The sequence below is a fragment of the Streptomyces sp. NPDC058335 genome, from assembly GCF_042723915.1.
Classification (GTDB): domain Bacteria; phylum Actinomycetota; class Actinomycetes; order Streptomycetales; family Streptomycetaceae; genus Streptomyces.
The window spans coordinates 408,015-459,234 of sequence record NZ_JBHXHX010000006.1; the positions used below are offsets into that span (position 1 = coordinate 408,015).

The following is a 51,220-nucleotide window of genomic DNA, read 5'->3' on the forward strand; positions in this document are numbered from 1 at the left end:
AGGTGCTGCTCCACCCGACCGCATCCCCGGCTGTGGTGCATTCGAGCAACCATGTCGCGATCGCCGTCGTCGACTTCCACGGGCGGCTCGGGATCGAGCGCGGCCGACAGTCATTGGACGCGAGACGATGGGCGGAAGCCGCCGTGGATGCGAGGGACAGGGTGCTCGAGACGGGCGCAGAAGGCGTCAATGCCGCCAGGCGCCTCGGCAACGAGACCCTCGGCCGCGCCAGATCGGTGACGGGCAAGCTCTCCAGCGGGATCGCCGAGCGAGTGCTCCGTCGGCGCGGGGACGACGAGGAACCCGACAAGGAAGGCTGAGACGCCGGCACACATGCCTGTCGCCGGCGACCCCGTCACCGCGCCGCATCCGGAGGCCCTCACCGCCTACGCGGCGGAGTCGAGCGTTCTGCGGCAGTCGTCCCAGGCGGCCCCGCTCAGCAGCGGCCGAAAGCGGGTGAACAGGGCGAGCAGACCGGGCCCCCACCGCTCGCGGAAGGCGGGGTCCAGGTCGGCGAGGTCGAGTTCGTTGGCCGCGGTGAGGTCGGCGAAGTCACGGAGCAGGCAAGGCGCGGGGATTCGGCGGGTGCCGGTGAAGCGGTCCTGGAAGCGCGGATCGGATCCGGCCAGCATCGGATAGGACGCTTCCCGGTCGCAGCTCGCGTAGAAGTACACGATCGCCTCCGCCTCCTCGCCGATCGCCGCGACGAGTTCACCGCGGCGGTCCAGCGGGAGCAGGGCCGAGGGGAAGCCGTCGGTGCCGTAGAAAGCGTGGCAGAGGCCGGCGAGCCGGAGGGCGGGGCGCGCACCCCAGCCGGCGAGCCGGGACCGTACGCGGAGCAGATGGGCGAGGAGGGTGCCGCCGGGGTGGGCCAGCGTCCCCGCGCCCAGCTCACGCAGCAGCGCCTCGGCCCGGTCGAGCGCGTCTTCTTCCTCCATGGCGAAGTGTCCCTTCCCTCACAAGCGTTTCCCCCGTGCCGTGAGCGGAACCTCGGCCCAGACCGTCTTGCCCACGTCACGCTCGTCGACGCCCCACGTTCTCGCGAGTACGGCGACCAGCACCAGGCCCCGGCCACCCTCCGCGTCCGGGTCCGTCACGATCCGCAGCTTCCGGTCGCCGCGCGTGTCACTCACCTCGACACGCAGCGTGCCCTCCGGGAGCAGCAGCAGCCGTAGCTCGAAGTCCCGTCCCGGCACCCGGCCGTGCGTGACGGCGTTCGCGGCCGGCTCCGCGACGACGTGCTGCGCGGTGTCGTTGGCGTCCCCGTCGTGCGGGTGTCCCCAGGCGTCGAGCTGCTGCGCCGTCATCCGTCGGGCCAGCCGGGCACCCCTCGGCGTGGAGCTGAGGCGGAGGGTCAGTTCCCCGAGGGGGGTGGAGATCTGGGTGGAGCGGGCTACCCGAGGCTGATCACGGACCCGGAGGAGGTCCGGAAGATCGCCGAACGCTATGGGATCATGCGAGCGATGGCTCTCTCGCCCAGAGAAACCCGCACGTTGATCGAGAAGAAGCTGGAGGAGCTATGAGCAGCGGGAACCTCACCTGGTTCAAGTCCAGCTACAGCGACGGCGAAGGCGGGGATTGCGTCGAAGCCGCCTACACCTGGCGCAAGTCGCCCCACAGCAGCGGCGGAGGCGGCGAATGCCTGGAAGTAGCCGCCTGCCCCCACACCATCCACGTCCGTGACTCCAAGAACCCCACCGGTCCCACCCTGGGCCTCTCCCCCGCCGCCTGGGCGCACTTCCTCCCCTACGGCAGCGGATCCTCCCCCAGCACCGGCGGAGCGCCCACCGCGGTCTCGTAGGCGTCTCGGGGGAACTCGTAGGGGCCCATCGCGAGTTCCCCCCATTCCTCCTCCCGGTACGGCTGGCGGAAGGTGGACCAGGTGACCGTCGTGGGGGTGATGGTGATCTTGGCCATGAGGGGCCAGCAGCCCCAGATGCCGCAGGGGCAGCCGAGCAGGGGGACGGTGTTCCCGGCGGTGCGGAAGTGGTCCTCGAACTCGGGGACGCCGAGTCCGTCGTGCTGGGCGCGGACCTGCTCGGCGGTCTCCTTCTCGTCCTCGGCCTCGTCGTCGAACTCTCCCGCCAGTTCGGCCCGCCACAGCGGGTAGGTCGCCTCGCCGACGAGCGTGCGCAGGTCCGTCCCGTCGACCCTGATTCCCCACACCAGGTAGTCCGGGCAGGTCGGGCTGTCGGCCCAGGGGTAGTGGAAGAACTCGATGGCGTTCACGGGCGGCATCCTCCCTGGCCGTGGACCTGTTCCGCGAACCGTTTACTACGGAACCGTCTACTGCCGGTACAGCCCCTCCGCCTCGTCGGCGAAGTCGCGCAGGATCGCTTCCCGACGGAGTTTCATGGAGGGGGTGAGGTGGCCCTCCGCCTCGGTGAAGTCGCGGGGCAGGATGGTGAACCGGCGGATCGACTCGGGGCGGGAGACGAGCTTGTTGGCCTCGTCGATCGCGCGCTGGAGGACGTCGTGCAAATCGTCGTCGTCGAGGAGGAGTTCGACCGGGACGGGGTGCTTGCCGTTCATCTGGCGCCAGTGGGTGAGGCCGTCGCGGTCGAGGGTGAGCAGGGCGGAGACGTAGGGGCGGCCGTCGCCGAGGACCATGGCCTGGGAGATCAGGGGGTGCGAGCGCAGCCAGTTCTCCAGCGGGGCTGGGGCGACGCTCTTGCCGCCGGAGGTGATGATCAGCTCCTTCTTGCGGCCGGTGATCGTGAGGTAGCCCTCGTCGTCGAGTTCGCCTATGTCGCCGGTGGCGAGCCAGCCGTCGGGGGCGGCGGGGACGACTCCGCCGGCGGCCGGGTCCCAGTAGCCGCGCAGGACGTGGTCACCGGCGATGAGTATCTCGCCGTCGGTCGCTATGCGGATCTTCGTGCCGGGCAGCGGCCAGCCGACCGTGCCCAGGCGGGGCTTCATGGGCGGGGTGACGGTCGAGGCGCCGGTGGTCTCGGTGAGGCCGTAGCCCTCGTAGATCTCGATGCCCGCGCCGGCGTAGAACGCGGCGAGGCGGCGGCCCAGCGGGGAGCCGCCGCAGATGGCGTGCCGGACCCGGCCGCCCATGGCGTTGCGGATGCGGCGGTAGACCAGCGGGTCGTAGAGGGCGCGGGCCGCGCGGAGGGTGGCGCCGGGGCCGCTTCCGGTGCCGGCGTTGTGGGCCTCGACGGCCTCGCCGTAGCGGATGGCCGTGTTCACCGCCCGGTCGAAGGTGGACACCCGGCCGCCCGTCTCCGCCTTCGCACGGGCCGTGTTGAAGATCTTCTCCAGCATGTACGGGATGGCGAGCAGGCAGGTGGGTCTGAACGCCGCCAGATCCGGGAGGAGTTGGTCGGCCTTGAGGCTGGGGGCGTGGCCGAGGCGGACGCGGGCGCGGATGCAGGCGATGGCGACCATCCGGCCGAAGACATGGGACATGGGGAGGAAGAGGAGCACGGAGAGGTCGTCGGTGGACGACTTGAAGACCGGGTAGAGCAGCTCGATCGCGTTGTCGATCTCGGCGAAGAAGTTCCCGTGCGTGAGCGCGCAGCCTTTGGGGCGGCCGGTGGTGCCCGACGTGTAGATGAGGGTGGCGAGGGTGTCCGGGACCAACATGCCCCGACGGACCTCGACTTCGGACTCCGGGACGTGCTGCTCGCCCAGTTCGGCGAGGCGGTCCACATGGCCTTTCTCGATCACCCAGATGTGATGCAGGTCGGGCAGCCGGTCGCGTTCGGGGCCGATGGCCGCCGCCTGCCCGAGCGTCTCGGTGACGAGGGCGACCGCGCCCGAGTCCTGGAGGATCCACCGGGTCTGGAAGACGGAGGAGGTCGGGTAGACGGGGACGGTGACCAGTCCGGCCGCCCAGGCGGCGAAGTCGAGCAGCGTCCACTCGTAGGTCGTACGGGCCATGATGGCGATCCGGTCGCCCGGCGCGAGCCCTTCCCCGATCAACCCCTTGGCCACCGCGAGGACTTCGGCGGCGAACTGCTGTGCCGTCACGTCCGCCCACCGGCCCTCCGCGTCCCTGCGGCTGAGGACCACGGCGTCGGGGGCCGCCCCCGCGTTGTCGAACGGCAGCTCCGCGAGCGAGCCGTACGTCATGGGACGCGCGAACACCGGCATTGACGCCTCCCGTACGGCGCCGTCCAGCCTGCGGGTCTCGGGTTCCACGAGGGCGGGGGGAGCGTCGTAGCCGGCGAAGGCCGGCGTGGAGGATGAATACGGGGTGGACACGGGCGGCTCCCTGGGCGTGCAGCGATCGAACTGCTTGCTGCATGAAGTACGTGCCTCGCGCGTCGAGGCGTTCAACCGGGACGGAACCGCAGAAAGGGGTTACCCCCGGTCAGGATGGGGATCGTACGGGGCTGACGTGTGGGGCTTGTGCGGGTTCGGAGGTGCTCATGGGCCGGGGATGTGCAGCCTCCAGGGGTATGTGAGTGACCCTCAGGTTCGCTGGTGGCGAGGTGTTTCGCGGGGTTGCCGAGTGGGCTTGCCGGTGGATTTACCGGCGGTAACCTTACTCCAGAGTAATGACTTCGCAGAGGGCAGGCGAGAGGGCGGGAAAGATGGACATGGCCGACCGAAACACGCGTCTCGGCAGCGAGGGGCGGACACGGTGACGAACCCGCCCCTGACCGCACCCCCCGCCCTCGGCCCGCTGCTCGCCCTCGGTGCGCTCCGGTCGCCCTTCAAACGGCCCCGGCCCGGCGCCTCCTTCTCCGGCGACCGGCTCGTCCTGCCCGGCCTGCGTGTCGACCTCGCCCGGCTCGCCGCCTACGAGCGGGTCTGCGGCTTCCCCACCGGCGAGGACGCCCTGCCGATCACCTACCCGCACGTCCTCGGCTTCCCGCTGGCCATGCGCATCATGAGCGGCCGCGCGTTCCCCCTCCCACTGCTCGGCCTGGTCCACACCTCGATCGCACTGTCCCGGCACCGACCCCTCCCGGCCACCGGGACGACGTACGAACTCGCCGTGCACGTCGACCGGTTGGCCCCGCACCGGCGCGGCACGGAGGCCGTCGTCGTGACCGAGCTGCGGGAGGCCGGGGAGGTGGTGTGGGAGTCGGAGAGCACGTACCTGGCTCGGCACCGTACGGGTGGGCAGGGGCCCGATCCGCTTCCGGAGAGCGTGGAACCGCCGCTTCCGGTGGCCGGGCCTTCCCGTACCGTGGCCGGGCCCTCCCTTCCCGTGGTGGGTGAGTGGCGGCTCGGTGCGGATGTGGGGCGGCGGTACGGGGCCGTCTCCGGGGACCGCAACCCGATCCACCTCTCCCCGCTCACCGCCCGCCTCTTCGGCTTCCCCCGCGCCATCGCCCACGGCATGTGGACCGCGGCCCGCTGCCTCGCCGCCCACGGGACACCGGCCGCGGCACACGTCCACGTCGACTTCCGGGCGCCCGTCCTGCTGCCGGGGACGGTGGCCTTCGCGGCGGAGGGAGGGCGGTTCGAGCTGCGGGGGGCGGGGGGCGACGGGGAGGAGCGGGTGCATGTGAGGGGACGGGTGGAGGCGGTGACGCCGGCCTGACCGAACGCCCGGTTCAGGACTCCGGCGGGGACCAGGGGTGACCGGTCATGAGATTGCCGAGGCCGGCCCAGGCGAAGTTCATCAGCGTCGCCGCCGCCTGGCGGGGGGTGACCGACTCGGCGGTGTTCGCCCAGGCGGCCAGGGACTCGGCGGCGCCCACCAGGGCCTCGGCCAGGCCCGCCACCTCCCGTTCGGGGAGGTCCGGGTCACGGTGTGCCTCACGGGCGGCGATCACGATCAGCTGGGTCACGAACGCCACGATCTCCGCGCGCATCGCCGCGGCCTCGGCGGCGAAGGTCTCGCCGTGGGTGCGGGCCTGGATGTGCAGGACGGACCAGGCGTGCGGATGGCGGCCGGTGTGCGCGAAGAACGCCAGCAGGCCGTCCCAGAGTTGGCGGTCGGCCGGCAGTCCGGTGTCCACGCCCGCGCGCACCGCCCCGACGAGCGCCTCCGCCTCACGCCGGATGCAGGCGGTGAACAGGTCTTCCTTGGAGTTCAGGTAGAGATAGACCAACGGCTTGGACACGCCCGCCAGTTCGGCGATCTCGTCCATCGACGCGGCCATGTACCCGCGCCGCCCGAAAGTCTCCACGGCGGCGTCCAGCATCTGCTGCTCACGGACCGCACGCGGCATCCGCTTGGTCTTCACGGCACCCATGGGGAAAGACTAGTTGCGGCCGACGGGGTCGAACTCCCCTGCGAAGTCCTGGCTCACGGTGGCCTCGCTTACCTGACCCCGCTTACCTGACCCCGCTTACCTCGGCACTCGCTTACGAGGGCTGTCCCTGGGCGTGGGCGGAGTCGACCGCCTCGTCCTCCTGCGAGCGGCTGGACTCCAGGCCCGCCTTCATCCGGTCCACGCGCCGCACGACCGTCTCCGAGGCGCGGTCGCGCTCCTTGCGCAGCAGGACGAAGCTGATCGGAGCGGAGAGCACCAGCGACAGCAGGACGATCCACATGCCGTTGGAGTCGCCCAGGCCACGCGGGAAGACACCGAAGTGGACGAGTCCCCAGACGGCCGCGAGGCAGCCTACGAAGACACCGAGGCGCATCAGCGTGTAGCGGAGCATCTCAATCCGTTCTTCCGTCTCGTACGGTCCGAAGGTCCCGAAGGGTCCCAAAGGGGCACCGTCCAGTGAAGCACGCCCGGATCCGGATCTTGCAGCGGGGGCGGGGCGAGGCCTCAGGCCAGGGGCAGCAGCATCGTGATGTCGTCACGGTCGTCGCCCGGGGCCACCCTGATGGCGTCCGGCACCCGGCCGACCTCCTTGTATCCGCAGGACGCGTAGAAGCGTTCCAGGCCCAGGCCGCCTCGGCAGGTGAGCCGTATCGCGTCTATGCCGTCGAAGGTGCGGGCCGCGTCCGCGGCGGCGGTGAGCAGGTCGCGGCCGTAGCCCTTGCCCTGGTGGCGGGGGTGCACCATCACCGTGTACAGCCACAGCCAGTGGGTCATCAGGCGGTGCGTGTTGAAGGTGAGGAACGCGGTCGCGGCCACCTCGCCGGTCTCGTCCTGGCCTATGAGCAGGTGCGTGCGGCCCTCGGCCATCTGCACCAGGTGGCGGACCAGTTCCGGGCGGACGACCTCGCGGGTCACCGGCGGCACGAAGCCCACGGCTCCGCCCGCGTTGGAGACGTCCGTCCAGAGGTCCAGGATGCCGTCGCGCAGGTCGGGGGTGACGGCGGGGTCGAGTGAGAAGGTAAGGGACACGTGGGGATTGTAATCCTTACCCTAATGTCCTTTACGACAGGACCCGTGCCGCTACTTTCAGGTCTCCCACCAGGCCCTGGTAGGCGGTCTCGCGGTCGTCGGAGCGGAGTACCGAGGACGGGTGGACCGTGGGGACCAGACGTTCGGGGTGGCCGTGGATCTCCCTCTCCAGGACCGTCCCCCGTACCTCGGTGACCTTGAAGGAGGAGCCGAGCAGTGCCTTGCCCGCGGTGGCGCCCAGGATCACGATCAGCTCCGGCTCGACGACGGTCAGCTCGGCTGCCAGCCAGGGGGCGCAGGCGGTCATCTCACGGAGGGTGGGGGCCTTGTGGATCCGGCGCTTGCGGGGTTCTGACTGGGTGAACTTGAAGTGCTTGACCGCGTTCGTGACGTAGGCGTCGGCGGGGTCGAGACCGGCCTCCTCGAGCGCGCGGTCGAGGAGCTTGCCGGCCGGGCCCACGAAGGGTTTGCCCTGGCGGTCTTCCTGGTCGCCGGGTTGTTCTCCGACGAGCATGACCCTGGCGGTGGCCTTGCCGACGCCGAACACCGTCTGGGTGGCGTTCCTGTGCAGGGGGCAGCCCTGGCAGGCGGCGGCGGCTTCACGCAGCGCGAGGAGGGTGACGTTCCCTTCGGGGACGAAGGGGGCGGCGGTGTACTGGTCCTCGGGGGCGGGGGTCGTACGGGAGGTCACGGGCGCCGGGTACCCACGCGCGTGGGGGCTGAACGGTCTCGGATCCGGGCCGGTGGGGGCGGGTCGAGCCCACGCGGCGGAGCCGCAGATCGATACAGCCCCGCGCCCCTTGGGCGGGACCTCACAACCCGTGTTTCCGCGCAGCCCCGCCGGGCGGCGCATGACGTCGAGCGCCGGCGGCCGAGGGCCGGTCGCGCGCGGCGGAGCCGCAGATCGATACAGCCCCGCGCCCCTTGGGCGGGACCTCACAACCCGTGTTTCCGCGCAGCCCCGCCGGGCGGCGCACGACGTCGAGCGCAGGCGGCCGAGGGCCGGTCGCGCGCGGCGGAGCCGCAGATCGATAGAGCCCCGGGCCCCGGGTGGGACGGGCTAGCCCGTGTATCCAGGCAGGCCCCCGCCGGGCGGGGAATGGCCTCGGGGGCGGGCCCGGCCCTGCGGCGGAGCCGCAGATCGGTACAGTCCCCGCCCCTGGGTGGGTGGTGCCCAACCCTGTCTCGGGTCCGGTCCCCGTCCCTCAGGTGGGACGGGGGCCGTCCGGGTCAGAGCCTCATCGGCTGCGGGGACTCCCGGCGGGCCGGGTCCGGGGCGTCGTATTCGCGGATGATCTCGTAGCGGGTGTTGCGTTCCACCGGGCGGAAGCCCGCGTCTCGGATGAGGTCGAGGAGGTCTTCCCGGGTCAGCTTGTTGGGGGTGCCGTAGTTGTCGGCGTCGTGGGTGATCTTGTACTCGACGACCGAGCCGTCCATGTCGTCCGCGCCGTGCTGGAGGGCGAGCTGGGCGGTCTGGACGCCGTGCATGACCCAGAAGACCTTGACGTGCGGGACGTTGTCGAAGAGGAGGCGGGAGACCGCGAAGGTCTTGAGGGCCTCCGCGCCGGTCGCCATCTGGGTACGGGCCTGAAGGCGGTTACGGACCTTGCCGTCCTTCATGTCCACGAAGTCGTGCTGGTAGCGGAGCGGGATGAAGACCTGGAAGCCGCCGGTCTCGTCCTGGAGTTCGCGCAGCCGCAGGACGTGGTCCACGCGGTGGCGGGGCTCCTCGATGTGGCCGTACAGCATGGTGCTCGGGGTCTTCAGACCCTTCTCGTGCGCCAGCCGGTGGATCCGCGACCAGTCCTCCCAGTGCGTGCGGTGGTCCACGATGTGCTGGCGGACCTCCCAGTCGAAGATCTCCGCGCCGCCGCCGGTGAGCGACTCCAGGCCCGCGTCGATCAGCTCGTCGAGGATCTCCGACGCCGACAGACCCGAGATCGTCTCGAAGTGGTGGATCTCCGTTGCCGTAAAGGCTTTCAGAGACACGTGCGGCAGGGCGGCCTTCAGCTCGCGCAGGGAGCGCGGGTAGTAGCGCCACGGCAGGTTCGGGTGCAGGCCGTTCACGATGTGCAGCTCGGTGAGGTTCTCCGACTCCATCGCCTTGGCGAGCTTGACGGCCTCCTCGATGCGCATCGTGTACGCGTCCTTCTCCCCCGGCTTGCGCTGGAAGGAGCAGTACGCGCAGGAGGCCGTGCACACGTTCGTCATGTTGAGGTGGCGGTTGACGTTGAAGTGGACGACGTCGCCGTTCTTCCGCGTCCGCACCTCGTGCGCGAGTCCGCCCAGCCAGGCCAGGTCGTCCGACTCGTACAGCGCGATGCCGTCCTCACGGGTCAGCCGCTCACCGGCCCTGACCTTCTGCTCCAGCTCGCGCTTGAGCCCGACGTCCATGCCGCTACCTCTTCCGTTCGCCCTGGGACAGACTTCGTCAACCGTACGCCTCACCGATCAGACCTCTTCGGGAAGCTCCCCGACCCGGTTCTCCCACTTCGTGGAGAGCACGATGGTCGTACGGGTGCGGGACACGCCCTTCGTGCCGGACAGCCGGCGGATGATCTTCTCCAGTCCGTCGACGTCGTTCGCCCGGACCTTGAGCATGAACGAGTCGTCGCCGGCGATGAACCAGCAGTCCTCGATCTCGCTGAGGTCCTTCATCCGCGCGGCCACGTCCTCGTGATCGGCGGCGTCGGAGAGGGAGATGCCGATGAGGGCGGTGACGCCCAGGCCGAGCTGTGCGGCGTTCACCGTGGCCCGGTAGCCCGTGATGACGCCGGCCGCCTCCAGCCGGTTGATGCGGTCGGTGACGCTGGGTCCCGACAGGCCGACGAGGCGCCCCAGCTCCGCGTACGAGGCCCGGCCGTTCTCCCTCAGGGCCTGGATGAGCTGCCTGTCCACCGCGTCCATGCGATCGAGCCTTCCGACGAAGAGGTCTGAGAGTTACTGAAACTGGTGCTGGTTGTTACCGCCGTCGGCCGTCGGCCGTCCGCCGTCGCTCAGGCGGGGCGTGTGCCGCCGCCGAGTTCGCCCGTCCAGCGGCGGTAGAGGCCGTGCGTCACGCCCGCCGCGTCGAGGACCCGGCCGGCGACGAAGTCGACCAGGTCCTGGATGTGGGTGGCGCCCGCGTAGAAGGCCGGGGAGGCGGGTACGACGCTCGCGCCCGCGTCGTCCAGGGCGACGAGGTGCCGCAGGGTCTGCCCGCCCAGCGGGGTCTCCCGGACGGCGACGACGAGCGTGCGGCGCTCCTTGAGCGTCACGCTCGCCACCCGCTGGAGGAGATCCTTGGACAGCCCGAGCGCGACTCCTGCGACACAGGCCGTCGAAGCGGGCACGATCAGCATCCCCTTCGCGGGGTACGACCCCGACGACGGCCCCGCCGCCAGGTCACCGGCGGCCCAGTACCGCACGGCGTCCGTGTCCACGTCGACGTCGAAGGTGTCCGGCTTCCCGTCGGCACCCCGCGCGAGCCAGTCCCGCAAGTCGTCCCGCCAGTGCGCGTCCCGGAACGAGATCCCCGTCTCGTCGAGCAGCGTGAGCCGCGAGGCCCGGCTGACGACCAGGTCCACGCTCTCGCCCCCGGCGAGCAGCGCGCGCAGCACGGCGGCGGCATAGGGCGTACCGGACGCCCCGGACACCCCCACGATCCAAGGCACGCGCTGCGTTTCTCCTGCGTTCACACCTTGAGCGTACCGGCGAACGGGGAGGTGCTCCGGACCGGACTACACCGTGAGGCCGCGCACCAGCAGGTCGATGAGCGCGCACACGAAGAGGCTGATGCCGATGAAGCCGTTCGTGGAGAAGAACGCCCTGTTCAGGCGGGACAGGTCGTGCGGCCGGACGATGGTGTGCTCGTAGCCGAACGCGCCCGCGACGATCAGCAGGCCCAGCCAGAAGAAGGCACCCGCGTCCGTGGCGAGGGCGTACCAGACGAACAGGGCCGTGGTGACGGCGTGGCAGGCGCGGGCGCCCCAGATCGCGGCCGGGATGCCGAAGCGGGCCGGGACCGACATGACGCCGATCTCGCGGTCGGTGTCGACGTCCTGGCAGGCGTAGATCAGGTCGAAGCCGCCGATCCAGACACCGACGGCCACTCCCAGGACGACCGCGTCCCAGGACCACTCACCGGTGATCGCCAGCCAGCCGCCGATCGGGCCCATCGCCTGGGCGACTCCGAGGATGGCCTGCGGAAAGTTCGTGAAGCGTTTTCCGTAGGGGTAGACCACCATCGGGATCACGGCGACCGGGGCCAGGGCGAGGCAGAGCGGGTTGAGCAGGGCCGCCGAGCCGAGGAAGACCACCAGGGCGATGAGCGCGCCGGTCCAGGCGTGCTTCACCGACATGGCACCGGTGACGAGTTCACGGTGGGCGGTGCGCGGGTTCCGCGCGTCGATCTCGCGGTCGATGATCCGGTTGACCGCCATCGCGAAGGTGCGCAGTCCCACCATGCAGACGGTGACCAGCAGCAGCCGGCCCCAGTGGATGTTCTCGTCCAGCTCGAACATCGCGGTCAGCGCGGCGATGTAGGCGAAGGGCAGGGCGAAGACCGAGTGCTCGATCATCACCAGGCGCAGGAAGGCCTTCGTGCGTCCCGGCTGCTGCGGGAGAGCTGCGGATGCCGAACTCACAGTCCGTACTCCTTCCACCGGCGGTCGACCGTCGCCGCCGTCTCCGGGTCCGACAGGACCATCTCCGGCCAGCCGCCGTCGCGGGTGTAGCCCTCCTCGGGCCACTTCCTCGTCGCGTCGATGCCCGCCTTGCCACCCCAGAACTGCTGGTAGGAGGCGTGGTCGAGGTGGTCGACGGGGCCCTCGACGATCGACAGGTCACGGGCGTAGTCGGTGTTGCCCAGCGCCCGCCAGGCGACCTCGTGCAGGTCGTGGACGTCGCAGTCGGCGTCGACGACCACGATCAGCTTGGTCAGGGACATCATGTGGGCGCCCCACACCGCGTGCATGACCTTCTGCGCGTGCTTGGGGTACTTCTTGTCGATCGAGACGATCGCGCAGTTGTGGAAGCCGCCGGCCTCGGGCAGGTGGTAGTCCACGATGTCCGGGACGATGATCTTGAGGAGCGGGAGGAAGAACCGCTCCGTCGCGCGCCCCAGCGGGCCGTCCTCGGTCGGCGGGCGGCCCACCACGATCGACTGGAGCAGCGGACGCTTCCGCATCGTCACGCAGTCGATCGTCAGCGCCGGAAACGGTTCCTGCGGCGTGTAGAAACCGGTGTGGTCGCCGAACGGGCCCTCCGGGAGCATCTCGCCCGGCTCCAGCCAGCCCTCCAGCACGACCTCCGCCTGCGCCGGGACCTGGAGCGGGACCGTCTTGCAGTCGACCATCTCGATGCGCTTGCCCGCGAGGAAACCGGCGAAGAGGTACTCGTCGATGTCGCCGGGCAGCGGGGCGGTGGAGGCGTACGTGACGGCCGGCGGGCAGCCGAAGGCGATCGCGACCGGCAGCCGCTCGCCCCGGCGCGCCGCGACCTGGTAGTGGTTGCGGCTGTCCTTGTGGATCTGCCAGTGCATGCCGATCGTGCGCTTGTCGTGGCGCTGGAGGCGGTAGAGACCGAGGTTGCGGACCCCGTTCTCCGGGTCCCTGGTGTGGGTCAGGCCGAGGTTGAAGAACGACCCGCCGTCCTGTGGCCAGGTGAACAGCGCGGGCAGCCGGTCCAGGTCCACCTCGTCACCGCGCAGGACGACCTCCTGCACGGGACCGTCCTTCACCTTCTTCGGCGGGACGTGCGCCATCGCGCCCAGCTTGCCGAACGCCTCGCGGACCCCCACGAAACCGTGCGGCAGCTCCGGCTTCAGCAGCCCGCCGATCCGCTCCGAGATCTCCGCGTACGACTTCAGCCCGAGCGCCTTCAGCAGGCGGCGGTCGGTGCCGAACACGTTCATCGCGAGGGGCATCGCCGAGCCCTTCACGTTCTCGAAGAGGAGCGCGGGGCCGCCGGACTTCTGGACCCGGTCGACGATCTCCCCGACCTCCAGATACGGGTCGACCTCGGCCTTGATGCGCTTGAGGTCGCCCTCGCGCTCCAGTGACCTGAGCAGGGAGCGAAGATCGTCGTAAGCCATGCGGCCAAGTATCCCCGAGGGGCTACCCTGACCCCGTACCTGGGGCCCGTCCTCGTGGCCCCGCCGCCTTCTGCGCTGGAGAGACCCCATGCTGCGGGTACTGATGTTCCTGGTACCGCTGGCGCTGAGCGTCTACGCGTTCATCGACTGCATCAGCACGAAGGACGACGAGATCCGCCACATGCCCAAGCCGCTGTGGGCGATCCTCGTCCTGCTGTTCCCGCTCGTCGGTTCGATCTCCTGGCTCGTCGCGGGCAAGAAGCGCAGCCCCGCCGCCGAAGGCTGGTCGGGCGTCCGCGAGGGCCGCGCGCAGCAGCGGCAGTGGATCGCCCCGGACGACAACCCCGACTTCCTGAAGTCGCTCGACGACGACGAGAAGAACGACGGGAAGGGCAACGACGGGAAGGGCAAGGGGGACGAGAGCTGACGAGGGTCGGGGGCGCCCGCGCCCTCAGGCACCGTCCTGCCCGTCCGGGGCCCCCGGCTCCCCCGGCCTCCGCAGTTCTCCCAGCTCCGACGCCACGGCCTCCAGCCGGACCAGGTCCGTCTCGTCCATGACGGCCTCCAGCGACCGGCCGGAGTCGTGCGCCTCGCGCTCGATGCCGATCGCCGCCCAGCCGGTGAGGCCCACCACGAGGAGCCGCAGGCCGTCGGTGCCGTACCCGGCGAGCACGTCGTCGGCCGTGTTCAGTGCCTCCTGCGGGATCCGGTCCTCAGGACGGAGCCCACGACCCGGCGCAGCAGGTCCACGGTGATCTGGGCGTTGTCAGGGGTGATGGGCCCCAGCCGCCGGTCCTCTTCCGTGTCCACCGGTCCCCCTCCCGAAACGCCTGAGCAAACGCCCTCGGGACCGTACGCGATCGTCCCGCCACCCGGAGCGCGCCCGCGGAAACACCGCCCGTACGAGCGCCTGACGAGCGCCCGCTACCGTGGTGCCGATCACGATGAAGACACCCCGGAACGATGACACCGACGGGCGCGGCGGCCGCCTGCGCACCGTCGACCTGGCCCGCCTCGCCGGGCTGTCGACCCAGCAGATCCGCAACTACGAAGAGGCGGGCGTACTGCCCCCGGCCGGACGCACCGAGTCCGGCTACCGCACCTTCGGGGACGTGCACCGGCGGGCCCTGCTGACGTACCGGGCCCTGCTCGCCGGGTACGGCCCGGTGCAGGCGACGCGGATCATGCGGACCGTGCACGCCGGTGACATACCGGGCGCGCTCGCCCTCGTCGACGCCGCGCACGCCGCGCTGCACGAGGAACGGGCGGCGCTGCGGGCCACCGGTGAGGCCCTGGAGACCCTCGCCGAGGACACCCCGGACGCCCGCGAGCGGTCCGGCCTGCGCATCGGAGAGGTCGCCGCGCTGCTCGGCGTACGCCCGTCGGCGCTACGGGTGTGGGAGGCGGCCGCCCTCCTCGCCCCACCGCGCGAACATCCCACCGGCTACCGGGTCTACGGCCCCGCCGAGCTGCGGGACGCGCGGGTGATCCACAGCCTGCGCCGCAGCCACTACCTCCTGGACCAGATCCGCCCCGTGCTGGAGGACCTGCGCCGGGAGGGCGGCACCAAGTCCCTGCGCAAGGCACTGACGGCTCGGGCCGAGTCCCTGACGACCCGCAGCCAGGCCATGCTGGCGGCTGCGGGGGCGTTGTCGGCGTACCTCACCGAGGGGCTCGGCTCAGCGAAGGCGTGAGGACGCCAGGATCGACAGCAGGTGTGCCGGGACCATCACCCACGTGATGACGGCGATCGCGCCCAGCGCCCAGCGCGTCGGCTCCACCCCGCCGCTCATCGCGTCGGCCACCGCCACGACCAGCAGGACCAGCGAGGCCTCGATGCCGTTGGTGACCCGGTGGATCTTGAAGGCGGCCGCGAGCCGGCGTACCGAGGCGACCCCCTGGGACCGCGGCCGGGTCGCCTCGTCGTCGGCGACGGCCAGCCCCCGACGCGCGCGGGCGACGTCCACCAGGTCGGTGGAGGCCTTCAGCAGGACGACGCCGAGCGCGGTCGCGAGGCCGAGCGAGACCCAGCCGTTGAACCCCGCCCAGCCGCCGACGATCCCGGATTCGGCGGCCCGGAAGCCGAAGCCGATCATCAGCGCCGCGTCGGCCAGGTAGGCGCCGAGCCGGTCGACGTAGATGCCGGTCGCGCTGTTCTGACCCTTCCAGCGGGCGACTTCGCCGTCGACGCAGTCGAAGAGGAGGAACAGCTGCATGAGGAGGGCGGCCAGGACTGCGCCGGTCAGCCCCGGGATCAGCAGCGCGGCGCCGGACAGCACCCCGCACACCACCATCGTCCAGGTGAGCTGGTCGGGGGTGACCGGGGTGCGCACCAGCTGGCGGGTGAAGCGCAGCGAGAGGCGGCGCATGTAGAGGCGGCCGGCCCAGTGCTCGCCGTTGCGGCTCGCCAGCTTGGCCTGCGGCTGGCAGACCTCCCGCAGCTCCTCCAGAACGGGAGCAGCAACCATGATCTTTCCTTCCGCCGGGGGCTCAACTGCCGCGCCTGCGGCGGTGATCGGCACAGGTTACTTGACCCGCCGCTGGACATTTTCCGGGGGATTTTGACACGGTTGGGGACACCGGCCCAGAATCGAACATGTGGTCGATGACCTTCTGGGAGCCCTCGTGTCCCTCGCCTTCCACACGGCGCACAGCACGTTCTCCGAGCCCGGCGACCTCGCCCACCACTACACCGGACTGCCGAGCGAGCCCGCCCAACTCGCCCGCATCGCTCGGGACTTACTCGTCCACCGGCTGGAGGGCGGAATCTTCGGGCTCACCCACGCCACCGACCGCCTCCACAACGACGCCGAGACCCGCTACGTCGACGGCATCCTGCGGATCCTCGTCGCCCGCGACGACGCCCCGCTGACGCGGCGACGCGAGGTCGGCGACCGGTTCGTCGGTGTCTGCCGCGACTTCTCGCTGCTGCTCTGCTCGTTCCTGCGCCACACGGGCACCCCGGCCCGCATCCGGTCCGGCTTCGCCGACTACTTCGACGGCTCCGGGGGCTCGGAGGGCTCCGGGAGCTTCCATGGCGACCACGTCGTCACCGAGTACTGGGACGAGCGACGCGGCTGGCTGCTGGCCGACGCCCAGCTCGCCGATCCGTACGTCGCCGACCACTGGAAGGCGGACTTCGACCCGATGGACGTACCGCGCGACCGATTCCTGGTCGCGGGACGCGCCTGGCGGGCCATCCGCGAGGAGGGAGCCGACCCCCGGACGTTCGGGCTGCATCCGCCGGAGGACGGGCCGCTGTGGGGAGAGCGGTTCGTGGCGGGCAACATCCGGCTCGACCTCGCCGCCCTCAACAAGGTGGAGACCCTGCTGTGGGACCTCTGGGGCGAGGAGGCGAACGCCTGGACGGAGGACGCGACGGACGGCGACCCGCCCCCGATGACGGACACCGCCCGCAGGGTCTACGACCTGGCCACCCGGGTGACCGCCGACGACGTGGACCTCGACACGGCACGGCGGCTGTTCGCGGCGGAGGACGAACTGCGCACGCCGGAGACGGTGCTGTGCCTGGCCCCGTACAACGGCCCGAGCCGCGTCACGCTGCGCTGAACCGGTCGGCCTGCGCCGCGCCGGCCGAGGGCTGCCCGGGGCCGTCGGGAACGCCGTTTCCGCATGTTTCTCACGGTTTCCGGCCAGAGTGAGGGCATGGACGAGATGGATCGGGCGACGGCGCGCAACTGGCTCGGCACCGCTGTCGGGGAGGCCCGTGCCGGGCTCGGCGAGGGGGGTGTTCCGATCGGCGCCGCGCTCTACGGCCCCGACGGGACGCTCCTCGGCCGCGGGCACAATCGGCGTGTGCAGGACGGCGACCCCTCGATGCACGCGGAGACGGCGGCGTTCCGCGCGGCGGGGCGGCAGGGGACGTACCGCGGGACGACGATGGTGACGACGCTCTCGCCGTGCTGGTACTGCTCCGGGCTGGTCCGCCAGTTCGGCATCTCCCGGGTCGTGATCGGCGAGGCGGTCACCTTTCACGGCGGCCACGACTGGCTCGCCGAACACGGTGTGGAGATCGTGCTCCTGGACGACCCCGAGTGCGTCGCGATGATGCGCGACTTCATCGGGAAGAACCCGGCTCTGTGGAACGAGGACATCGGTGAGTGACGCCACCCCGGCACGCCGTATCCCGACCATCGACCTCGCGCCGGTGGCTCTCCGGCGAACCCGATGCCCGCGCCGCCACCGCCCGGACCGTCGACGACGCCCTGCGGACGGACGGGTTCCTGCTGGTCCCCGGGCACGGCATGGACTCCGGCCCGCGCGACCGCATCCGGGAGGCGGCGCGGGCGTTCTTCGTCCTCCCCACCGACGTCAAGCAGGCCTGTGCCGCGAAGGTCGGCGGGCGCGGCCGGCCGGGGCCGGGGGCGGAGGCCAACGGGTACTCGGAGGGGACGGAGACCTCGGGACGGCTGGATCCGCCTGACGTGCACGGCAACCCGTACGACAAGGCCGTACCGATCGTGGAGCCGACACCCGAGGGCGGCTCCCGCTTCGTGCGGATCGCGTGGCCGGGGGGGGAAGCCGCCGACGAAGGAGTGCCTGCCACGGCCTTACCGCTCCCGCTCCAGTCGCTGGATCAGGCGTTCGAATCTAGCCCGCCAGCGGGCCTCCGTCTCGCCCTCGCCCTGGAACTCGTGGGTGAAGCGGAGGGAGGTGCCGCCCTCGCGGTCGTGCTCCAGATGGAAGCGCATCCGGCCGCCGCCCTCCACCGCGTACTCGGCGACCCGCTCCACGTCCCAGGCGGTGACCTGGCCGGCCCCCAGACCGGGCAGGCCGATCACGCCGCCCAGCCGGGGTTCGAGGACGTCGACCGGGCCGTACCAGCCCGAGAGCCCCTCCGCGGTGGAGAGGACCGGCCAGACCGCGTCCAGGGGTCGCGGGAGCCGCACCAGGAAGTGCAGGATGTGCGTGTTCCCGTGGGTCTGGCTGGAGCCCTGTTCGATGGAACCGCTCATGACACCAGCGTGACCCCCGGGAACCGCTTTCGCGCTGTTACCGGGGGTTACGCCCTACACGCCGGCGTACGAGTGCTTGCCGGTGACGAAGATGTTGACGCCGTAGTAGTTGAACAGCCAGCAGCCGAAGGCGGCCAGGGCCAGGTAGGCGGCCTTGCGGCCCTTCCAGCCGGCGGTGGCGCGGGCGTGCAGGTAGCAGGCGTAGGCGACCCAGGTGATGAAGGACCAGGTCTCCTTGGGGTCCCAGCCCCAGTAGCGGCCCCAGGCGTCGCCCGCCCAGATCGCGCCCGCGATGATCGTGAACGTCCACAGCGGGAAGACGGCCGCGTTGACGCGGTAGGCGAACTTGTCGAGGGTCGACGCGGCGGGCAGCCGGTCGAGGACCGAGTTGGCGAACTTCCCGGGCCTGCCGCCGCTCACCAGCTTGTTCTCGTAGGAGTCCTTGAAGAGGTACAGGATCGTGGAGACCGCACCGACGTAGAACACCGCGCCGCAGAAGATCGCGGTGGAGACGTGGATGTACAGCCAGTAAGAGTGCAGGGCCGGGACCAACTGGTCGCTCGCCGTGTACAGCACGGTGACGGCGAGGCCGAGGTCGAGCAGGACCGAGGTGATGAGGAACAGTCCGAGCCAGCGCACGTTCTTCCTCAGGGCCAGCAGCGTGAGGTACACGCCGACGGCCACCGTGGAGAAGGTGATGTTGAACTCGTACATGTTGCCCCAGGGCGCCCGCTGCACCGAGAGCGCGCGGGTGAGCACCCCGCCGAACTCGATCGCGAAGGCGAGCACCGTGAGGGAGATGGCGATACGGCCGTAGAGGTCGCCCTGTTCGTCCCCGCCGTGCGCGCCCGGACCGTCGGGCACGTCGCGGGCACCGGCGGCGGACCGCACCACGACCTTCGGCCGCTCCAGGACGGCGGTGCCGCCGGCCTTCTGCACGGTGACGGCCGGGGCCGCCTTCTTGGCCGCGGCCTGGGCGGTGAGCGCGGCGGCGGTGCGCCCGACCTTGCTGCGGCCGCCGAAGGTCCATTCGGCGATGTAGGCGAAGAAGGCCAGGGTGTAGACGGCCATCGCGGAGTAGATCAGCGTGTTGCTGATGTTCGCGAGGTTCTCGTTGGTCGCGGCGGCGAGATTCACCGCGCCGGCGAGGTCGGTTGCGGCGGCGAGAGTCACTTCTCAGACCCTTCGGCAGGTACGGCTCGGGGATCGGGGGATTCGGGGGTGTCGGCGTCTTCGAGGGCTCCGGGGGCTCCGGGACCCCGGTCGTACAGGATCCCGGCCAGCTCGCCGAGTTCCTCGGGCACCTTCGCGGACTCGCTGCGGCCGAGCCCGGCCATCTCGACGACCGTCACGCCGTCGGCGCCCCGCACCGCGCGCACCCACACGCGGCGGCGCTGGATGAACAGGGACGCGGCCAGGCCGAAGATCGCGGCGATCGCGCCGCCCAGCGCCCAGCCGCTGCCCGGCTGCTGGGTGACCTGGAAGTTCGCCCACTCCTTGGTGCCCTCGTAGGTCACCGTGCCGGCGCCGTTCGGGAGGGTCATGGTCTCGCCGGGCTTGAGGTTCTCCCGCAGCTGGAGGTCCTTGGAGTCCTTGAACGCCTTCATGTTCCGCTTGTCGAGCTGGTAGACGCTCTGCGGGATGCCCGAGTCGACGCCGAGGTCGCCGTGGTAGGGCTCCAGGTTCAGCACCGGGTTCAGCAGCGCCGGGAAGGACGAGGCGACCTCGTTGCCCTCGGCATAGCTGGGCAGGAAGAAGGCCTGGAAAGCGAGCTGCTCCTTGGCGCCCTTGGCGTCGCGGTAGCCGTCGTACACCTTGATCACACCGGAGGAGGTGACGTTGGAGTCGAGCGGCAGCAGCGGTACGGCGTCGTGGAAGACGACGTTGCCCCTGCCGTCCTTGACGGTGACGACGGGTGCGTAACCGTGGGCGGTGAGGTAGACCTTCGAGTCGCCGATCTCCAGCGGGTGGTTGACCTTGACGGTGGTCTTCCTCTCCTTGCCGTAGGCGCCCTCGGAGTAGGTGATGGCGGCCTGGTAGGTGCGCGGAGTGCCCTTGTTGGGGCCGGAGACCTCGTAGGTGCCGGTGAAGTCCTTCAGGTTGAAGCTGAACGGCGCGAGATCGTCGGCGTCGAAGAGGGTGCCGGACTTGAAGTCGTCGTACTGGGTGAGGGTGTTGGAGAAACCGTCGCCCTCCAGCACCAGCTTGTTGCCCTCCATCTTGAACAGCTGGCCCCAGGCGAAGGCCGTCAGCATCACGATGAGCGCGATGTGGAAGGCCAGGTTGCCGACCTCGCGCAGATAGCCCTTCTCGGCGGCGACCGCGTCACCGGCCAGGTGTGCGCGGAAACGGCGTTTCTTCAGCAGGGCGAGCGCCGCCTCGCGCACCTGCTCCGGCTCTGCCCCCGTGCGCCAGGTCGTGTACGCGGGCAGCCGGGTCAGCCGCTTGGGCGCGCCCGGCGGACGACCGCGCAGCTGGCCCACGAACTGCCAGGTGCGGGGCACGATGCAGCCGATGAGGGAGACGAACAGCAGGATGTAGATGGCGGAGAACCACACCGAGCTGTAGACGTGGAAGAGGCCGAGTTTTTCGTAGACCGGCGCGAGGGTGGAGTGGGCCTTCTCGAACTCGGCGACCTTCGTGGCGTCGGTGCCGGTCTGCGGGATCAGCGAACCGGGGATCGCGCCGAGCGCCAGCAGCAGGAGCAGGAGCAGGGCGACCCGCATCGAGGTCAGCTGCCGCCAGAACCAGCGGGCCCAGCCGATGACGCCCATGGCGGGGACGCCGCCGAGCGACTCCGTGGGCGCGGTGGACAACTGTGAGCCGGCCACGCCGACGTCCAGGTCCTCCGGGGCGGCGGCGTCCGTGGGTTCGCCGGCGGTGGTCTTGCTCATCGATCAGATCCCCACAGTGAAGCTGTTGGACCAGGACTGAAGATCCTGCACCAGGTGGTCCCAGACGCCGGTCAGCAGAAGCACACCGGTCACGATCATCATCGAGCCGCCGATCCGCATCACCCAGACATAGTGCCGCTTGACCCAGGCGAAGGCGCCGAGCGCCTTGCGGAAGGCGACCGCGGCGAGCACGAAGGGCACACCGAGACCGAGGCAGTAGGCAACGGTGAGCAGGGCGCCGCGCCCCGCGCTGGCCTCGTTGTACGAGAGCGCGATCACGGAGGTCAGGGTCGGGCCGAGACAGGGCGTCCAGCCGATCCCGAACAGCGCGCCGAGCAGCGGTGCGCCCACCAGCCCGGTAACGGGCCGCTTGTGGAGACGGAACTCCCGCTGGGTGAACCAGGGCATCAGGCCCATGTAGAACACACCCATGAGGACCATGAGCACGCCCAGCACCCTGGACAGGACGGCCTTGTGATCCTGGAGGTTGTCCCCGAAGTAGCCGAACAGGGCCCCGCTGGAGACGAACACGGCGGTGAACCCGAGCACGAACAGGGAGGCACCCGCGACCATCCGGCCGCGCCGGGCCTCGGCCAGGTCACTGCCGGTGACACCGGTGACGTACGACAGGTAGCCGGGGACGAGCGGCAGGACGCACGGGGAGAAGAAGGAGACGAGGCCGCCGAGCAACGCGATCGGGACGGCGAGCAGCAGGGCGCCGCTCATCACCGTCTGGTTCGGGTCGGTCGCTGCGGCCAGCACGGTGACGGTGCTCACGTCACTTCTCCGCGAGGACCGGGTCGATCATCGCGCGCAGCTTCTCCTCGCTGAGCGCGGCCAGCGAGCGGGCCGCGATCTTGCCGTCCCGGTCGAGGACGAGCGTGGAGGGGATCGCCTGCGGGTTGAGCGTGCCCTTCTCGAAGCGGAGCATCAGCCGGCCGGTCGGGTCGTACAGGCTGGGGTAGGTGACGCCCTGCTCCTTCTCGAAGGCGCGGGCGTTGGAGGTACTGGTGTCGCGGGTGTTGATGCCGACGAACTGCACGCCCTTCGCCTTCAGGTCACTGGAGACCTTCTGAAAGTTGGGCGCCTCGGCACGGCAGGGTGCGCACCAGGAGCCCCACACGTTCAGGACGACGATCTTGCCCTTGTAGGAGGCGACGTCGAGCTGCTTGCCGTCGATGGTCTTGCCGGAGAGGTCGGGAGCGGCGGTGCGCTCGCCCTTCTCGACGGTCGAAATGCCGTTCTCGCCCATGACGAAGTTGGTGTCACCGCCCCCGCCGGAGGTGCCTCCGGAGGTGCACGCGGACAACAGCGTCGCCGCGGCGACGGCGACGGCGACAGACAGGGGGGTGCGGCTGGCGGCACTCATGTGAAAAGTTTCGCATGCCCGTTCTGGGGATCTTGCGCACCCCCCTTGCGGGGAGAAACCCGCATTTCAGGCAGTGTTTCCGGAGCCCGTCGCGGTACCGGCGGCGGTCTTCGGGGCCGCCGCGAGGAACTCCTTCCAGCCACCGGCCGGTTCCTGCCCCACGTCGAGCGTGCGCAGCTTGGCGAGGACCTCCGGCTTCTGTACGTCGATCCAGTCGACGAACTGCCGGAAGGAGACCATGCGCACGTCCGCGCCCTTCTCCTTCTCGCGCGCGATGTGCTTGAACGCCTCCTCCACGGCGTCCATGTAGATGCCGCCGTTCCACTGCTCGAAGTGGTTGCCCACGAAGAAGGGCGCACGGTTCGTCTCGAATGCCCGCCGGAATCCCTGTATGTACGCCTGGGCCGACTGCTGCCGCCAGCCCGGGTAGTTGTGGCTGGGCGCCTTCGTCGAGTTGATCGACTGGTTGGCGAGCATGTTGTAGTCCATCGACAGGACCTCGAAACCGCGTCCGGGAAACGGTATCTGCTGCAACGGCAGGTCCCACATGCCTTGCTTCTTGTCGGGCCAGACCTGGCGGCCGCCGGGCGAGGAGGCGTCGTAGCGCCAGCCGAGCGAGCGGGCGGTGGGCAGCAGCTCGTCCTGGCCGAGGAGGCAGGGCGTACGGCCGCCGACGAGTTCCTTGTCGTAGTCGAAGGGCAGCGCGGGCAGGTCGGTCCACCCGGTGTTGGTGCGCCACTCCTTCACGAACGACTTGGCCTGGTCGATCTCGGTGCGCCACTGGCTCCCGGTCCAGTTGCCGACGGACCCGGAACCGGCGCAGAAGTGCCCGTTGAAGTGGGTGCCGATCTCGTGGCCCTCGAGCCAGGCGCGGCGGACGTTGGTCAGCGTCGCCTTGACGTGGTCGTCGGTGAGGTAACCGATGTCTGAAGCGCCGCGGGGGTTGTTGGGCGGGTCGTAGAGCCGCTTCTTCGACTCGGGCAGGAGGTAGAGCCCGGAGAGGAAGAAGGTCATGGCCGCGCCGTGCTCCTTGGCGAGGTCCAGGAAACGCGGGAAGAGTCCGTTTCCTACCTCGCCCGCACCGTCCCACGAGAAGACGACGAACTGCGGCGGCTCCTGCCCCGGCTCCAGCGGCACGGGCTTCTCCGGCTGGTGCGGCTGCTTCCCGGTGAAGGAGGTGGAGCCGTCACCGATGGGCCGGACGGTGGCCGTCGGCTTCGGGGAGGCCGAACCGCCCTTGCCCGCCCCGCCGGAACCGCGGCCGGGCCTCGGGTCGTCGGACCCCGTGAAGGTGCCGCAGCCCGCGAGGCCGGCGGCTGCCGCGGCTCCCGCGCCCAGTCCGAGTGCTCCCCTGCGGGTGAGAGTGCGCATGGCATCCCCGTTCGTCGCGTGCTCTGTTGGTCACCCAGTCAGAGGACGCGTCGAACGGGGAGGTTCCGATCATTTGTACGTATTACGTAACAGGAGGCGGGAGGGGGCGATAGCAAGCGGTTACGGAAACGGGGCGAGGCCGACTCCGAGGCTCACGCCCCGAAGGGATCAGGGGCTCACGCCCCGAAGGCCTTGCCCTTCCCCTTCACCGGCTTGGCGCCGGCCAGCAGGTGCGGCGGGACCAGGTCGCGGGCGGGCTCGGAGTAGCCGACGGAGACGATCGTGTCGCCCCGGTACGTGAACGACGTCAGCGAGGCGAGCGTGCACTGCCGCTTGCGCGGGTCGTGCCACAGCCGGCGCCGCTCGACGTAGGACCGCACGATCCAGATCGGCAGCTGGTGGCTGACGAGCACCGCCTCGTGCCCGCGGGCCTTGTCCTTCGCCGCGTCCAGCGCGCCCATCATGCGCACCACCTGGTCGACGTACGCCTCGCCCCAGGACGGCTTGAACGGGTTGTAGACGTGCCGCCAGTTCCCTGGCCGGCGCAGTGCCCCGTCGCCGACGCCGAAGGTCTTGCCCTGGAACACGTTGCCGGCCTCGATGAGGCGCGCGTCGGTGGCGATGTCGAGCCCGTGCGCCTTGGCGATCGGGGTCGCCGTCTCCTGCGCCCGCTCCAGCGGGGAGGCGCAGACGTACGTCACGTCACGGGAGGCGAGGTGCTCGGCGACCCGGTCGGCCATCCGCCGGCCCAGGTCGGAGAGGTGGTAGCCGGCGAGACGGCCGTAGAGGATGCCGTCCGGGTTGGCGACCTCGCCGTGCCGCATCAGGTGGACGACGGTCAGATCGGTGGTGCCGGTGCTGTTGCCGGTGCTGTTGTCGGTGCTCACGCGCTGGCCTCCGCAGCCGCTCGGGCCGCCGCCGGAAGGGCGTCGGCGATGCGCTGGACGGCCCGTTCGTCGTGGGCCGTGGACACGAACCAGGACTCGTACGACGAGGGCGGCAGGTACACGCCGTTCGCCAGCAGCGAGTGGAAGAAGGCGGTGAAGCGGTACGACTCCTGCGCCTTGGCGTCCTCGTAGTTGCGGACGGGCCGGTCCGTGAAGAAGACGGAGAACATGTTGGAGGCGCTCTGCAGCGTGTGCGCGACGCCCTCCTTGGACAGCGCGTCCGACACCAGGGCCTGGATCTGCTCCGACACGGCGTTGATCTTCGCGTACGCGGCGTCGTCGAGGAGCCGGAGCTGGGCGAGACCGGCGGCGGTGGCGACCGGGTTCCCGGAGAGGGTGCCGGCCTGGTAGACGGGCCCGGCGGGCGCGAGGTGCGCCATCACGTCGGCACGGCCGCCGAACGCCGCGGCCGGGAAGCCGCCGCCCATGACCTTGCCGAAGGTCATCAGGTCGGGCTTGACCCCGTCGATCCCGAACCATCCGGCACGGCTGGTCCTGAACCCGGTCATGACCTCGTCGGAGATGTAGAGGGCGCCGTTGTTCTGGCAGGCGTCCTTGAGTCCCTGGTTGAAGCCGGGCAGCGGCGGTACGACACCCATGTTGCCCGGCGAGGCCTCGGTGATGACGCAGGCGATCTCACCGGGGTGCCGGTGGAAGGCCTCCTGCACGGCCTCGAGGTCGTTGTACGGCAGGACGATGGTGTCGCCGGCCTGGGCGCCCGTGACGCCGGGCGTGTCGGGCAGGGCGAAGGTGGCGACGCCGGACCCGGCCGCGGCGAGCAGCGAGTCGACGTGGCCGTGGTAGCAGCCGGCGAACTTGATCACCTTGGAACGCCGGGTGAACCCGCGGGCGAGCCGGATGGCGGACATCGTGGCCTCGGTTCCGCTGGACACCAGCCGGACCTGCTCGACGGGCTCGACCCGCGCGACGATCTCCTCGGCGAGCGTGACCTCGCCCTCACCGGGCGTCCCGAAGGACGTACCGCGCGAGACGGCGTCCTGGACGGCGGCGATCACCTCGGGGTGCGAGTGCCCGAGGATCATGGGGCCCCAGGAACAGACGAGGTCGACGTACTCCCGGCCGTCCGCGTCCGTCAGGTACGGGCCGGTGCCGGACACCATGAACCGGGGCGTGCCGCCGACGGCGCGGAAGGCGCGCACCGGGGAGTTCACGCCGCCCGGCGTGACGACGGCCGCACGGTCGAACAGTGCCTGTGAGGCAGGCGCTTCGTATGAATAGGGCAGTTCGCTCATGACCTGCGACTTCTCCGACTTCTCGGACTCCGGTTGCCAGTGACCTCCTCAGGGTAGGCCAGGGGCGCCCGAGGGCAGCGGGGCCTCTGCCGTGCCCGTGCCCCGCCCGTACCGTGCCCACCCGGTCCGGCGGGCCGGTCCCGGAAGCTTCGTCATCTGCGAAACTGAAACGGACTGAGCCTGATAGACGTAGCTCACACCGACAGCGAGTCGAGGGGCTGCGAAGATCCTGCGGACAGGTGTTTCAGCGTACGTTTCGGCGTGCGGCCGTGGGGGAGGTCACTGACACGATGATCGGGTTGCGCGGCGGGGTCCGCGCGTCCTAGAAAAGCAGTCGGGTGGAGATATGCATCGCGGTGGCGGACTGGGCGAGGGGACCGATGGCCTGGGTCCTCGACGTGCCCGGCGGGGAAAGCACCGGCGCGACGCGGAGGAAGCCAACGAAGCACGTCAGACACAGGGCGTCCCTGGTGCCCCTGGCGTACCGAGTGAGTCCGAGCGGCTCGACCGTACGGTCGACCGGCTCCGGGCGGGGAGCGGGAACGGTGGTCGGGTGGGGGTGACGTACAAGTACTTCGGCGCACCGGACGGCGCGACCGCGGCCCGAGTCCCGATCTCGATGCGCCCCGAGGAACTCGGCGGCGACGAGCTGGGCATGAACGGCATGTTCACCAAGATCAAGCCGGAGACGATGGCCGCAATGGTCCTCACCGGCATCGAGGGCGTCCCCCTGCACAAGGTGCCCCCACTGGAACTCGTCGTCCTCCACCCCGACTACGCCGTCGTGAAACTCCCCATGACGGTCGTCGACCCCCTCCGCGACATCGGCGAGGAAGCGGTCGGCGCGGCAGCCTTCATCTGGTCGACGGTCCCGGACCGGGGCGGCCCGCGGGACGCGTTCAACGTGTACCAGCTGCTGCACGAGTGGCAGGACTTCAGCCACCGGCTGCATGAGGCGGGGCATCAGCCTTATTGCCTGGTGTGGCCCTGAGCTGACGGATTTCTTCCCGGGGTGGACCGCTCGGCCCTGCGGGGCCTCTTGGTCGGTGGCGTCCAGTTCCAGGGGCTCGGAAGCGCGCATGGCCTCGGCCTCGGGCCACAGCCTGCGGCAGGTCGGGTACGAGCGGCGTACCTGGTACGGCTTGCGGGCGCGGGTGGTTGGGGGCTGTGCCGCCGTTGAACACCACGGTGACGACGAGGCCGGCGTGGTAGAGGTCGGCGGCCGTGGTCGCCACCCCCAGGTCGTGGCCGCCGAGGCCGATCGCCCGCAGAGCAGGGGCGCACCTCGTGGCCCGTCCGGTACGCCGGTACTGGCACTGGCAGTGGCACTCCCTGACTCGTCCCGCCGGGCTTGCGAGGCCGTGGCCGGTCCCCCGTCCCGGTCGCGGCCCCGCTGGTGCCGAGGTGGTCAGCAGCAGCGTTCCGTGGTGGTCGGGGTCGTGCAGCAGGTGCTGCCCCGCTGCTTGGCCAGGGTGTCGGCGTCGGACTTGACGACGTACACCTCCCAGGGTTCCTGGCCGGGCCCGTGGACCCACACCTTGTCCTGGACTGCGTAGCAGCAGGTGGTGTCGGTCTCCTCCGCCGTGGGCAGGCCGGCTTCGGTCAGGCGGGTGGTGGCGGTGCGGACGGCGTCGGTGCTGTCGACCTCCACGCCGAGGTGGTCCATGCGGGTCGCCTCGCCTGCCGTGCCCTCGATGAGGACGAGCTTGAGCGGGGGCTCGACGATGGCGAAGTTGGCGTAGCCGTCGCGGAGTTTGGCGGGTTGGGTGCCGAAGAGTTTCGTGTAGAAGGCGACGGATGCGGTGAGGTCGGGGACGCGGAGGGCTAGCTGTACGCGAGATGTCATGGCGAACCTCCTTGGGTGGGTGGCTGGTTCAGCAGCCGCCGGTGCTCGTGCCGGTGCCGGTGCCGATCTGGAGGGTGGTGGGGGTGGCGCAGCAGCCGCCGCCCGACTGTTCGGCGTTGCCCGGTTCGTCGAACAGGCCCGCGCCGCCGCAGACTCCGGTCTCCGGAAGGGTCAACTCGACTCGCTCGGCGGCCTCCTGGTCGCCCGCGAGTGCCGCGGCGATGGAGCGGACCTGCTCGTAGCCGGTCAGGGCGAGGAACGTGGGCGCGCGGCCGTAGGACTTCATGCCGGCCAGGTAGACGCCCTGTTCGGGGTGGGACAGCTCCTTCACGCCGTGCGGGTAGACCGTGCCGCAGGAGTGGAGGTTCGGGTCGATGAGCGGGGCGAGGGCGGTGGGGGCCTGGAGGCGTTCGTCCAGGCCGAGGCGGATCTCGGAGAGGAAGGAGAGGTCGGGGCGGAGCCCGGTCAGGACGATCACCTCGTCGACCGGGTCGAGGCGGCGGCCGTCGTCGGCGACGAGGACGAGCCGGTCGCCGTCCCGCTCGACGGCCTCCGTGCGGAAGCCGGTCGCGGCGGAGGCGTATCCGTCCTCGACGGCCGCCTTGGCGCGCAGGCCGAGGGCGCCGCGGGCGGGCAGTTCGTCCGCCGCGCCACCGCCGTAGGTGCCGGCCCCGATGCCGCGGCGCAGGATCCACACCGCGTGCGTGCCGGCCTCCTCCTTCGCCAGGTCGGCCAGGTGGGCGAGGGCGGTGAACGCGGAGGCGCCGGAGCCGACGACCGCGGTGCGCCTGCCCGCGTGACGGGCGCGTACGGCCGGGTCGGCGAGGTTCGGGACGCGGTACGAGATGTGGGCGGCCGCCGACTTCTCGCCCAGGGCGGGGAGACCGTCGGCGCCCATCGGGCCGGGGGTCGACCAGGTGCCGGAGGCGTCGATGACCGCGCGGGCGGTGACCCGCTCCTCGTGGCCGTCGGCGGTGCGGAGATGCACGGTGAACGGCTGCTCCTCGCGGCCGGAGTCGACGATGCGGTCCCGGCCCGCGCGGGCCACACCGGTGACCGTCGCGCCGTAGCGGACCCGGTCGCCGAGGACGTCGGCGAGCGGCTGGAGGTAGCGCTCGGCCCAGTCGCCGCCCGTGGGGTAGGCGGCGCTCTCGGGGCGCACCCATCCGGTCGGGGCGAGCAGCTTCTCGGCGGCCGGGTCGGTGACCTCCGCCCAGGTCGAGAACAGGCGCACGTGCGCCCAACCCCGCACGGCCGTGGCGGCGGACGGGCCGGCCTCCAGGACCAGCGGTTCCAGACCGCGCTCGACGAGGCGGGCGGCTGCGGCCAGGCCGATCGGGCCTGCTCCGACGACCACTGCGGGCAGGTGGCCGATGTTGGACGCGCTCACGACGGTTCCCCTTTGTTTCGACATCTGTCGATCTCCTTGCTCCGCCAGGATCCCACCTGCATCGACGGGCGTCAACATAGACAGTTATCGAATCCGCGACTTCACGCAGCTTGCTCGACCTCTTGCCCGAACTACTTCGACGTGTGTCAACATAGATGCATGTCGAACGTCAAGGCACTGCCCCTGCTGGAGCGCGAGCCGGCCCCGGAGTCCGTGGTGCCCTGCTGCCCGCCGCTGACCGAACGGCCACTGACGGCCGAGGAGGCCGAGCGGACCGCCGGGATGTTCAAGGCCCTCGGCGACCCCGTCCGGCTGCGTCTGTTCTCGCTGGTCGCCTCGCACGAGGGCGGCGAGGCGTGCGTCTGCGACATCTCCGACGTCGGCGTCTCCCAGCCGACGGTCTCCCACCACCTGAAGAAGCTGCGCGAGGCCGGACTGCTCACCTCCGAGCGGCGCGGCACGTGGGTGTACTACCGGGTGGAGCCGTCCGTGGTGGCCGCGATGGGGCAGATGCTGAAGATCGCCGGCTGATCACCGGCTGATCACCGGCTGATCGCCGGCTGATCACCGGCTGATCACCGGCATCATCCGCACGGGACAGCCGACAGACCTCCGCTCAGGATCAGCGGACGAGATCGGCGACCGCCCGCGCCGCGTCCCTCGCCGGCCGGCCCACGCCGATCAGGGTGGCCGAGGCCGGTCCCGTCCAGTCGCCGTAGCCGAGCAGGTGCAGACGCGGCTCGGCCACGGACCGCGTCCCCTCCAAGGCGTCCATGGCGATACGGCCCCGTCGGCCGCGCAGGCCCAGGGGCGCCAGGTGCGAGAGCGCCGGGCGGAAACCGGTGCACCAGACGACCGCGTCCGCGTCGGCACGGGTGCCGTCGGCCCACACCACCCCGCCACGGTCGAGGCGTACGAACATGGGCGCCGCCTTGAGCAGGCCGGCGTCGCGGGCCTGGCGCACGGGCGGTACGGCGACGATGTCGCCGAGCGATGCGACGCCGCCGGTGTCGGTGCGGCCCTCGTCGAGGGCACGCCGGCGGGCGGTGGCCGCGTCGAAGAGGGCACGCCCGTCGATGTCGTCGGCGAGGAAGCGCGGCGGGCGCCGGGTGGCCCAGGTCAGCTCCGTGCCGTACGCCAGGTCGGCGGCGATCTGAGCGCCGGAGTTGCCACCACCGACCACGACGACCCGCAGACCCGCGAGGTCGCGCGGGCTGCCGTACCCGACGGTGTGCAGCTGCCGTCCGCGGAAATCCGCCCGGCCGGGAACGGCGGGCAGGAACGGGCGCCACCAGGTGCCCGTGGCGCTGATGACGGCCTGGGCACGCCAGTCGCCGGAGCCGGTCTCGACGCGGAGGAAGCGGCCGTCGCGGTGGACGCCGGTGACGTGTACGGGGCGGTGCACGGGAAGGCCGTACCGGCGCTCGTAGTCGGTGAGGTAGGCGGCCACATGGCCCGCGTCCGGGTGGACCGCCCCCACCTGCGCGGGCATGGGACGGCCGGGCAGCGAGGAGTAGGCGGCCGGGGAGAACAGGCTGAGCGAGCCCCAGGCGTGCCGCCACGCGCCGCCGGGCCGGTCCTGCGCGTCGAGGACGGCGAAGTCGACGCCGAGGCGGCGCAGGTGGTAGCCGGCGGCGAGCCCGGCCTGGCCCCCGCCGATCACCACCACCTGCGTGGTACGGCTCATTCGGCCGGACTTCCGCGCATGGCTTCGCGCTCGACTTCGCGCACCACTCCACGCTCGGCTCCACGCTCGAATCCGCGCCCGGCTCCACGCATGAAGACGAGCGCGACCAGCGCCAGACCGACCACGGCGCCGACGAGTTGCATGCCGATGAAGGCCGGGACCGAGCCCGGCGCGATGCCCGCGAAGGTGTCGGTGAAGGCGCGGCCGATGGTGACCGCCGGGTTGGCGAAGGACGTGGAGGAGGTGAACCAGTACGCGGCGCCGATGTACGAGGCGACCGCGACGGGGGCGAAGCGGAGGCGGTCGGTGCGGGCCAGGCCGAAGATCAGCAGGATCAGCCCGGCCGTCGCCACGACCTCGCCGAGGAGGAGGTTTCCGGCCGAGCGGTCATGCGTGGACCACTTCACCAGCGGTTCGCCGAACATCGCGTCCGCCAGGATGGCGCCCGCGACGGCGCCGACGATCTGGGCGGGGATGTACGCCGCCGCCTCCCGGAGCGTGACTCCGGCGCCGTCGCGTCGGGCGGTCCACCACTCGGCGAGCGTGACGACCGGGTTGAAGTGCGCGCCGGAGACCGGGCCGAGGAGCAGGATCAGGACGCCGAGGCCGAAGACGGTGGCCGTGGAGTTGGACAGTAGCTGGAGCCCGACGTCCCTGGTCAGGTCGGTGGCCTGGATGCCGGAGCCGACCACGACCGCGACGAGCGCCGCGGTGCCGATCAGTTCGGCCGCGGCCCTGGCGATCAGCGGAGGAGCCTGAGCCTGGGGCGGGGTGGCACCGGCCGTGGAGGACTCCCCGACTCCGGCGGGCTCGGTGGGCCCTGTGGCTTCAGTGGCCTCGGTGGCCTCGGTGGCCTCGGTGGCGGTCAACGGGACTCCTCGGTGCGTACGTCGTACGTCGTACGGAAGGCGGCATGCGGCATGCGGCATGCGGCAGGCGGCATGCGGCAGGACGAGAGCCAGGTCAGTGGCGGACAGGGCAGGACAGGGCTGCTCAGGGGCAGGACCGCTTCGTGTTGTTCTCGGCCGTGGCGCGCGCGGTCTCCGCGAGGTCGGCGAACTGACCGGCGAGGGAGGCGATGACGTCGGGCCTGAGCCGGTAGTAGGTGAACCGGCCGCACGGCTCCGTGTCCACGACCCCGGCCTCGCGCAGCACCTTCAGATGGTTGGAGAGGTTGGTCTGTCTGGCCCCGGTCTCCTCGATCAGGTGGGTGCTGCAGAGCGTCTCCTTGGCGAGCAGGGTGACGATCTGGAGGCGGAGCGGGTCGGCCAGGACCCGCATCAGATCAGTGTCGACTGACATCATCATGGCCTGATACTGTCACATCACTCTGAGCTGATACCAGTTGGGACTGATCACTATCCCCGCCCCGCCGAGCGGGACCCGTGTCCCCACGCATGACGCTCTCGACCTAAGGAAGAACCGATGTCCTCCAGCCCGCTCGCCTCCGTGCTGTTCGTCTGCGTCCACAACGCCGGCCGGTCACAGATGGCCGCCGGGTTCCTCTCCCACCTCGCGGGCGACCGGATCGAGGTCCGCTCCGCCGGCTCGATCCCCGGCGACCAGGTCAACCCCTCCGCGGTAGAGGCCATGAAGGAGGTCGGCGTCGACATCGCCGACGCCCAGCCCAAGATCCTCACCACCGACGCCGTCCAGGCGTCGGACTACGTCATCACCATGGGCTGCGGCGACGCCTGCCCCATCTTCCCCGGCAAGAGGTACCTCGACTGGGCCCTCGAAGATCCGGCGGGCAAGGGCGTCGAGGCCGTCCGCCCCATCCGCGACGAGATCAGGACGCGCATCGAGGCCCTGATCGCCGAGATCGACGCCACGCGGAAGGCGTGAAGCGGCACTGACACCGGACGGTTCTCCCGGTACCCCCAGCAGGTTCGCCCCATGGACTACGACGCACCGCCCGCGCCGTGTGGGCGGGCCGCGCGAACGTGCCGTGTGAACGGGGCCGCGCTGCCGCAGTGGTTCGACGACACGTCCCGGAAGCCGGCCGAGGCGCTGGACGCCGATCCCGGCAGGCCCGCGTGGACGTTCCACCCGCCGCTCACCGTCTGCTTCCGGCAGCGGCGCCGGTGACTGGAGGCGCTCCTGCACTGCTGGGACGCCGAGCACGCGCCGGGAACCCCGCGGCCGCTCGGCGCCGTACTCGCCGGGGAGGGCGCGGCCGAGGCCCTCGACACGACGGCGCCGCGACAGGTGGCCCGGGGACACGCCCAACCGTCCGCGCAGGCCGCGGAGTTCGCTGCCACGGACGCCACCGGCGCCTCGGTGGGTCACCGCCCCGGCACGCCCGTCGCCACACTCTCTTCCCCGGCGCCGAACCTGCCGCTCCTGCTGTGGAGGCGCCTTCCGGCGGACGCGGAGACCTCCGTGCGGTCGGGTGACGGACGGGCCGGACGCCTCATGCTTGAGGGAACGCCGCCCCCCTGACCGGAGAGACGCCCGCATGCCCCACGTTCTGAACCTCTGGCGTCAGCGACTGGACGCCGTACCGGAGTCGGTCTTGCAGCGCACCGACCTCGACGTGCTGATCCTCGCCGACACCGGGCTCACCGACCTGCCGCCCGAGATCGGCCGGCTCGCCCGGCTCACCACCCTCGACCTCGGCCACAACCGGCTCACCTCACTGCCCGACACCCTCGGCGACCTGACCGGGCTCGACGGGTGCCTCTACCTCCACGACAACCAACTGCCCCGCCTCCCGGCCACCTTGGGCAACCTCACCCGGCTGCGCTACCTCAACGTCGGCGAGAACAGTCTCACCGAGCTGCCGGAGACCCTCGGCCGGATGACCGGCCTCGTCGAACTCCGCGCCCAGCACAACCGGTTGGCCACCCTCCCCGATTCCCTCGGCGGCCTGCACCGGCTGCGCGAACTCTGGCTGCGCGGCAACGCCGTCACCGGACTGCCCGCCTCCACGGCGGCGCTGCACGACCTGCGCCATCTGGACCTGCGCGAGAACTCCCTCACCGCCCTCCCGGAGCCGCTCGCCGCCCTGCCCCGCCTGCGCCACCTCGACGTACGGAGCAACCGGCTCACCCACCTCCCGGACTGGCTGGCCACCCTGCCCGCGCTGGAGAAGCTCGACCTGCGCTGGAACCCCTGCGAGCCCTCGCGGGAGCTGTCCGCCGAGCTGGAACGGCGTGGGTGCGTGGTCCTGACCTGAAGGGTCTGGGTCCGGGCCCGGCCCGCCGCCCCGCGGGGGGGGGTGGCGGGTTCTCGTCACGCCCGCGGAGTTATGTCAAGAAACGTCCTGGTGAGACCTCGCGTGTCATGGGCACGATGATCCCGTTTCGCGGCACGACACGCGCACGACGCGAACGTCGCACCACCGCCACACGGACACCGACGGACACCACCGACGGACACCCCCCGGAAAGAGGGCTCACCCGATGTCCCTGCGCACGCGTACCCGAGCGATCACCACGACCGCGGCACTCGCCACCGCCACCACCGCCGCCCTCACCCTTTCCGGCGCCGCTCCGGCCTCCGCGAGCACCGCCGCCGGAACGACCGCCGCCGAGACGACCGCCGCCGCCACCGTCCCCTGGTCCGCCTCCCACGGCACCGCCTCGGCGGCCGGCGACCGGTGGCTCGCGAGCGGCAAGCTCGTCCTCGACGGCACCCTCACCAACACGGGCACCGGGTGCTACTCGGTCTGGACCCGCTTCGTCCACGACTTCGTCGTCCTGCCGTACACCAAGCACGCCGAGATCTGCGGTGCGGGCTCCGTCGACTTCACCGCCACCAAGAGCTACACGTACACCGTGACCGGCACCCTGAGAGTGTGCCGGGGCACGACCGACACCACCGACTGCGGCCAGGGCGTGGGCATCACCCACTGGCCGATCGGGTAGCCCCGGAACGGCATCCGCCCCCGCCTCGGCTACTTCGTCCCGACCGTCCGCAGCACCGTGAGCACCACCGCCCGCGCCACTTCCACGACCTCCCGCACCGACACCCGCTCCGCCGCGCTGTGCGCCACGGCGATGTCCCCCGGTCCGAACTGCAACGCCGGGATCCCCGCCGCGGCGTACAGCCGCAGGTCGCTGCCGTACGTCGCCCCGCGCTCCCTCGGCGGCGCCGAGCCGGTCGCGTCGGCGTGCGCCTGCCCCACCACGTCCCGCAGCGGATGCCCGGCGGGCAGCCGTCCGCTCGCGAACTGCCCGCCCGGCCAGGTCACCGTCGCCGGATGCGTGGCCAGCCAGGGGTCGGCCGCGCACGCCTCGGCGACGCACCGCTCCAGCTCGGCGCGCGCCGCGGCGGGGTCCTCGCCGAGCCGTACGCCGAGCCGTCCCTCCGCGATCAGCAGGTCGGGGACGCTGCTCGCCCAGTCGCCGGAGCGCACGGTGCCGACGGAGAGGGAGTACGGGATCGGGTACTCGGCGAGCAGCGGGTCGGGGGCGCGGTTGCGGTCGGTCTCCAGGCGGGCCAGGGCCCGGTGCAGCGGGAGGTAGGCGTCGACGGCGCTGACCCCCGCCTCCCGCGAGCTGGCGTGGGCGGCCCTGCCGGGGACGGTGAGCCGGAAGGTCAGGGCGCCCGCGTTGGCGGTGATGACGGTGCCGGCCGTCGGTTCCGTGATGAGGCAGGCGTCACCGCCGTAGCCGCGTCGCAGGGTGCCGAAGGTGCCGAGGCCGCCGTCCTCCTCGCCGACGACGAAGTGCACGGCGACCCGCCCGCGCAGCCGCAACCCGGCCGCCCGGACCGCGGCGAGGGCGGCCAGGTGCGCGACGAGCCCGGCCTTCATGTCGCAGGCCCCGCGGCCGTGCACGAGGTCCCCGCGCACCCGCGGCACGAACGGGTCCCCGTCCCACGCGGCCGGGTCCCCCGGCGGTACGACGTCCACGTGCCCCTGGAGGATCAGCGTCGGCCCGTCACCGCCGTCCGGGGTGTGCCCGACGAGGCCCCACGCCTCCTCCCGCGGGGCCTCCGTGCCGGGGAAGTCCGGGTGCGCGTACAGCTCGGGCAGGTCCATCGCCCACAGGTCGGTGTCCAGGCCGAGCCGCTCCAGCCGCCCGGCGAGATGGTGTTGCAGCTCGGACTCGGCCGGGCTGCCGGTGACGCTCGGTATCGCGATCAGCTCCAGCAGGGTCCGCCCCACGGCCGCCTCGTCGATCGCCGCCAGCGCGGCGGCCTCCTGCCCACTCAGCACACCCGGCTCCCTCCACCGGCGACGGGCCACTCCCGCCACCCCGCCCCCGCATACCTGCTCGGTCCGCCCCTCCCGCATACACGGGACCGCGCGGCCCTCAGTCCGCGCCGCCCACCGTGAACCCGATCACCGCCCCGCCGCCCGCCCGCCGGAAGGCGAACGCCGCTCCCCCGTGCGCCAGCGCGACCTCCCGCACGATCGACAGACCGAGCCCCGAGCCCGGCAGGGAACGGGCGTCCGCGGCACGGTAGAAGCGGTCGAAGACGCGGGTGAGGTCGGCCTCGGTGATGCCGGGCCCGCGGTCGAGGACCTCCACGCGAACGGTGCCGGGCCGCGCCGGGCCGGTCACGTTGATCTCGATGGGCGCCAGTCCCTCACGGTCGAACTTGGCCGCGTTCTCCACCAGGTTGGACAGCGCCCGCTGGAGCATGCCGGGCCGCCCGTCGGTGCTGGTGTCACCGCTCGCCCGGACCACGATCCGCCGCCCGGTACGGCGCCGCGCGAGCCCCGCCACGTCCTCGGCGAGGTCGGCGAGGTCGATCCGCTGCGGCGGCTCGGTGTCCGACTGCCCGGCGGCGAGATCCACCAGCTCGTTGACCAGGTCGGTCAGTTCACGGGCCTCCTGGCCGAGGTCGGCGACGAGTTCGTCCCGGGTGGCGGGCGGCAGCTCGTCGATGCGGCGCAGCAGCGAGATGTTGGTCCGCAGCGAGGTCAGCGGCGTACGCAGTTCGTGCCCGGCGTCCTGCACCAGCCGCCGCTGGTCCTCCTCGGACTGGGCGAGGCGCCCCAGCATGCGGTCGAAGGCGCGGCCGAGGCGTCCCACCTCGTCGTACCCGGTGACGGGGACCTGGACGCCGAGCCGGCGGGTTCGGGCGACGTCCTCGGCGGCGGCGGTGAGGATGACCAGGGGGTGGGTGATGCGCCGGGCCAGCCACCAGCCGAACAGCCCGGCCGCCGTCACGACGGCGGCCATCAGGATCAGGGTGCGCTGCTGGAGCGCCCGCAGCAGGTCCTCGGTGTCGCTGAACTCCTGCGCGATCTGCACCGCGCCCCGGCCGCCGCCCAGCGCGACGGTGGCGACCCGGTAGACGTCGCTGCCGACGTCGACGTCCTTGTGCTCGGCGAGCGTGCCCGCGCGCGGCGCCGCGGCGATCGCCCGGTCGGCGTCCTTCACGGGCAGCCCCGGGTTCCCGGGGTCGAAGACCTTCCCGTCCGCCCCCAGCACCTGTACGTCGGTGCGGGCCGGGCGCACGATGTCGTGGCCGGGCGCGGCGGAGGAGAAGTCGGCGGGGTCCATCGCCCGGTCGCGCACCTCGTCGCGCAGGTCCTGCACGACCTCGTCGAAGACGGACTCCTGGTCCACCCGCACCAGACGGGCGGCGGCACTGTACGACAGGACGCCGACGAGGACGGTGACGGCCGCCGTCACCGTCGCGAAGGACACCGCGAACGTGGTGCGCAGCGAGCCGAGTTTCGGGCGCCGCCGGGACACCCACCGCCGTACGCGGCCGGACACGGGGTGGCCTCAGTCTTCCCGCAGCACGTAGCCCACGCCCCGCACGGTGTGGATCAGCTGCGGGGCGCCGGGCCCGTCGAGCTTGCGGCGGAGGTAGCCGACGTAGACGGCGAGGTTCTTGGAGCCGGGGCCGAAGTCGTAGCCCCAGATACGGTCGTAGATCGTGGAGTGGTCGAGGACGATGCCCGCGTTGCGCACCAGCAGTTCCAGCAGCTCGAACTCCGTGCGGGTCAGTTCCAGCTCCCGTTCGCCGCGCCAGGCCCGCCGCGCCTGCGGGTCCATCCGCAGCCCGGCCGCCTCCAGGTACCGCGCGGGGGCCGCCGCGGCCGACGGCTTCGGTGCCTCGGGCGGCACGCCGCCGCCGGTACGACGCAGGAGCGCGCGCAGCCGGGCGAAGACCTCTTCGACGTCGAAGGGCTTGACCACGTAGTCGTCGGCGCCCGCGTCCAGGCCCGCGATCCGGTCGGCGGTCTCCACGAGCGCCGTCAGCATCAGGATCGGGACACGGTCGCCCTCGGCGCGCAGCACCCGGCAGACCTGGAGGCCGTCGATGCCGGGCATCATCACGTCGAGGACGAGGACGTCCGGCGGCGACTTGTGGGCGTGCGCCAGTGCCTCGACGCCGTCGGCGACCGCGGTGACCTCGTAGCCCTCCAGGGTCAGCGCGCGTTCCAGGGCGTGACGGATGGCGCGGTCGTCTTCGGCGAGCAGCAGCTTCTGAGGCACGCGCCCAGTCTCCCAGCCGTCACGCTCCCACGGCGTGACGAGCGGCTCACCGGGCGCCCTTCTTACGTGCCTCTCACCCACCCCGGCAGGCCCGGCCACCCCGCCCGGCTCAGCCCGCCGGCCGCAGGGCCGCGAGCTGCTCGGCGAACGGCACCACCGCGAACTCGTCCTTCGCGGCCGGCGGCCGTGCCACCGCCAGGCCGCTCATCAGCGCGGCCAGCTCCCCTGCGGCCCGCTCGATCCGCTCGGGCAGGCCCTCGGCACCCCAGTCCTCGGAGGCGGCGTAGACGCCGGTCGGGACGACGACGGCGCGCAGGTAGGCGAACAGGGGCCGCAGCGCGTGTTCCAGCACCAGCGAGTGCCGGGCCGTGCCGCCGGTGGCCGCGACCAGCACGGGCTTCCCGGTCAGGGCGTCCTTGTCGAGCACGTCGAAGAAGGACTTGAACAGCCCGCTGTACGACGCCGAGAACACCGGCGTGACCACGATCAGCCCGTCCGCTCCCGTGACCGCGTCCAGCGCGGCGGCCAGCTTGCGGCCCGGGAACCCGTTGGTGAGGTGGTGGGCGATCTCCACGGCGAGGTCGCGCACCTCGACGACCTGCACGTCGGCCGGGGTGCGCCCGACGGTGGCGGCCGCGAGCCGGTCGGCCAGCAGGCGGGTGGACGACGGGACGCTCAGTCCCGCCGAGACGACGACGAGCTTCATGCGACGGTCTCCTTGTCCTGAGCGTTGTTCACAGCGTCCGTCTTCCGGGCCAGCAGCGACCGGTGGGTCGGCGCGTCCGGCACGTCGGCCGGGCGGCCCTTGGCGAACTCCTCGCGCAGCACCGGCACGACCTCCTCGCCGAGCATGTCGAGCTGCTCCAGCACGGTCTTCAGCGGGAGTCCGGCGTGGTCCATCAGGAACAGCTGGCGCTGGTAGTCACCGGCGTACTCGCGGAAGGACAGCGTCTTCTCGATGACCTGCTGCGGGGAGCCGACGGTCAGCGGGGTCTGGTCGGTGAAGTCCTCCAGGGACGGCCCGTGCCCGTAGACCGGCGCGTTGTCGAAGTACGGCCGGAACTCGCGCACCGCGTCCTGCGAGTTCTTCCGCATGAACACCTGCCCGCCGAGGCCGACGATCGCCTGCTCCGGCGTGCCGTGCCCGTAGTGGGCGTAGCGGGCCCGGTACAGCTCGACCATCTGCCTGGTGTGGTCGGCCGGCCAGAAGATGTTGTTGTGGAAGAAGCCGTCGCCGTAGAACGCGGCCTGCTCGGCGATCTCCGGCGAGCGGATCGAGCCGTGCCAGACGAACGGCGCGACGCCGTCCAGCGGCCGGGGCGTCGAGGTGAAGCCCTGGAGCGGGGTGCGGAACTTGCCCTCCCAGTTCACGACGTCCTCGCGCCACAGCCGGTGCACCAGGTTGTAGTTCTCGACGGCGAGGTTTATGCCCTCGCGGATGTCCTTGCCGAACCAGGGGTAGACCGGTCCGGTGTTGCCGCGGCCCATCATCAGGTCGACGCGCCCGTCGGCCAGGTGCTGGAGCATCGCGAAGTCCTCGGCGATCTTCACCGGGTCGTTCGTGGTGATCAGCGTGGTCGAGGTGGACAGGATCAGCTTCTCGGTGCGCGCCGCGATGTAGCCGAGCATCGTCGTCGGGGACGACGGCACGAACGGCGGGTTGTGGTGCTCACCCGTGGCGAAGACGTCCAGGCCGACCTCCTCGGCCTTCAGCGCGATGGCGACCATGGCCTTGATCCGCTCGCGCTCGGTCGGCGTACGCCCCGTGGTGGGGTCCGGCGTCACATCGCCGACCGTGAAGATCCCGAACTGCATGGTCGCTCAACCTCCAAAGTTGTTGACCGTTCAACCATACCGTCCCAACAGTGCGCCCACCCCCCGTATTCCGCCGGTGGGTATCAGCATCGATGTCAGTGGCCCGCCCTACGATCCCGACATGGCAGCACCACGCCGCGACACCCGAGGCATCGTCGACGCCGCCGAGCTGCTCGCGCGCGTCCGCTTCCGGCGCCGCGAACCGGCCCCACCCCTGCGCCCCTACCTGGAGCACTACTGGCTGATCGACTGGGACCTGGACCGGCCGTACGCCTCCCACGTCGTCCCCCACCCCTCGGTCAACCTCGTCTTCCAGCAGTTCGAGAACCAGAACCCCTTCGCCGAGATCTCCGGCATCGGCCTCGGCCTCTTCACCCAGACACTGACCGGCCGGGGCCGGGTCTGCGGAGTGCAGTTCCGCCCCGGCGGCTTCCGCCCCTTCGCACCCGGCCACCCCGTCTCCGAGTGGACCGGCCGCCGCGTCCGCCTCCCCGGCACCGACCCGGCACCCGTCCTCTCCCCCGCCGACGAGAACGCCCGCGTCGCCGCCCTCGACGCCCACCTCCTCGCCCTCGACCCCCGGCCCGACCCCCAGGCCGACCATGCGATGGCCCTCACCGACCGCATCCGCGCCGACCGCACGATCCGCCGCGTCGCGGACCTCGCGAGAACGGAAGCCGTATCGGTACGCCACCTGCAACGCCTCTTCGCCACCTACGTGGGCGTCGGCCCGAAATGGGTCATCCTCCGCTACCGCATCCACGAGGCCCTGGAGCGAGCCGAGACCTCCACCGCCCTCGACTGGTCCGCCCTGGCGGCAGACCTGGGCTACGCCGACCAGGCCCACCTCGTACGCGACTTCAAGGCAACGGTGGGAGTACCACCGACGGCGTACGCGTCCCGCTAGGGGCACCCGGAACGACGCAGCGAGCTACCCCAACCCACCTAGGGGCGCGGGGAACTGCGCGACCAGCCACGACCGGCCCGCACCCTCGACCAACGACCAGCCACCCCGAAGCCCTACGAGCCCAGCGGCAGCGGCAACGCATCCGTGTAGCCGTTCACCGGCCGCTCGATCTTCCCGACCGTACGGCCGTCCAGCGCCACCGCCGCCGACGACGTACCCAGCGTGCCCTGCGCGTGCCAGGTCCCCGTCACCGTCACCCACGTGTCGGCCTTCGGCGCCTCGACCCCGTACACCCGCACCTTCACGGACTGCGCGTCCGCCGCACAGCACGACAGCATGATCCGCGTCAGATACCAGCCCTCACCCCCGCCGGCGGGCGTGACGAACCCCGTCATCCGCACCGTGCGCCCGTCGATGGACCGCGCCTTGTCCTGCTGCACCCGCTGCGTGAAGTCGGTCAGCGTGATCGGCAGCGGCGAGGTCGCCGGCAGCGGATCGAAACCGTCCTCGTCGACGACCGCGACCGCCTTCGGTCCTTCACGGGACGCCGTGTACGAACCCAGCGCCGGCGGGGCGTAGAACAGCAGGCTCAGCGCGGGCAGAAACAGCAGCCAGGCGACCCGCGGCACACCCGAATGACCATGACCGTGACCGTCGTCGTCCTCCTCCGGCCGCCCCGCCGACCGCCACGCCGACCACGCCTCCGCCGCCCCCAGCAGGATCAGCAGCACCCCGGAAGCGATCAGCAGCGGCCGCATCCCCTCCTTCACGTACCTCAGATACGCCTCGGTGAACAGCGAGGTCTGCAACAGCCCCAGACCGCTCAGCACCAGCAGCCCCACCTGCACGAACCGCCTCACAGCAGCACCCCTCCCACGATCACGCTGCACACGACCGCGACGACCGCCGTGACGCTGGAGAACCGGACCGCGAAGGCCCGCCCGAACGTCCCCGCCTGGAGGGCGATCAGCTTCAGGTCGACCATCGGACCCACCACCATGAACGTCAGCCGGGCCGTCGGCGAGAACCCGCTCAGCGAGGCCGCCACGAACGCGTCCGCCTCCGAACACACCGCCAGCACGATCGCCAGCACCGCCAGGAACAGCACCGACAGCCACACCGAGTCCGAGAACGTGTCCACCACCGAGCGCGGCACCGCCACATTGAAGGTCGCCGCCGCCATCGCCCCCACCACCAGAAAACCGCCCGCATGCAGGAAGTCGTGCTGGAAACCGCGCCGGAACTCCGTCCAGCGACTCTGCCCCGGCCGGTGCCCGGTGTGCCGTACCGCCGGCTTGAGCCACTCCTCACGCCCCCGCCAGAGCCACAGCCAGCCCATCACCGCCGCCGTGATCAACGAGGCCACCAGCCGGGCCAGCACCATCTCCGGACTGCCGGGAAACGCGATCGCCGTCGCGGTCAGCACCACCGGATTCACCGCAGGCGCCGACAGCAGGAACGCGAAGGCCGCCGCCGGAGGGACCCCCCGCCCGATCAGACTGTTCGCCACCGGCACCGACGCACACTCACAACCCGGCAGCACCACCCCGGCCGCCCCCGCCACCGGCACCGCGAAGACCGCGCGCTTCGGCAACAGCCGGTTGAACACACTGGCCGGCACGAACGCGTTGATCGCCCCCGACAGCGCCGTACCCAGCAACAGGAACGGCAGCGCCTGCACCGTCACCGCCAGACACACCGTCCGCCACGCCTGCACCGCCGGCTCGTCCAGCGACCGCCCGACCAGCACCAGCACCGCACCCGGCAGCACGGCCGCACCGACCAGCAGCAACGGCCAGCTCCGCGGCAGCCCACGCCGGGCGACCGCCTCCGGCGTCTCCCCGGCCATCTGCGCGTCTACGTCTATTCGGGTGTCCTCTACCGCCCGCATGCCTAGACCAGCCCTCCCCGCAGCCGCACGACCTGCTCCCCGCTGAACTCCACCGTCCGCCTCATGTGCCGCACGATCACGGCCAGCTCGGCGTCATCCAGATCATCGAACAGCGGACTCCAGTCACCGCCCAGCCGCTCCCAGGTCCGCCCGAACTCCGCGATCCGCTCCGGCACCGTCGCCACCAGCACCCGCCGCCGGTCGGCCGCGTCCCGCTCCCGCACGACGTACCCCGCCTTCTCCAGCCGGTCCACCAGCCGCGTCGCCGACCCCGTGGTCAGCCCCGTCAGCTCGGCCACCCGGCCCGTCGTCACCGCCTCCCGCTCCAGCGAGAGCAGGTTCAGACACTGCAGGTCGGTGGGGTGCAGCCCCAGCCGGTCCGCGACGGCCTGATTGAACAACGCGAACGCCGCGACGTACCGACGGGAGACGACCGACAGCTCGCCGAGCAACCGCGACCGCACGTTCCCGGACATCGCCCGCACACCCCTTCGTAGCGCCGTCCGCAGATCGTACGACGTACCCGAACCCGCCCGACGAACCGCGCGACCACCCACCACAGGCCGGCAGAGGCCCCATGCGAAGCTGCTGCCATGCTCGTCCTGCGCTCCGCCGCCCTCTTCGCCGTCGCCGCGCTCTTCGAGATCGGCGGCGCATGGCTCGTCTGGCAAGGCGTCCGGGAACACCGCGGATGGCTGTGGATCGGCGCCGGCGTCATGGCCCTCGGCGCCTACGGCTTCGTCGCCACCCTCCAGCCCGACGCCAACTTCGGCCGCATCCTCGCCGCCTACGGCGGTGTCTTCGTCGCCGGATCACTGGCCTGGGGCATGATCGCCGACGGCTTCCGCCCCGACCGCTGGGACATCACCGGCGCCCTGATCTGCCTCGCCGGCATGGCCGTGATCATGTGGGCACCACGCGGACAGTGAACCGGACCGCCTTCCCTCTCCCCTCCCCCCGCTCAGGGCGTCTCGTCGGACAGCAGCCCCAGCTGCCCCAGGAAGTCCATCTGGTCGAAGTACAGCCGGTAGCTGACGATCCGCCCGTCCTCCACCGTCGCGATGTCCACGCCCCGGATCCTGAACTCCCTCCCCGTCGCGGGCAGCGTCTCCCCGTCGGGCAGCCGGAGCGGCCCGGTGTTGCGCCCGCTGAACCAGCCCTCGTCGACAGCCGTGTCGCCCACCTCCCACGCGGCCAGTGACTCGAACGTGGCCTCGGGCACCGCGTCCGTCATCTGCCGCCAGTACTCGACGATGTCGTCCCGCCCCCGGACCTCCCCCGCGTCGGGCGTCACCGCGACGGCATCCTCCGCGTACAGCTCGCCGATCACCTCGAGATCCCGCCGCGTGGTCAGCGCCTCGGTGAGCCGGTCCATGACCTCACGCGCCTGCCCCATCGGTCCACCTCCAGAACAGAGGATCACCCACCTCAAGTCTCCCACCGGGGCACCGCTCAGGCTCGCGGGAGGGCGGGACCAGGGGCCCGTCCGGAGACCGAGATCACGGGCCGTCCGCGGACCGGACCCCCCTATCCTGGCCGGGCAGGCTTTCGACCTTCCGCACTTTCACAGGGTCCCCGCCCGAGGAACCGAGGAGCAGCCCCCATGGCCACCGCCGCCCCGTCCGCCGCGTCCCGCATCGCCGTCATCACGGGTGCGAGCAGCGGCATCGGCGCCGCCACCGCCCGGCAGCTCGCCGCGGCCGGCTACCGCGTCGTCCTCACCGCCCGCCGCAAGGACCGCATCGAGGCGCTGGCCGAGGAGATCACCGCGGCGGGCGGCTCCGCGACGGCGTACCCGCTCGACGTCACCGACCGGACGGCCGTCGACGAGTTCGCGACCGCGTTCCGCACCATCGGCGTCCTCGTCAACAACGCGGGCGGCGCGCTCGGCGCCGACCCGGTCGCCACCGGCGACCCCGCCGACTGGCGCACCATGTACGAGACGAACGTCATCGGCACCCTCAACCTCACCCAGGCCCTCCTCCCCAAACTGGTCGCGAGCGGCGACGGCACGGTCGTGGTCGTCTCCTCCACCGCGGGCCACGGCACCTACGAGGGCGGCGGCGGCTACGTCGCCGCCAAGCACGGCGCCCACGTCCTCGCCGAGACCCTCCGCCTGGAGATCGTCGGACAGCCCGTCCGCGTCATCGAGATCGCCCCCGGCATGGTCAGGACCGACGAATTCGCCCTCACCCGCTTCGGCGGCGACGAGGACCGCGCCGCGAAGGTCTACGAAGGCGTGGCCGAGCCCCTCACCGCCGACGACGTCGCCGAGACCATCACCTGGGCGGTGACCCGCCCCAGCCACGTCAACGTCGACCTCCTGGTCCTGCGCCCCCGCGCCCAGGCCTCCAACACCAAGGTCCACCGGGAACCGTGACGACCGACGAAGGCGACGACGCGGGCCGGGACACCCCCGAGCGGGCGGCGGAGAAACGCCGCCTGGCCCAGGAGAGCAAGGACGAACGCAAGGTCTGGTACTTCCTCGCGTACTTCCTCTTCGGCATCCACATCATCGCCTTCGTGATGATCTATGCCGTCAAGCACGGGAACTGAGCCCGTGCCGCCGCAAGTCCTTACCGGCATGGACAGACGCCTCCCCTTCGAGACCCTGCACAACTTCCGCGACCTGGGCGGCTACGGCACCCCGGACGGCCACCACCGCATCCGCACGGGCCGCCTCTTCCGCTCCGACTCCCTCGGCAAACTGACCCCGGACACCCCCGACTGGGACCGCTTCCTCTCCCTCGGCATCCGCACCGTGATCGACCTTCGCCACCCCTGGGAAGCGGACCGCGCCGGCCGCGTCCCGGCCCACCCCTCCCTCACGTACCGCAACCTCAGCATCGAACACCGCTACTACGACCAGTCGGCACAGACACCCGACGTCGAGCCCGGCCCCTACCTCGCCGAGCGGTACATGGAAGTCGCGGAGGACGGCACCAAGGAGATCCGCGAGGCCCTGCGACTCATCGCCGAGACGGACGCCCCCCTGGTCTTCCACTGCGCCTCCGGCAAGGACCGCACCGGCCAACTCGCCGCCCTGATCCTCGGCCTCCTGGGCATCGACGAGGACCTGATCATCGAGGACTACACCCTCACCGAACTCGCCACCACGGCCCTCCTCGCAGACTGGCGCACCCGCCACCACGGCAACTCCCCCACCTGGCCGTACTACCTGTCCGCCCCCGAGTCGGTGATGCGCCTGTACCTGGCAGCACTGACCTCCCGTTACGGCTCCACGGAGAGCTACGTCGAGAAGGCCCTCGGCCTGGACCCGGAGACGCTCTCCGCGACCCTGCGCGCGAACCTCCTGGAGCCCTCAGCGGGCAGGTAACTCACAGGAGTGAACCTGGCCACGTGCCCAGGCCCATGCCCATGCCCAGCTACCTGCGAGTCGATGATGCCCCCGGTTCCCGGGGGCATCATGCGTCAACCCTTCACGCAGATGAACTGCTTCAGCTTCGCCACTACCTCGACGAGGTCCCGCTGCTGGTCCATGACCTGCTCGATCGGCTTGTAGGCACCCGGGATCTCGTCCACGACGCCGGAGTCCTTGCGGCACTCCACGCCCCGCGTCTGCTCTTCCAGGTCCTTCGTCGTGAAGCGACGCTTGGCCGCGCTCCGGCTCATCCGCCGACCCGCCCCATGGGAGGCCGAGTTGAAGGCCTTCTCGTTTCCGAGCCCCTTCACGATGTACGAGCTGGTACCCATCGAACCGGGGATGATCCCGTACTCACCGGAGCCCGCCCGGATCGCGCCCTTCCGCGTGACCAGCAGGTCCATGCCCTCGTACCGCTCCTCGGCCACGTAGTTGTGGTGGCACGAGATCTCCTGCCCGAAGGTCGGCTTCGCCTTCTTGAACTCCTTGCTGACCACGTCTTTCAGGAGCGCCATCATGATCGTGCGGTTGTACTTCGCGTACTCCTGCGCCCAGAACAGGTCGTTGCGGTACGCCGCCATCTGCGGGGTGTCCGAGACGAAGACGGCGAGATCGCGGTCGATCAGGCCCTGGTTGTGCGGGAGCTTCTGCGCCACACCGATGTGGAACTCGGCGAGTTCCTTGCCGATGTTCCGCGAGCCGGAGTGCAGCGTGAGCCACACCGAACCCTCATCATCGAACAGCAGCTCGATATAGTGATTGCCGGATCCGAGCGTCCCCATCTGCTTCGTGGCCCGCTCCTCACGGAACTTCACCGCCTCAGCGACCCCGTCGAACCGCCCCCAGAAGCCGTCCCACCCCCCGGTGGCCAGCCCATGGAACCGCCCCGGCTCGACGGGACTGTCATGCATCCCCCGCCCCACCGGAATCGCCTGCTCGATCTTCGACCGGAGCCGGGACAGGTCCCCCGGCAGGTCGTTCGCCGTGAGGGACGTCTTGACCGCCGACATCCCGCAGCCGATGTCGACCCCGACCGCCGCCGGGCACACCGCGCCCTGCATCGCGATGACCGAACCGACCGTCGCACCCTTGCCGTAGTGGACGTCCGGCATGACGGCCAGGCCCTTGATCCACGGCAGGGTGGCGACGTTGCGCAGCTGCTGGAGCGCCCCGTCCTCGACCGTCGTGGGGTCGGCCCACATGCGGATGGGAACCTTCGCGCCCGGCATTTCCACGTACGACATATCGTCCTCATTCCCCCGGAAACCAACAGAAGTCATAAATCGCAAAACCGGTGCCAAGGTGGCCAATTAGGACGGCGGACCGGCATCCACGGTGTTGCGTGCGATACACATTGTCTGCTGGGGCCGCCCCCGTCCGGCAAGCGATTAACCAGTGGGGACACTGGAACTGCCATCCACGATGTGACCGTCGAGAGGAGCCGACCGTGCAGCGGAAGGCGTACGTACCCGGCGTCGCCGCACTCCTCGCGGCGCTGCTGGCCGGCTGCACGAGCAGTTCGGACGACGGCGGCGCGACGGACAACTCCAATCCGGGCGACGCGGGCACCGTGACCGCCGCCGCCGAGCCGGGCCGTTACGACGCCCTGCCGGAGGCCTGCGGAGCGGTCGGCCGCAGCACTCTCGACTCTCTCCTGCCGGGTATCCGTCGGATCCCCGACGAGACCCAGCGCGAGAACGCCTATCGGGGCCAGGCGACGCTGACGTTCGACACGGACCGCAAGGCCGGCTGCCGTTGGAAGGTGGAGTCCACGGACGCCATCGACCATCTGAGCGTCGACCTCGAGCGCGTGGTGTCGTACGACAACGCGGTCAGTGACGACAGTCAGGCGGAGACGCTGTTCGCCGGGAAGGTGACGGCGGCCGGTCTCCCGGCGCCCAGCCCGTCCGGCAGTCCGACGGCGACGACACCCGCCGCTCCTGCTTCCGCCGCCACCTCCCCCTCCCCTTCCACATCGGCATCGGCATCGGCATCCGCCTCTGCTTCCGCCTCCGCCTCCGCCGACCTCCAGCCCCGTCTCCTCGACGATCTCGGTGACGAGGCCTTCCTGAACGACGTGCTCGCCAGCTCCGGTTCGACGGCGAAACAGCGCATGGTGACTGTGGCGTTCCGCACGTCGAACGTCATCGTGACGATCGAGTACGAGGAGCAGGCGGCGTCGGTCGGCGTCGTCCCGGACAGCAAGGAAATGCAGGACAGGGCCCGGAATCTGGCGGCGCAGCTCGCCGATTCCCTGGCCGGCTGAGGCCACTTCACGCACACGAACCCCTCGTGTCCGGTGACTTGGAAGCGGAAACGCACAGGTTCTTCACCGCGTACCGTGGCCCCCCGGACCCCGATCCGACCGCAGGAACCACGAGCGTCATGAGTGAAGGAACCATGCAGCGACGAGCCCAGCGAGACGACCAGCGAGCCCGGCGAACGATGCGTGCGGGAGGCTTGAACCGCCTCTTGGCCGCGGCGGCCGCAGTACCCGTGATGCTGATCGCCGCAGGCTGCTCCTCCGGCTCAGACTCCGGGTCCGGTGACGACGCCGCGGCGCAGAAGAGTGGCGGCGCGTCCGCGAGTGCGTCCCCGAGTGCCGAGCCGACCGTGCAGGCGGCGGCGTACGGTGCGCTGCCCGAGGCGTGTGGCGTGTTGTCGACGAAGACCCTGACCGCGCTGGTGCCGAAGGCCCCGGCGAAGGGGAAGGAGGGGGCGTCGAGTGATACCGCGGCGCGGGCCTCGTGCTCCTGGTCGAGCCTGGACAACAACGGTGTGAAGGGTTCGCAGTTCCGCTGGCTGAACGTGTCTCTGGTCCGTTTCGAGACGGACGCGGCGAGCAGTGGTGAGCAGCAGGCGCAGGAGTACTACGCCAAGCAGGTCCAGGACGTGGCGGCGACGGCGGGTGCGAAGAACGCGAAGTCGCAGGCGCTCGCGGGTACGGGTGACCAGGCGACGACGGTGCGGTACGACCTGAAGAAGTCGGAGGGCGCCTTCAAGCAGCAGACGGTCGTCTCGCGTGTGGAGAACGTGGTGGTCACGGTTGACTACAACGGTGCGGGACTGGCGGGTGAGAAGACGCCGGACGCGGCCGCGTTGGTGAAGTCGGCGGAGCTGGCGGCGAAGGAGGCGGTGGCGGCGGTCGAGGCGGCCAACGGCGAGGGTGCGGGCGGTGGTTCGTCGCCGGCGCCGTCGAAGACGTCGTCGAAGTCCCCGTCGGCTTCCGCTTCCGCATCGGCTTCGGCTTCGGCCTCCGCATCGGCGTCGGCGTCGGCCGCGAAGAAGAGCTGACGTACCGGCAACGCGTGAGCCGCACACATGTGCCACCCTGTTGCGCGCAACAACACGCAAGGGGAGGGAAGTACGGGTGGCAGCGCCAATCGAGCTGACTCGGACGCACCGCATTCTCATCGGTGTGGTCGTGGCCGGCGCCGTGGTCATCGCCGCGATCGGCTTCGCGGGCTCCTATGCGGCCGTCCGTGAGCTGGCTCTGCAGAAGGGTTTCGGGAACTTCAGTTACGTGTTCCCGATCGGCATCGACGCGGGTATCTGTGTCCTGCTGGCCCTGGATCTGCTGCTGACGTGGATCCGTATCCCGTTCCCGCTGCTGCGGCAGACGGCGTGGCTGCTGACGGCGTCGACGATCGCGTTCAACGGTGCCGCCGCGTGGCCGGATCCGCTGGGTGTCGGCATGCATGCGGTGATCCCGATCCTGTTCGTGGTGTCCGTCGAGGCGGCCCGCCATGCGATCGGCCGGATCGCCGACATCACGGCCGACAAGCACATGGAGGGCGTGCGGCTCACGCGCTGGCTGCTCTCGCCGTTGCCGACGTTCCTCCTCTGGCGGCGGATGAAGTTGTGGGAGCTGCGCTCCTACGAGCAGGTCATCAAGCTGGAGCAGGAACGTCTCGTCTACCAGGCCCGCCTCCGCTCGCGCTTCGGCCGGGCCTGGCGCCGCAAGGCTCCGGTGGAATCCCTGATGCCCCTGCGCCTGGCCCGCTACGGCGTTCCCCTGGCGGAGACGGCCCCTTCGGGCCTGGCGGCGGCGGGCATAGAGCCGGCGTTGCTGCCGCCGGCTCCGAGGCAGGAGTTGCAGACGCAGCAGGCACAGCAGGCGCTGACGCCGGCGGAGACCCCGCAGGTACCGGCCGCCGCGGCGGCTCCCGGCGGGCAGCGCCCCGTCCCGGCCCCGGACCCCGGTCATCCGGAGAACGACCCGGAGCAGGAGCAGAGCCCGTGGTTCCAGCCGCCCGCCCAGGAGATCGCCTACCAGGGTGGCTACGACCCCATGTACGACCCGCAGGAACAGTACGAGCAGTGGTACCAGGAGCAGCTCCAGGCGGAGCAGTACCAGCAGCAGTACCAGCAGGAACCTCCGTCGCAGGAGCCTTCTCCGGAGGAGACGGGCAGCTTCCCGATCCCGGTGGCTCCCGGCCGCACCCGTGAGCTGGGTGAGGGCGGCGGCTCTCCGGAGCCGGACGAGGAGGACTTCTACCTGGTCTTCAAGAAGTCGATAGACGGCAGCTATCCGACCTCGGGCCAGTTCAGGGGCGACGTGGAGGCGACGTTCGGCACCACGCTCCCGCAGCGCGAAGCCGACCGCCTGGTGGCCCGCTTCACCAACCGCCACACGGCGGAGCTTCAGGATGACCACATCGCGTAAGCGGTGAGCAGTAGGCGGTATGCGGATGCGGTAGCGGTACGAGGAGGGGGGGCGCCCGGTGATAAAGCGGCGGCCCCACCACCAGCTATGAAAGGAGGGTCTCCAACAACCCGGGGACGGGCCGCGGCCGACCCTG

At 71.0% G+C, this 51,220-nt stretch carries 60 protein-coding genes and 3 pseudogenes (1 of these 63 running past the window's edge); 23 read left to right on the forward strand and 40 right to left on the reverse strand.

Annotation, left to right across the window (positions count from 1 at the left end; translation table 11 throughout):
* On the forward strand, nucleotides 1-320 hold the final stretch of the coding sequence (locus ACFWJX_RS14445) for a hypothetical protein (RefSeq protein ID WP_383241697.1). 931 nt of this gene lie to the left of the window's left edge; 320 of the gene's 1,251 nt are visible here — the last part of the coding sequence; its start codon lies off the left edge, out of view; the stop codon is at nucleotides 318-320.
* 66 nt (nucleotides 321-386) lie between these two features.
* Here ACFWJX_RS14445 and ACFWJX_RS14450 read toward each other — a convergent pair whose 3' ends face one another.
* Together ACFWJX_RS14450 and ACFWJX_RS14455 are read right to left on the reverse strand one after the other, a co-directional pair.
* On the reverse strand, nucleotides 387-938 hold the full coding sequence (locus ACFWJX_RS14450; protein ID WP_383241700.1) for a DUF6817 domain-containing protein: 552 nt from the start codon (nucleotides 936-938) through the stop codon (nucleotides 387-389).
* An 18-nt stretch (nucleotides 939-956) separates the two neighbouring features.
* Nucleotides 957-1,379 carry an ATP-binding protein gene (locus tag ACFWJX_RS14455; RefSeq protein ID WP_383241912.1) on the reverse strand — a complete coding sequence of 141 codons (423 nt, stop codon included), beginning with the start codon at nucleotides 1,377-1,379 and terminating at the stop codon, nucleotides 957-959.
* A 12-nt stretch (nucleotides 1,380-1,391) separates the two neighbouring features.
* Between ACFWJX_RS14455 and ACFWJX_RS14460 the strand changes: the two are divergent.
* Together ACFWJX_RS14460 and ACFWJX_RS14465 are read left to right on the forward strand one after the other, a co-directional pair.
* Nucleotides 1,392-1,523 (forward strand): annotated as a pseudogene (locus ACFWJX_RS14460) (transcriptional regulator); the annotation flags it as partial.
* Nucleotides 1,520-1,801 carry a DUF397 domain-containing protein gene (locus ACFWJX_RS14465; protein ID WP_383241702.1) on the forward strand — a complete coding sequence of 94 codons (282 nt, stop codon included), beginning with the start codon at nucleotides 1,520-1,522 and terminating at the stop codon, nucleotides 1,799-1,801. The pseudogene ACFWJX_RS14460 and the gene ACFWJX_RS14465, both read left to right, overlap by 4 nt.
* On the opposite strand, the gene ACFWJX_RS14470 is transcribed toward ACFWJX_RS14465, so the two are convergent.
* Nucleotides 1,747-2,238 carry a hypothetical protein gene (locus ACFWJX_RS14470; RefSeq protein WP_383241705.1) on the reverse strand — a complete coding sequence of 164 codons (492 nt, stop codon included), beginning with the start codon at nucleotides 2,236-2,238 and terminating at the stop codon, nucleotides 1,747-1,749. The two genes, ACFWJX_RS14465 and ACFWJX_RS14470, sit on opposite strands and share 55 nt — an antisense overlap.
* Nucleotides 2,239-2,286: 48 nt before the next feature.
* On the reverse strand, nucleotides 2,287-4,212 hold the full coding sequence (locus ACFWJX_RS14475) for an AMP-dependent synthetase/ligase (protein WP_383241708.1): 1,926 nt from the start codon (nucleotides 4,210-4,212) through the stop codon (nucleotides 2,287-2,289).
* A gap of 382 nt (nucleotides 4,213-4,594) precedes the next feature.
* Here ACFWJX_RS14475 and ACFWJX_RS14480 point away from each other — a divergent pair, with 382 nt between their 5' ends.
* A complete protein-coding gene (locus tag ACFWJX_RS14480) occupies nucleotides 4,595-5,503 on the forward strand; it encodes a MaoC/PaaZ C-terminal domain-containing protein (protein WP_383241711.1) in 909 nt (302 codons plus the stop codon).
* A 13-nt stretch (nucleotides 5,504-5,516) separates the two neighbouring features.
* Here ACFWJX_RS14480 and ACFWJX_RS14485 read toward each other — a convergent pair whose 3' ends face one another.
* The 9 genes from ACFWJX_RS14485 to ACFWJX_RS14525 all read right to left on the reverse strand — a co-directional run bounded on the left by ACFWJX_RS14485 (nucleotide 5,517) and on the right by ACFWJX_RS14525 (nucleotide 13,284).
* Nucleotides 5,517-6,161 (reverse strand): TetR/AcrR family transcriptional regulator, encoded by a 645-nt coding sequence (locus tag ACFWJX_RS14485; RefSeq protein ID WP_383241713.1) that lies wholly within the window; start codon nucleotides 6,159-6,161, stop codon nucleotides 5,517-5,519.
* 112 nt (nucleotides 6,162-6,273) lie between these two features.
* Nucleotides 6,274-6,573, reverse strand: a complete 300-nt coding sequence (locus ACFWJX_RS14490) for a DUF4229 domain-containing protein (protein WP_383241716.1) — start codon at nucleotides 6,571-6,573, stop codon at nucleotides 6,274-6,276.
* 113 nt (nucleotides 6,574-6,686) lie between these two features.
* Entirely contained in the window at nucleotides 6,687-7,211 is a 525-nt protein-coding gene (locus tag ACFWJX_RS14495) for a GNAT family N-acetyltransferase (RefSeq protein WP_383241719.1), read from the reverse strand.
* A 31-nt stretch (nucleotides 7,212-7,242) separates the two neighbouring features.
* The gene (locus tag ACFWJX_RS14500) at nucleotides 7,243-7,902 is read right to left on the reverse strand and encodes a UdgX family uracil-DNA binding protein (protein WP_383241722.1); all 660 of its coding nucleotides are present in this window, start codon (nucleotides 7,900-7,902) and stop codon (nucleotides 7,243-7,245) included.
* Between the two features lie 539 nt (nucleotides 7,903-8,441).
* The gene (gene mqnE / locus ACFWJX_RS14505; RefSeq protein WP_086771193.1) at nucleotides 8,442-9,605 is read right to left on the reverse strand and encodes an aminofutalosine synthase MqnE; all 1,164 of its coding nucleotides are present in this window, start codon (nucleotides 9,603-9,605) and stop codon (nucleotides 8,442-8,444) included.
* Between the two features lie 57 nt (nucleotides 9,606-9,662).
* Nucleotides 9,663-10,118 carry an Lrp/AsnC family transcriptional regulator gene (locus ACFWJX_RS14510; RefSeq protein ID WP_086771194.1) on the reverse strand — a complete coding sequence of 152 codons (456 nt, stop codon included), beginning with the start codon at nucleotides 10,116-10,118 and terminating at the stop codon, nucleotides 9,663-9,665.
* 89 nt (nucleotides 10,119-10,207) lie between these two features.
* Nucleotides 10,208-10,864 carry a UbiX family flavin prenyltransferase gene (locus tag ACFWJX_RS14515; protein WP_383241915.1) on the reverse strand — a complete coding sequence of 219 codons (657 nt, stop codon included), beginning with the start codon at nucleotides 10,862-10,864 and terminating at the stop codon, nucleotides 10,208-10,210.
* A gap of 66 nt (nucleotides 10,865-10,930) precedes the next feature.
* Entirely contained in the window at nucleotides 10,931-11,836 is a 906-nt protein-coding gene (gene mqnP, locus ACFWJX_RS14520; protein ID WP_383241725.1) for a menaquinone biosynthesis prenyltransferase MqnP, read from the reverse strand.
* The gene (locus ACFWJX_RS14525; RefSeq protein WP_383241728.1) at nucleotides 11,833-13,284 is read right to left on the reverse strand and encodes a menaquinone biosynthesis decarboxylase; all 1,452 of its coding nucleotides are present in this window, start codon (nucleotides 13,282-13,284) and stop codon (nucleotides 11,833-11,835) included. The genes mqnP and ACFWJX_RS14525 overlap by 4 nt, the downstream gene beginning before the upstream one ends.
* A gap of 88 nt (nucleotides 13,285-13,372) precedes the next feature.
* On the opposite strand from ACFWJX_RS14525, the gene ACFWJX_RS14530 reads away from it, so the two are divergent.
* Nucleotides 13,373-13,711 carry a PLD nuclease N-terminal domain-containing protein gene (locus ACFWJX_RS14530; protein WP_383241731.1) on the forward strand — a complete coding sequence of 113 codons (339 nt, stop codon included), beginning with the start codon at nucleotides 13,373-13,375 and terminating at the stop codon, nucleotides 13,709-13,711.
* A 24-nt stretch (nucleotides 13,712-13,735) separates the two neighbouring features.
* On the opposite strand, the gene ACFWJX_RS14535 is transcribed toward ACFWJX_RS14530, so the two are convergent.
* Complete coding sequence (locus ACFWJX_RS14535; protein ID WP_383241734.1) at nucleotides 13,736-13,957, reverse strand: hypothetical protein; 222 nt, start codon at nucleotides 13,955-13,957, stop codon at nucleotides 13,736-13,738.
* 14 nt (nucleotides 13,958-13,971) lie between these two features.
* A complete protein-coding gene (locus ACFWJX_RS14540) occupies nucleotides 13,972-14,094 on the reverse strand; it encodes a hypothetical protein (RefSeq protein WP_383241736.1) in 123 nt (40 codons plus the stop codon).
* Between the two features lie 134 nt (nucleotides 14,095-14,228).
* Here ACFWJX_RS14540 and ACFWJX_RS14545 point away from each other — a divergent pair, with 134 nt between their 5' ends.
* On the forward strand, nucleotides 14,229-14,978 hold the full coding sequence (locus tag ACFWJX_RS14545; protein WP_383241739.1) for a MerR family transcriptional regulator: 750 nt from the start codon (nucleotides 14,229-14,231) through the stop codon (nucleotides 14,976-14,978).
* Here the strand turns inward: ACFWJX_RS14545 and ACFWJX_RS14550 are convergent.
* Nucleotides 14,964-15,752: a CDP-alcohol phosphatidyltransferase family protein gene (locus ACFWJX_RS14550; protein WP_383241742.1), complete on the reverse strand. Its 789-nt coding sequence runs from the start codon at nucleotides 15,750-15,752 to the stop codon at nucleotides 14,964-14,966. The genes ACFWJX_RS14545 and ACFWJX_RS14550 overlap by 15 nt on opposite strands.
* A gap of 130 nt (nucleotides 15,753-15,882) precedes the next feature.
* Between ACFWJX_RS14550 and ACFWJX_RS14555 the strand changes: the two genes are divergently transcribed.
* The 3 genes and pseudogenes from ACFWJX_RS14555 to ACFWJX_RS14565 form a co-directional block, all read left to right on the forward strand.
* A complete protein-coding gene (locus ACFWJX_RS14555) occupies nucleotides 15,883-16,854 on the forward strand; it encodes a transglutaminase-like domain-containing protein (RefSeq protein WP_383241745.1) in 972 nt (323 codons plus the stop codon).
* A gap of 96 nt (nucleotides 16,855-16,950) precedes the next feature.
* Nucleotides 16,951-17,409, forward strand: coding sequence for a nucleoside deaminase (locus tag ACFWJX_RS14560; RefSeq protein ID WP_383241748.1), 459 nt, complete (start codon nucleotides 16,951-16,953; stop codon nucleotides 17,407-17,409).
* Nucleotides 17,402-17,732: pseudogene (locus ACFWJX_RS14565) on the forward strand (2-oxoglutarate and iron-dependent oxygenase domain-containing protein); the annotation flags it as partial. The gene ACFWJX_RS14560 and the pseudogene ACFWJX_RS14565, both read left to right, overlap by 8 nt.
* A 123-nt stretch (nucleotides 17,733-17,855) precedes the next feature.
* On the opposite strand, the gene ACFWJX_RS14570 reads toward ACFWJX_RS14565, so the two are convergent.
* The 8 genes from ACFWJX_RS14570 to hemL form a co-directional block, all read right to left on the reverse strand.
* On the reverse strand, nucleotides 17,856-18,260 hold the full coding sequence (locus ACFWJX_RS14570) for a hypothetical protein (RefSeq protein ID WP_383241751.1): 405 nt from the start codon (nucleotides 18,258-18,260) through the stop codon (nucleotides 17,856-17,858).
* 54 nt (nucleotides 18,261-18,314) lie between these two features.
* Entirely contained in the window at nucleotides 18,315-19,397 is a 1,083-nt protein-coding gene (gene ccsB, locus ACFWJX_RS14575; RefSeq protein WP_383241917.1) for a c-type cytochrome biogenesis protein CcsB, read from the reverse strand.
* A 32-nt stretch (nucleotides 19,398-19,429) separates the two neighbouring features.
* Entirely contained in the window at nucleotides 19,430-21,154 is a 1,725-nt protein-coding gene (locus ACFWJX_RS14580) for a cytochrome c biogenesis protein ResB (protein ID WP_383241754.1), read from the reverse strand.
* A 3-nt stretch (nucleotides 21,155-21,157) separates the two neighbouring features.
* Nucleotides 21,158-21,931, reverse strand: coding sequence for a cytochrome c biogenesis CcdA family protein (locus ACFWJX_RS14585; protein ID WP_383241757.1), 774 nt, complete (start codon nucleotides 21,929-21,931; stop codon nucleotides 21,158-21,160).
* Between the two features lies 1 nt (nucleotide 21,932).
* A complete protein-coding gene (locus ACFWJX_RS14590; RefSeq protein WP_383241760.1) occupies nucleotides 21,933-22,523 on the reverse strand; it encodes a TlpA family protein disulfide reductase in 591 nt (196 codons plus the stop codon).
* Between the two features lie 66 nt (nucleotides 22,524-22,589).
* Entirely contained in the window at nucleotides 22,590-23,894 is a 1,305-nt protein-coding gene (locus ACFWJX_RS14595; protein WP_383241762.1) for a hypothetical protein, read from the reverse strand.
* A gap of 176 nt (nucleotides 23,895-24,070) precedes the next feature.
* Nucleotides 24,071-24,718 (reverse strand): histidine phosphatase family protein, encoded by a 648-nt coding sequence (locus tag ACFWJX_RS14600; RefSeq protein ID WP_383241920.1) that lies wholly within the window; start codon nucleotides 24,716-24,718, stop codon nucleotides 24,071-24,073.
* A 59-nt stretch (nucleotides 24,719-24,777) separates the two neighbouring features.
* On the reverse strand, nucleotides 24,778-26,094 hold the full coding sequence (hemL, locus tag ACFWJX_RS14605; RefSeq protein WP_383241765.1) for a glutamate-1-semialdehyde 2,1-aminomutase: 1,317 nt from the start codon (nucleotides 26,092-26,094) through the stop codon (nucleotides 24,778-24,780).
* Nucleotides 26,095-26,440: 346 nt separating this feature from the next.
* Here hemL and ACFWJX_RS14610 point away from each other — a divergent pair, with 346 nt between their 5' ends.
* A complete protein-coding gene (locus tag ACFWJX_RS14610) occupies nucleotides 26,441-27,085 on the forward strand; it encodes a hypothetical protein (RefSeq protein WP_383241768.1) in 645 nt (214 codons plus the stop codon).
* A gap of 60 nt (nucleotides 27,086-27,145) precedes the next feature.
* On the opposite strand, the pseudogene ACFWJX_RS14615 reads toward ACFWJX_RS14610, so the two are convergent.
* The 3 genes and pseudogenes from ACFWJX_RS14615 to ACFWJX_RS14625 form a co-directional block, all read right to left on the reverse strand.
* Nucleotides 27,146-27,417 (reverse strand): annotated as a pseudogene (locus tag ACFWJX_RS14615) (hypothetical protein); the annotation flags it as partial.
* 85 nt (nucleotides 27,418-27,502) lie between these two features.
* Nucleotides 27,503-27,940 (reverse strand): ArsI/CadI family heavy metal resistance metalloenzyme, encoded by a 438-nt coding sequence (locus ACFWJX_RS14620; protein ID WP_383241771.1) that lies wholly within the window; start codon nucleotides 27,938-27,940, stop codon nucleotides 27,503-27,505.
* Between the two features lie 28 nt (nucleotides 27,941-27,968).
* Entirely contained in the window at nucleotides 27,969-29,330 is a 1,362-nt protein-coding gene (locus ACFWJX_RS14625) for an NAD(P)-binding domain-containing protein (RefSeq protein ID WP_383241774.1), read from the reverse strand.
* A 159-nt stretch (nucleotides 29,331-29,489) separates the two neighbouring features.
* Here ACFWJX_RS14625 and ACFWJX_RS14630 point away from each other — a divergent pair, with 159 nt between their 5' ends.
* Nucleotides 29,490-29,861: an ArsR/SmtB family transcription factor gene (locus ACFWJX_RS14630; protein WP_383241777.1), complete on the forward strand. Its 372-nt coding sequence runs from the start codon at nucleotides 29,490-29,492 to the stop codon at nucleotides 29,859-29,861.
* 91 nt (nucleotides 29,862-29,952) lie between these two features.
* Here the strand turns inward: ACFWJX_RS14630 and ACFWJX_RS14635 are convergent, their stop codons facing one another.
* The 3 genes from ACFWJX_RS14635 to ACFWJX_RS14645 form a co-directional block, all read right to left on the reverse strand.
* A complete protein-coding gene (locus ACFWJX_RS14635) occupies nucleotides 29,953-31,017 on the reverse strand; it encodes an ArsO family NAD(P)H-dependent flavin-containing monooxygenase (protein WP_383241780.1) in 1,065 nt (354 codons plus the stop codon).
* Nucleotides 31,014-31,886, reverse strand: a complete 873-nt coding sequence (locus ACFWJX_RS14640; RefSeq protein ID WP_383241783.1) for an aquaporin — start codon at nucleotides 31,884-31,886, stop codon at nucleotides 31,014-31,016. The genes ACFWJX_RS14635 and ACFWJX_RS14640 overlap by 4 nt, the downstream gene beginning before the upstream one ends.
* A 124-nt stretch (nucleotides 31,887-32,010) precedes the next feature.
* Nucleotides 32,011-32,325 carry an ArsR/SmtB family transcription factor gene (locus ACFWJX_RS14645; protein WP_383241786.1) on the reverse strand — a complete coding sequence of 105 codons (315 nt, stop codon included), beginning with the start codon at nucleotides 32,323-32,325 and terminating at the stop codon, nucleotides 32,011-32,013.
* A gap of 117 nt (nucleotides 32,326-32,442) precedes the next feature.
* Between ACFWJX_RS14645 and ACFWJX_RS14650 the strand changes: the two genes are divergently transcribed.
* The 4 genes from ACFWJX_RS14650 to ACFWJX_RS14665 all read left to right on the forward strand — a co-directional run bounded on the left by ACFWJX_RS14650 (nucleotide 32,443) and on the right by ACFWJX_RS14665 (nucleotide 34,886).
* Entirely contained in the window at nucleotides 32,443-32,862 is a 420-nt protein-coding gene (locus ACFWJX_RS14650; RefSeq protein ID WP_383241789.1) for an arsenate reductase ArsC, read from the forward strand.
* 51 nt (nucleotides 32,863-32,913) lie between these two features.
* Entirely contained in the window at nucleotides 32,914-33,105 is a 192-nt protein-coding gene (locus ACFWJX_RS14655; protein ID WP_383241791.1) for a hypothetical protein, read from the forward strand.
* A 370-nt stretch (nucleotides 33,106-33,475) separates the two neighbouring features.
* Entirely contained in the window at nucleotides 33,476-34,195 is a 720-nt protein-coding gene (locus tag ACFWJX_RS14660; protein WP_383241794.1) for a leucine-rich repeat domain-containing protein, read from the forward strand.
* 226 nt (nucleotides 34,196-34,421) lie between these two features.
* Complete coding sequence (locus tag ACFWJX_RS14665; RefSeq protein ID WP_383241797.1) at nucleotides 34,422-34,886, forward strand: hypothetical protein; 465 nt, start codon at nucleotides 34,422-34,424, stop codon at nucleotides 34,884-34,886.
* 29 nt (nucleotides 34,887-34,915) lie between these two features.
* On the opposite strand, the gene ACFWJX_RS14670 is transcribed toward ACFWJX_RS14665, so the two are convergent.
* The 5 genes from ACFWJX_RS14670 to ACFWJX_RS14690 form a co-directional block, all read right to left on the reverse strand.
* Nucleotides 34,916-36,181, reverse strand: coding sequence for an ArgE/DapE family deacylase (locus tag ACFWJX_RS14670; protein WP_383241800.1), 1,266 nt, complete (start codon nucleotides 36,179-36,181; stop codon nucleotides 34,916-34,918).
* A 97-nt stretch (nucleotides 36,182-36,278) separates the two neighbouring features.
* On the reverse strand, nucleotides 36,279-37,697 hold the full coding sequence (locus tag ACFWJX_RS14675; protein WP_383241803.1) for an ATP-binding protein: 1,419 nt from the start codon (nucleotides 37,695-37,697) through the stop codon (nucleotides 36,279-36,281).
* A gap of 9 nt (nucleotides 37,698-37,706) precedes the next feature.
* Entirely contained in the window at nucleotides 37,707-38,423 is a 717-nt protein-coding gene (locus ACFWJX_RS14680; protein ID WP_383241806.1) for a response regulator transcription factor, read from the reverse strand.
* 109 nt (nucleotides 38,424-38,532) lie between these two features.
* A complete protein-coding gene (locus tag ACFWJX_RS14685; protein ID WP_383241809.1) occupies nucleotides 38,533-39,129 on the reverse strand; it encodes an FMN reductase in 597 nt (198 codons plus the stop codon).
* On the reverse strand, nucleotides 39,126-40,238 hold the full coding sequence (locus ACFWJX_RS14690) for an LLM class flavin-dependent oxidoreductase (protein ID WP_383241812.1): 1,113 nt from the start codon (nucleotides 40,236-40,238) through the stop codon (nucleotides 39,126-39,128). The genes ACFWJX_RS14685 and ACFWJX_RS14690 overlap by 4 nt, the downstream gene beginning before the upstream one ends.
* Nucleotides 40,239-40,359: 121 nt before the next feature.
* On the opposite strand from ACFWJX_RS14690, the gene ACFWJX_RS14695 reads away from it, so the two are divergent.
* A complete protein-coding gene (locus ACFWJX_RS14695; protein WP_383241815.1) occupies nucleotides 40,360-41,145 on the forward strand; it encodes a DUF6597 domain-containing transcriptional factor in 786 nt (261 codons plus the stop codon).
* Nucleotides 41,146-41,258: 113 nt separating this feature from the next.
* Here ACFWJX_RS14695 and ACFWJX_RS14700 read toward each other — a convergent pair whose 3' ends face one another.
* Genes ACFWJX_RS14700 through ACFWJX_RS14710 form a run of 3 tightly spaced genes read right to left on the reverse strand, consistent with a single transcriptional unit; the run spans nucleotide 41,259 to nucleotide 43,512 of the window.
* Nucleotides 41,259-42,005 carry a TIGR03943 family putative permease subunit gene (locus ACFWJX_RS14700; RefSeq protein WP_383241818.1) on the reverse strand — a complete coding sequence of 249 codons (747 nt, stop codon included), beginning with the start codon at nucleotides 42,003-42,005 and terminating at the stop codon, nucleotides 41,259-41,261.
* The gene (locus tag ACFWJX_RS14705; protein WP_383241923.1) at nucleotides 42,002-42,994 is read right to left on the reverse strand and encodes a permease; all 993 of its coding nucleotides are present in this window, start codon (nucleotides 42,992-42,994) and stop codon (nucleotides 42,002-42,004) included. The genes ACFWJX_RS14700 and ACFWJX_RS14705 overlap by 4 nt, the downstream gene beginning before the upstream one ends.
* 44 nt (nucleotides 42,995-43,038) lie before the next feature.
* On the reverse strand, nucleotides 43,039-43,512 hold the full coding sequence (locus ACFWJX_RS14710) for a MarR family winged helix-turn-helix transcriptional regulator (protein ID WP_383241821.1): 474 nt from the start codon (nucleotides 43,510-43,512) through the stop codon (nucleotides 43,039-43,041).
* Between the two features lie 117 nt (nucleotides 43,513-43,629).
* On the opposite strand from ACFWJX_RS14710, the gene ACFWJX_RS14715 reads away from it, so the two are divergent.
* Nucleotides 43,630-43,965: a YnfA family protein gene (locus ACFWJX_RS14715; protein WP_383241823.1), complete on the forward strand. Its 336-nt coding sequence runs from the start codon at nucleotides 43,630-43,632 to the stop codon at nucleotides 43,963-43,965.
* A gap of 32 nt (nucleotides 43,966-43,997) precedes the next feature.
* Here the strand turns inward: ACFWJX_RS14715 and ACFWJX_RS14720 are convergent, their stop codons facing one another.
* Nucleotides 43,998-44,432 carry an ester cyclase gene (locus tag ACFWJX_RS14720; protein WP_383241826.1) on the reverse strand — a complete coding sequence of 145 codons (435 nt, stop codon included), beginning with the start codon at nucleotides 44,430-44,432 and terminating at the stop codon, nucleotides 43,998-44,000.
* 207 nt (nucleotides 44,433-44,639) lie between these two features.
* Here ACFWJX_RS14720 and ACFWJX_RS14725 point away from each other — a divergent pair, with 207 nt between their 5' ends.
* Genes ACFWJX_RS14725 through ACFWJX_RS14735 form a run of 3 tightly spaced genes read left to right on the forward strand, consistent with a single transcriptional unit; the run spans nucleotide 44,640 to nucleotide 46,373 of the window.
* Complete coding sequence (locus ACFWJX_RS14725) at nucleotides 44,640-45,416, forward strand: SDR family NAD(P)-dependent oxidoreductase (protein WP_383241828.1); 777 nt, start codon at nucleotides 44,640-44,642, stop codon at nucleotides 45,414-45,416.
* Nucleotides 45,413-45,592 (forward strand): hypothetical protein, encoded by a 180-nt coding sequence (locus tag ACFWJX_RS14730; protein ID WP_383241831.1) that lies wholly within the window; start codon nucleotides 45,413-45,415, stop codon nucleotides 45,590-45,592. The genes ACFWJX_RS14725 and ACFWJX_RS14730 overlap by 4 nt, the downstream gene beginning before the upstream one ends.
* Before the next feature lie 28 nt (nucleotides 45,593-45,620).
* Entirely contained in the window at nucleotides 45,621-46,373 is a 753-nt protein-coding gene (locus tag ACFWJX_RS14735; RefSeq protein ID WP_383241834.1) for a tyrosine-protein phosphatase, read from the forward strand.
* Between the two features lie 95 nt (nucleotides 46,374-46,468).
* Here ACFWJX_RS14735 and ACFWJX_RS14740 read toward each other — a convergent pair whose 3' ends face one another.
* Nucleotides 46,469-47,662, reverse strand: a complete 1,194-nt coding sequence (locus ACFWJX_RS14740) for an RtcB family protein (RefSeq protein WP_383241837.1) — start codon at nucleotides 47,660-47,662, stop codon at nucleotides 46,469-46,471.
* A 203-nt stretch (nucleotides 47,663-47,865) separates the two neighbouring features.
* On the opposite strand from ACFWJX_RS14740, the gene ACFWJX_RS14745 reads away from it, so the two are divergent.
* The 3 genes from ACFWJX_RS14745 (at nucleotide 47,866) to ACFWJX_RS14755 (ending at nucleotide 51,084) form a co-directional block, all read left to right on the forward strand.
* The gene (locus ACFWJX_RS14745; RefSeq protein ID WP_383241840.1) at nucleotides 47,866-48,684 is read left to right on the forward strand and encodes a DUF3558 domain-containing protein; all 819 of its coding nucleotides are present in this window, start codon (nucleotides 47,866-47,868) and stop codon (nucleotides 48,682-48,684) included.
* 119 nt (nucleotides 48,685-48,803) lie between these two features.
* Nucleotides 48,804-49,712: a DUF3558 family protein gene (locus ACFWJX_RS14750; RefSeq protein ID WP_383241843.1), complete on the forward strand. Its 909-nt coding sequence runs from the start codon at nucleotides 48,804-48,806 to the stop codon at nucleotides 49,710-49,712.
* Between the two features lie 76 nt (nucleotides 49,713-49,788).
* On the forward strand, nucleotides 49,789-51,084 hold the full coding sequence (locus ACFWJX_RS14755) for a DUF2637 domain-containing protein (RefSeq protein ID WP_383241846.1): 1,296 nt from the start codon (nucleotides 49,789-49,791) through the stop codon (nucleotides 51,082-51,084).
* Nucleotides 51,085-51,220: the final 136 nt, after the last annotated feature.

Excerpts from the sequence above, each read along its gene's own strand:
- ACFWJX_RS14450 (WP_383241700.1), bottom strand. The coding sequence starts at position 938 with ATGGAGGAAGAAGACGCGCTCGACCGGGCCGAGGCGCTGCTGCGTGAG.
- ACFWJX_RS14465 (WP_383241702.1), top strand. The coding sequence starts at position 1,520 with ATGAGCAGCGGGAACCTCACCTGGTTCAAGTCCAGCTACAGCGACGGC.
- ACFWJX_RS14470 (WP_383241705.1), bottom strand. The coding sequence starts at position 2,238 with ATGCCGCCCGTGAACGCCATCGAGTTCTTCCACTACCCCTGGGCCGAC.
- ACFWJX_RS14485 (WP_383241713.1), bottom strand. The coding sequence starts at position 6,161 with ATGGGTGCCGTGAAGACCAAGCGGATGCCGCGTGCGGTCCGTGAGCAG.
- ACFWJX_RS14490 (WP_383241716.1), bottom strand. The coding sequence starts at position 6,573 with ATGCTCCGCTACACGCTGATGCGCCTCGGTGTCTTCGTAGGCTGCCTC.
- mqnE (WP_086771193.1), bottom strand. The coding sequence starts at position 9,605 with ATGGACGTCGGGCTCAAGCGCGAGCTGGAGCAGAAGGTCAGGGCCGGT.
- ACFWJX_RS14510 (WP_086771194.1), bottom strand. The coding sequence starts at position 10,118 with ATGGACGCGGTGGACAGGCAGCTCATCCAGGCCCTGAGGGAGAACGGC.
- ACFWJX_RS14525 (WP_383241728.1), bottom strand. The coding sequence starts at position 13,284 with ATGGCTTACGACGATCTTCGCTCCCTGCTCAGGTCACTGGAGCGCGAG.
- ACFWJX_RS14530 (WP_383241731.1), top strand. The coding sequence starts at position 13,373 with ATGCTGCGGGTACTGATGTTCCTGGTACCGCTGGCGCTGAGCGTCTAC.
- ACFWJX_RS14545 (WP_383241739.1), top strand. The coding sequence starts at position 14,229 with ATGAAGACACCCCGGAACGATGACACCGACGGGCGCGGCGGCCGCCTG.
- ACFWJX_RS14550 (WP_383241742.1), bottom strand. The coding sequence starts at position 15,752 with ATGGTTGCTGCTCCCGTTCTGGAGGAGCTGCGGGAGGTCTGCCAGCCG.
- ACFWJX_RS14560 (WP_383241748.1), top strand. The coding sequence starts at position 16,951 with ATGGACGAGATGGATCGGGCGACGGCGCGCAACTGGCTCGGCACCGCT.
- ACFWJX_RS14570 (WP_383241751.1), bottom strand. The coding sequence starts at position 18,260 with ATGAGCGGTTCCATCGAACAGGGCTCCAGCCAGACCCACGGGAACACG.
- ACFWJX_RS14580 (WP_383241754.1), bottom strand. The coding sequence starts at position 21,154 with ATGAGCAAGACCACCGCCGGCGAACCCACGGACGCCGCCGCCCCGGAG.
- ACFWJX_RS14590 (WP_383241760.1), bottom strand. The coding sequence starts at position 22,523 with ATGAGTGCCGCCAGCCGCACCCCCCTGTCTGTCGCCGTCGCCGTCGCC.
- ACFWJX_RS14595 (WP_383241762.1), bottom strand. The coding sequence starts at position 23,894 with ATGCGCACTCTCACCCGCAGGGGAGCACTCGGACTGGGCGCGGGAGCC.
- ACFWJX_RS14600 (WP_383241920.1), bottom strand. The coding sequence starts at position 24,718 with ATGCGGCACGGCGAGGTCGCCAACCCGGACGGCATCCTCTACGGCCGT.
- hemL (WP_383241765.1), bottom strand. The coding sequence starts at position 26,094 with ATGAGCGAACTGCCCTATTCATACGAAGCGCCTGCCTCACAGGCACTG.
- ACFWJX_RS14610 (WP_383241768.1), top strand. The coding sequence starts at position 26,441 with ATGCATCGCGGTGGCGGACTGGGCGAGGGGACCGATGGCCTGGGTCCT.
- ACFWJX_RS14620 (WP_383241771.1), bottom strand. The coding sequence starts at position 27,940 with ATGACATCTCGCGTACAGCTAGCCCTCCGCGTCCCCGACCTCACCGCA.
- ACFWJX_RS14630 (WP_383241777.1), top strand. The coding sequence starts at position 29,490 with ATGTCGAACGTCAAGGCACTGCCCCTGCTGGAGCGCGAGCCGGCCCCG.
- ACFWJX_RS14635 (WP_383241780.1), bottom strand. The coding sequence starts at position 31,017 with ATGAGCCGTACCACGCAGGTGGTGGTGATCGGCGGGGGCCAGGCCGGG.
- ACFWJX_RS14645 (WP_383241786.1), bottom strand. The coding sequence starts at position 32,325 with ATGATGATGTCAGTCGACACTGATCTGATGCGGGTCCTGGCCGACCCG.
- ACFWJX_RS14650 (WP_383241789.1), top strand. The coding sequence starts at position 32,443 with ATGTCCTCCAGCCCGCTCGCCTCCGTGCTGTTCGTCTGCGTCCACAAC.
- ACFWJX_RS14655 (WP_383241791.1), top strand. The coding sequence starts at position 32,914 with ATGGACTACGACGCACCGCCCGCGCCGTGTGGGCGGGCCGCGCGAACG.
- ACFWJX_RS14660 (WP_383241794.1), top strand. The coding sequence starts at position 33,476 with ATGCCCCACGTTCTGAACCTCTGGCGTCAGCGACTGGACGCCGTACCG.
- ACFWJX_RS14665 (WP_383241797.1), top strand. The coding sequence starts at position 34,422 with ATGTCCCTGCGCACGCGTACCCGAGCGATCACCACGACCGCGGCACTC.
- ACFWJX_RS14685 (WP_383241809.1), bottom strand. The coding sequence starts at position 39,129 with ATGAAGCTCGTCGTCGTCTCGGCGGGACTGAGCGTCCCGTCGTCCACC.
- ACFWJX_RS14690 (WP_383241812.1), bottom strand. The coding sequence starts at position 40,238 with ATGCAGTTCGGGATCTTCACGGTCGGCGATGTGACGCCGGACCCCACC.
- ACFWJX_RS14695 (WP_383241815.1), top strand. The coding sequence starts at position 40,360 with ATGGCAGCACCACGCCGCGACACCCGAGGCATCGTCGACGCCGCCGAG.
- ACFWJX_RS14705 (WP_383241923.1), bottom strand. The coding sequence starts at position 42,994 with ATGGCCGGGGAGACGCCGGAGGCGGTCGCCCGGCGTGGGCTGCCGCGG.
- ACFWJX_RS14710 (WP_383241821.1), bottom strand. The coding sequence starts at position 43,512 with ATGTCCGGGAACGTGCGGTCGCGGTTGCTCGGCGAGCTGTCGGTCGTC.
- ACFWJX_RS14715 (WP_383241823.1), top strand. The coding sequence starts at position 43,630 with ATGCTCGTCCTGCGCTCCGCCGCCCTCTTCGCCGTCGCCGCGCTCTTC.
- ACFWJX_RS14720 (WP_383241826.1), bottom strand. The coding sequence starts at position 44,432 with ATGGGGCAGGCGCGTGAGGTCATGGACCGGCTCACCGAGGCGCTGACC.
- ACFWJX_RS14725 (WP_383241828.1), top strand. The coding sequence starts at position 44,640 with ATGGCCACCGCCGCCCCGTCCGCCGCGTCCCGCATCGCCGTCATCACG.
- ACFWJX_RS14735 (WP_383241834.1), top strand. The coding sequence starts at position 45,621 with ATGGACAGACGCCTCCCCTTCGAGACCCTGCACAACTTCCGCGACCTG.
- ACFWJX_RS14740 (WP_383241837.1), bottom strand. The coding sequence starts at position 47,662 with ATGTCGTACGTGGAAATGCCGGGCGCGAAGGTTCCCATCCGCATGTGG.
- ACFWJX_RS14750 (WP_383241843.1), top strand. The coding sequence starts at position 48,804 with ATGAGTGAAGGAACCATGCAGCGACGAGCCCAGCGAGACGACCAGCGA.